Genomic DNA, 55,784 nt, shown 5'->3' with positions numbered 1-55,784 from the left:
AGCGCCGAGGTTGAGGCAACCGATACCGCCGCGCCCGAAGCCCCAGAGAGCGAGGCCAGTCGCCATGCCTCCGAGGCGCAAACGGACACATGCACGAAGCTTTTTTGCAACGGCGAATGGGCCCTTGCGGGCGTATTCCGCCGTGCGGCTCTCGCCCCCGGCAACAGCGTCACCGGCCCTGCGTTGATCATCGAGGATAATCAGACCATTGTGGTCGAGCCCGGTTGGCGGGCCGAGATCACGACCCATGACCATGTGCTCTTGTCACGCCAAGAACGGATGGCGCGGGATATGGCCATTGGTACGACCGAGGCTGACCCGATCCTGCTTGAAGTGTTTAACAACCTCTTCATGTCGATCGCCGAGCAGATGGGCGTAACCCTGCAAAACACCGCTCAATCGGTCAACATCAAGGAGCGCCTCGATTTCTCCTGTGCGGTTTTTGACGCCACCGGCGCGCTTGTGGCCAATGCCCCGCATATGCCGGTGCACCTTGGCTCTATGGATCGTAGCGTCGAGACGATTATTCGTCTCAATGAGGGGGATATTCACCCCGGTGACGTCTTCGCGCTGAATGCACCCTATAACGGTGGCACGCATCTACCCGACATCACCGTCGTCACGCCGGTCTTTGATGAGGGCGGTCAAACCATTCTCTTCTGGGTGGCTTCGCGCGGGCATCATGCGGATGTGGGCGGCACGGCTCCGGGCTCGATGACCCCACTTGCCACCACGGTGGACGAAGAAGGCGTGCTGATCGACAATTTCCGTCTGGTGGAACAGGGCCAATTCCGCGAGGACGCATTGCGCAAGATTCTCGGTGACCACCCCTACCCCTGCCGCAACATCGACATGAATGTGGCCGACCTCAAGGCGCAGATCGCCGCCAATGCGCGGGGCATCAACGAACTGCGCAAGATGGTCGTGAATTTCGGCCTCGACGTGGTGCAAGCCTATATGGGGCACGTTCAGGACAACGCCGCCGAAGCGGTGGCGCGAGTGCTGGAGAAGCTTTCGGATGGCGACTACGCCTATGAGACCGATACTGGTCAGGTGATCCGGGTCAAGATTACCGTGGACCGTGCCGCTCGTGAGGCAACGGTGGATTTCACCGGCACATCCGAGGCCCGCAAGAACAACTTCAATGCGCCAGAACCCGTGACGCGCGCTGCTGTGCTCTACGTGTTTCGGGTGATGGTCGAGGCACCAATCCCGATGAACGCGGGCTGCCTGCGCCCCATCCGGATCATCGTGCCTGAAGGGTCCATGCTCTCGCCGCGCTACCCGGCGGCGGTGGTGGCGGGCAATGTGGAAACCTCGCAGCATGTCACCAACGCGCTCTTTGGCGCGATGAGCGCCATGGCCAACAGTCAAGGCACGATGAACAATCTGACCTTCGGCAATTACGAATTCCAGTATTACGAAACCATATGTTCTGGTTCGCCCGCAGGGCAATTCAACGATGGACGGCAGTTTTCCGGCACATCGGGCGTGCATGTGCATATGACCAACTCGCGCCTAACCGATCCGGAAATCCTCGAATTGCGCTTTCCGGTGCTGTTGGAAAACTTTGCGCTGCGTCCGGGCTCCGGCGGCAAAGGGGCCGCAAACGCCGGGGATGGGACGATCCGCACCTTGCGGTTCCTCACTCGGATGGATTGCGCAATCCTGTCGTCGCATCGCAACCGCCCGCCGCAGGGCGGCGCAGGCGGCGGCGCGGGTGAGGCGGGCCGAACTGAAGTGCGTCGTCTTTCAGGCGCTGTCGAGGTGCTGAACGCCTGCGACCAGACAGTGCTGGAGGCAGGCGAAGCCGTGACCGTGATCACACCGACGGCAGGGGGATTTGGCCGGGCATAACCCCGGCCATTCTCAAATCTCGGGGTTTGGCAGGCTCTCGAACGCGCGCTTGAGGGCGTCCCCCCATCCATCCGAGATCGTGCTGAAATAAGGATCATCCGCCTCGATGCGGTGCACTGGGGGTAATCGCATGCTGTCCGCCTCGTATATGCACATATCGAGCGGCAAGCCGACCGACAGATTGGCCTTGATGGTCGAGTCAAAGCTGACAAGCAACAGTTTCATCGCATCGGCAAAGCTCATGCCGGGTTCATAGGCGCGCACTAGTATGGGACGGCCATATTTGGTCTCGCCGATCTGAAAAAAGGACGTTTCGCGGCTGGCTTCGATAAAGTTACCTTCGGGGTAGATCAAAAACAGGCGCGGTGGACCGCCCTTGATCTGCCCGCCAAGTATCATCGTGGCGTTGAATGTGCTGTCGGCGCGTTGTCCGGTGCTCGCGTGGGTTTCGATCACATCGCGCAGCGTGCCTGCGACGAGACGTGCGGCCTGAAACATTGATGGCACCGACAGGATGGTCGGGTCGCGTTCGTCATGGGCCTTGGTCCGCTCTTCGAGCAGGCTGATAACGGCCTGTGTCGTTGCCAGATTTCCCGCTGTCAACAGCACCATCGCGCGCTCGCCGGGCAATTGCCAGGTGTGCAGCTTGCGAAAGGTCGAGATATTATCGAGCCCCGCATTGGTACGAGTGTCGGACATGAAGACGATGCCGCGATCAAGGCATAAGCCCACGCAATAGGTCACGTCTGAAACCCTCTGTCACTGTTGCTGCGTCACGTGCAGCGTCACATCCATGTTCTCGGCTGCCATCCCGTAGCGATGCCCGGAAATCGGCGCGGCTTCGGTATAGTCCAGCCCGGTCGCAACCCGCACATAGCGCGTATCGGGCGAAATGGCGTTCGATACATCGAATCCAACCCAACCCAGACCCTCGACATGGGCCTCTGCCCAAGCATGTGTCGCGCTCTGCTCGTCCTGTCCGTCCATACGCAGATAACCCGAAACATACCGCGCCGGAAGACCCATTGCGCGGGCGCAGGCGATGAAAACATGCGCGTGATCCTGACAAACGCCGTGACCGGCAGCCAGCGCATCTTCTGCCGTCCAGGCTATCTCGGACTTGCCGGTTTCATAAGCGATGGCGGCATGCACCCGTGTTGAGAGATCATGAAGCCGGGCAAGATTCCCATCGCCCTCGACACTGCGCAGGATCTCGCGACAGCCCTTGCCGGCGCGAGTATGCTCTGTCGGGCGTTGGAACAGCCATAGCGGTGCCATGCCCTCATGCGGACCGACAATTCCGGCCGTATCGGTCATCTCTACAACGCCCTCGGAGCGGATGATCAATTCGGTCACATCGGGGTCGAAGCTGAACATCACGACGTGATTGCGGTGATGGTCGGTGAATTCGGCCTGCTGCGTGGCGCCCTCTACCGTGACCAACCAACTGATTAGCCGCTGCCCGCGCGTCGGCTTGGGATAGAGCCGTAGTTGTTGCACGCCATACGGGACTGGCGCGGAATAGGTGTAATGGGTGAGGTGCTTTATGGCGAGGTGCATGAGCTATCCGTAAAACCTGTAATCAATCTCGATCTGGTGGCTGAGCTTGCCCAGATGGCCAAGAACTTCCTGCACATATTCATGTAGCCCGTAATCAAAGATTGCGGCGACATCATGGGTCATGAACCGGCGACAGAGCGTGTCGGCCTGCTGGTGGCATGGCAGGCGCAGGTCGTAATCTGTTGCAAGATAGTTGAGATTATCGCGAAGCTTCGCGCAGCAGAAATTCAGGCTGCGCGGCATACGCTTGTCGAGGATCAGGAACTGCGCAATTCCCATCGGTGTGACATCGGGACCAATGGTCAGCCGATACCCGCCCTCGCCACTGACCGAACGCAGTATCGTGTCCCATTGCACATTGTCCAGACGAGAACCAACTGCCGCAGCCGACGGCAGCAGCACATAGTATTTCACGTCAAGAATCCGCGCGGTATTGTCTGCGCGCTCGATAAAGGTGCCGATGCGAATGAAATCATAGATTTCGTTGCGCAACATGGTCCCGAGGATCGCCCCGCGCACCAGCGCGTTGCGCTCGCGGATCAGTGACAGCACCTTGGGCAAATCGCGGGTCGCCACTTTGCGCGCAAGCGCCACTTTCAGCAGCATCCAAAAGGAATTGACCGCCTCCCATGCTTCGTGCGTGAGCGCGGTGCGCACCAGACGCGCGTTGTGCCGCGCCTGTGTGACCACCGCCATCACGGAGGATGGATTGTCAGGATCTCGCAACATCCAGTCGATCGCCAGTTCGGGCAACACTTCGGCGTGTTTCTGTTGATAGCCATAGGCTACCGCCGCAGCCTGCAAGACCGACAGCCAGTCATCGGCACCACTGCCGGCGCGCGTCAGCGCAATGCGCTGCCCGGTCTCGATCATCCGCGATGTATTTTCGGCGCGCTCTAGCAGACGCGCCATCCAGAACAGACCTCCGGCGGTTTTTCCCAGCATCCTTTAGTCCTCCAGCACCCAAGTGTCCTTGGTGCCGCCACCTTGGGACGAATTCACCACCAGCGATCCCTTTTTCATGGCCACCCGCGTCAGCCCGCCGGGCGTCACGTTGATCCCCTCGGGCGACATCAGCACAAATGGCCGCAAATCGACGTGCCGCGGGGCCAGCCCTGACTTGGTGAACACCGGCACGGTCGATAGGCTGAGCGTGGGTTGTGCGATGTAATTGCCGGGCCGTGCGCGCAGCTTGCGCTCGAACTCCTTGAGCTCCTTCTTGCTCGCGGCTGGGCCGATCAGCATGCCATAGCCACCCGATCCATGCACCTCCTTGACCACCAGTTCAGACAGATGAGCAAGAACGTAATCGAGGCTTGCCTTCTCGTTGCAGCGCCACGTCGGCACATTTTGCAGGATGGGCCGCTCGCCGGTGTAGAACTCGACGATTTCGGGCATGTAGCTATAGATCGCCTTGTCGTCGGAAATGCCGGTGCCGGGGGCGTTGGCGATGGTAATGCCGCCCGCGCGATAGACATCCATGATACCCGGAACGCCAAGCGCGCTCTCGGGGTTGAAGTTGAGCGGGTCGAGGAAATCATCATCCACCCTGCGATAGAGCACATCAATGGGCTGATACCCGCGTGTCGTGCGCATCGCGACACGCCCATCCACGATCCTCAGGTCATGCCCTTCGACCAGCTCAATGCCCATCTTGTCCGCCAGAAAGGCGTGTTCGTAATAGGCCGAGTTGTAGATACCGGGTGTGAGCACCGCAACCGTTGGCGTACCCCCGCAGGCCGCAGGCGCAGAGGCCGCGAGCGAACGGCGCAGATTGCGCGGATAGTCCGACACTGGACGCACCTGATTTCTAGAGAACAACTCTGGAAACATCCGCAGCATGGTTTCGCGGTTTTCCAACATGTAGCTGACACCCGATGGTGTGCGCGCGTTATCCTCAAGCACAAAGAAATCATCCGGTCCCGTGCGCACAAGGTCGATGCCGGTGATATGGGTATAAACACCCCCCGGCGGCATCATTCCGATCATCTGAGGTAGAAACGCCACGTTGTTCGCGATCATCTCTTGCGGCACACGCCCGGCGCGCAGGATCTCCTGCCGGTGGTATATATCATGCAAGAATGCGTTGATCGCGCGGACGCGCTGTTCGATGCCCCTTTCCAGCCGCTGCCATTCTCGCCCCGAAATAATGCGCGGAATGATGTCGAACGGGATCAGACGCTCTTCGGCCTCTGACCGCCCATAGACATTGAAGGTAATCCCCGTGAGGCGAAAGAGGTCCTCCGCCTCACGACTTTTGGCCCGCAGACGAGCGGCATCTTCCTCGCTCAGCCAGGCGTCGAACTTGGCATATGGGCCGCGAATTTGCCCGTTCTGCCCCTGCATTTCATCGAACATATCCATAGGATCATGCTTTCCCTGTCCGGGGGCCTGTGCAATCGAAATTGTTGCGACAAGCCTGTCCCGATGCGGTTTCATGCCCGCTTATCCCTCAGTCATGCACAAATTTTGGGCTTTGGCAAAGAGTTGTCGTGTTAACTTGGATCTAACTCTCAAAAATAAAGTAAGCATGTCTTACAAAAAACATTAGTTTTTATTCCTTTTTGTTAGCAAAACTCATAATTATAAATAGGGCGACAACCGCAAAGATAAGCCAGAGGATTCCGTGACCCGATCGTCCGAGATGTTGCACGTCACCGTTCAGCGCGGCACGGCACAAGATCCCCGCAAACAGCGGTTCGACGTTCCCGCGCGGGAAAATCAGACGGTGCTTGATGTGGTTAGCTGGATTCAGCAAGAGGTGGATCCGACGCTCAGCTATCGCTTTGCCTGCCGCGTGGGCATGTGCGGCTCTTGCGCCATGATGGTCAACGGCGTGCCGCGCTGGACCTGCCGCACCCATGTCAGCCGAGTTGCCGAGAGCGGACAGCTGGACATCGCGCCCTTGCGCAACCTGCCGGTGATCAAGGATCTGGCAACCGACATGGACCCGTTCTTTGACAAATGGGTCGCCGCCGAAGGGCGGCACCACCCGACGCGCGGTCGCCTGGAAGAGTTTGACCCGATCAAGCCGGACGACCCCAACCGGGATGAGGCCAATCTTGGCATCGAATGTATCAATTGCGGCATCTGCTATGCTGCCTGCGATACGGTGGCGGGCAATCCTGATTACCTTGGCCCTGCTGCCTTGCAGCGCGCTTGGACCCTGCTCAACGACAGCCGCGATGCCGACCTGGCCGGTATTCTGGCGGCAGTTTCCGGCAAGGGGGGCTGTCACAATTGTCACTCGATGGGCAGTTGCGCGCAATATTGCCCAAACGGATTGAATCCGATGCGCGCGATTGCGGGCCTGAAGCGCGAAACGGTCAAGGCGGCCCTTCGGTGGAAACGCGATGCTTGATCTGCGGCTCTACATGGCACAGCGCCTTAGCGCGCTGGTGATGGGTCCCTTGGTGCTAGGGCATATCGCGGTGATGATCTACGCCATTCAGGGCGGGCTCAGCACGGCGGAAATTCTTGGCCGCACCCAAGGTAGTCTACTTTGGTTTTTCTTCTACGGCACCTTTGTGGTGGCAGTGTCTGTCCATGCCGCCATCGGACTGCGGGTGATCGCGCATGAGTGGCTTCGCTTGCGCGGCGTCGCTCTTGTCGTGCTGACATGGGGCATCTTTGGTGCGCTTCTCGCCCTTGGCCTCAGCGCTGTTTTCGCGGTGACGCTGCCATGAAACAGCCGGCCCGTTCGCACCCACTCTGGTTTGCCTTTGTGCTACACCGTGTCTCTGGCCTGGCGCTTGCGTTGTTTCTTCCTGCGCATTTCTGGCTTCTGTCACAGGCGATTTCCGCGCCTGCCCGGCTTGATGGATTTCTCGCCTTCGCCGAAAACCCTTTGGTAAAGATTGCTGAGTTCGGCCTCGTGTTTCTGCTCGCCGTCCATATGTTCGGTGGCCTGCGTCTGATGGCGCTCGAATTCCTGCCATGGTCCGACCGTCAAAAGACATTGGCGGCTGGGGCGGTCGGCGTAGCGCTCTTCCTGTCCGGCACGTTTTTCCTGAGGGCGATCTGATGACCCATATCGACCGGCATGATACCGACATCCTGATTATCGGCACCGGTGGCGCAGGTCTTTTCGCAGCGCTTCATGCGCAGCAATCCGCACCGGCTGGCACGCGGATTACCATTGCCGTCAAGGGCCTCATCGGGAAATGCGGCTGCACGCGCATGGTGCAGGGTGGCTATAACGTGGCGCTGGGCGGGGGCGATAGCGTCGAGCGGCATTTCATGGACACCATAAAGGGCGGCAAATGGTTGCCCAATCAGGATATGGCGTGGAAACTCTGTGAACAGGCGGTGGTGCGTATCCATGAGCTAGAGAATGAAATCGGGTGCTTCTTCGACCGCAACGCCGATGGCACGCTGCATCAAAAGGCGTTTGCCGGGCAGACCGCCGACCGCACGGTCCACAAGGGCGACCTGACCGGGATAGAAATCATCAGCCGTTTGATGGAGCAGGTTCTGGCGCGGCCGGTCGAGAAGTTGCAGGAACACCGCGCGATTGGCCTCATCCCCACGCGCGACGGTAGCGCGCTCGCGGGCGTGCTCTTTATCGACATGCGCACAGGCGGTTTTCGTCTGGTTCGGGCAAAGACGGTGCTGATGGCCACCGGTGGCGGGCCGACCATGTACAAGTACAACACCCCCTCGGGTGACAAGACGATGGATGGTCTTGCCATGGCGCTGCGGGCGGGGCTGGAGCTGCGCGACATGGAGATGGTGCAGTTCCATCCCACCGGCCTCTTGGCGGGGGACCATACGCGCATGACCGGAACGGTGCTGGAAGAGGGGCTGCGCGGCGCGGGGGGTCAGCTTCTCAACGGCGCGGAAAACCGCTTCATGTTCGACTATGACCCCAAGGGCGAGCGTGCGACGCGCGACGTGGTCAGCCGCGCCATCTATGCCGAGATGCGCAAGAACAATACGTCTGCGAATGGGGGCGTCTTTATCTCCATGGCGCATCTTGGCCCCGAGAATGTGCGCGCCAAGTTCCCCGGCATGGTCAAACGCTGCGCCGATAGCGGCTTCGATCTGGCGGGCGGGTTGGTCGAGGTGGTGCCGACCGCGCATTATTTCATGGGCGGTGTGGTGGTTGATCCCGACACCCGCACCGCTATGGAAGGGCTCTATGTGGCGGGCGAGGATGCCGGCGGCGCGCATGGCTCGAACCGTTTGGGCGGTAATGGTGTGGCTAATTCCACCGTCTATGGTGGTGTTGCGGGCGACGTGATGGGCGCTGATATTCGCACTATGGGGGCGCTGCGCGATCCCTGCCCCGAGGTGTTGCAGGCCGAGATTGACCGCGCCCTGCATCCCCTCACGCGGCAACCCGCGCCGGTCCATCCCCTGCGCGCCGCCCTGCAAGAGGCGATGTGGGACGATGTCGGCGTCATGCGCACCGGTACGGGCATGGAGCGTGGTTTGACCCGCGTGGCCGAGATTTCCGATGCGCTGATGGATGTCGGCGTCGCAGGCGATAATCTCGCCTTCAACCTCACTTGGCACGACTGGCTCAACCTGCGTTCACTCTGCGACGTATCCAAGGCGATTACGCTTGCGGGCCTTGCGCGCGAAAACTCACGCGGCGCACATTATCGCGAGGATTTCCCCGACGAGGGCGATCTCGATGCGTCCTATTTTACCGTGATCACGCAGACGGGCGGCGATCTGACCGTGCGCCGCGACCCGGTGCAATTCACCATCATTCGCCCCGGCGAGACAATCCTGCCCGAGAATGAGCCCGAAACACTGGTGGCCGCGCAATGATCTCGATCGACCTTATTCAGAAAACCGCCGAGCGCCTGATGGACAAGGCGGCCATCGAAATCCCCGAGGATTACCTGACTGGCCTTCAGGCCGCGGCCGAAACCGAGGATGGCGATCTCTCGTCCTTCGTCCTGCAAGCCATGCTGGAGAATTACAAGGCCGCCAAAGAGGACCGCCGCGCGATGTGTGGCGATACGGGCTGTCCGCGCTGGTATGTGAAAATGGGCAACGAGGCCCGGATCGAAGGCGGGCCGGTCGCGCTTGAATCCGCGCTGCGCCGCGCCACCGCCAAGGCCACCTATGACGTGCCCCTGCGCCCCAACCGCGTGCATCCGCTCTGGCGGACGGATCACAACAACAACGTGGGCATCGGCGCACCCGAAATCGAATACGGGTTCGAGCCGGAGGGCGATTGGATCGACCTCATCACCGTCCACAAGGGCGGCCTCTTTGGCACCGATTACAGGATGCTGTTTCCCTCTGACGGCATCGAGGGGATCAAGCGCTTTTACCTCGATAGCCTCGTGGCCTTTGGCAAACGCGGGTTGGCCTGTCAGCCGGCAATCATCGGCATCGGGCTGGGTGGGTCCAAGGATACCTGCATGGTGCTGGGCAAGCGCGCGGCCTGCTTGCGCGTCGTGGGCAGTGAGAACCCGGACCCGAAGATCGCCGCATTGGAGCGCGAGTTCAAGGAACTGGGCAATTCCATCGGCATGGGCGCTATGGGATTTGTCGGCAAGAACATGGTGATCAACTGCAATATCGAGGTGGGCTATTGCCATACCGGGGGTATGCAGATGTCGGTGCATGCCTTTTGCCTGTCGTCCCGCCGGGCGGTGGCGCGCCTCTATCCTGATGGGCGCGTCGCATACCGCACCGATCCCGATTGGTTCACCCCCTATCAGCGCCGCGAAACCGTCGACTGGCAGGGCGGCGCACAGGAGGCGGCAGAATGACGAAACCCCGCGAAATCCGCCTGAGCACCACGCCGACGCCAGGGGCGCTCTCTGAATTGCGTCTTGGCGACATCGTCTATCTCGACGGATTGCTCTATACGGCGCGCGAAGGTGTCTATATGCGCGCGCTAGAGGAAAAGGCGAACATCCCGCTGGAGTTGCCCAGTCAGAGCGCTGCGAATTTCCATTGCTCACCCGCCGCTGCCATTCGCCCCGATGGGTCGTTCAACATGGGGGCCGTCACGGCCACCGCCTCGTTCCGCTTTGCCAAATGGCTGCCGGAATGGATGGCCAAGACCGGTGCAAAGCTTATCATCGGCAAGGGCGGTATGTCGTCGAAGGATTACAAATCCTATTTCGTGCCCAATGGTGCGATTTATCTCTCGACCGTAGGTTACGGCACTGGTGCATTGTTGGGGCGTGGTATCGAAAAGGTCGAGGCCGTGCATTGGCAAGAGGAACTGGGTCTGGCGCAGGCGATGTGGGTCATTCGCTGCAACAAGATGGGGCCGTTCATCGTGGCATCTGACCTTGAGGGCAATTGCCTGTTCGAGCGCGAGAACGCCAAGATTGCCGAGAATCTGGCGCGGGTATATGAAGGCACCCGCCCCGCGACGCTCAAACGCTACGGCGAGACGGATGACCGTTCGGACGAAGTCATCGGCTAGAGCACTGCGCGTAGCATCAAAACCAGTCCTGAAACAAAGGTCATCAAGATCAGCAATCGGCGAAAGGCCATATCGCTCAGGCGTTTGAACACCGTAATCCCGATTTGCGCCGCCAAGAGCGCGGCTGGAATGGCCATCGCGAGATAGATCAAGGTTTCATGGGTATAGGCCCCCTTGAGCGCGAGCAGCATCGTCGTGACCGCCAGAACCACCACATTGAACGGTTGCAAGACCGCGCGTGTTTCCTGCTTGGGCCAGGGACGCAGCGTGCACCACATCATCGGCAACGCGCCAGAGAGCGAGGCGGCACCGCCCAGAATACCCCCCAGGAACCCGACCAGCATATCCCAGAACGGCGTCGCGCGCTCGAACCGTGGCAGGCGTGCGCGCAGGGTGAAATAGCCACCGTAAAGCAACAGCATTGACGCCACCACGATCTTGAGCGTGCTGGCTTCAATCACGCTGAGGATCATCACCCCAATGGGAATCCCCGCTAATCCGGGCAGCAAAAACCGCGCCAGCCGCCGCGTGTTCTGCCTGATTGCGGCGCGCACAATCCAAAGGCCTTGCAGCCCGGTGATGACCGAGAGCACGACTAGCATTGCTACCGCCTGAAAGGGCGGCAGCACGACGAGAAAGAAGCCAAGGGCGAACAGCGCCGTGCCAAACCCGGCCAGCCCGTTGATGAATCCGCCCGCCATCGCTCCGGCAATGACATAGGGTATGACCTCGGCGCTCATCCCGCCGGCCCGCCCGTGGATGGGGTGAAAACGCCGATCTCGACGGCACCCATCAGGGCCTTGTGGATTTCCTGGATGATGCGGATGCGTGGGTTGTCTCGCCGATAGGCCAGCGTCAATTGCCGCACGGGTGCGCCATCAGGCAGCGGCACACGGCGCAACGGAAGCGGCTGTACACCCCGCACACATCGCGCAGGCACGATGGACACACCTAGCCCCGCAAGCACCATGCTCGAAATCGCCTCTAGCCCCTGAAGTTCCATCGTGACCGACACGGGAATCCCGTGCTCGCGCAGCCAACCGTCGATCAGCCCCCCGACAACAGCATCGCGGCTGAACCGGATGAAGGGATGTCGGACCAAAAGTTCGCGCACATCGTCGCCCTCTGTCTCTTGTGGGGCGAGCAGTTCCATAGGTTCTTGTGCGATGTCGGCATGGTCGATTTCGGGGGGCAATGGCCCTTGGCGTGACAGCACCGCCGCATCAAGCGCGCCCCGCTCGACCTCGGCAATCAGCGCGGTGGTCATTCCCGGCACGATACGCACATGCAGGTCTGGATAGCTTTCCTTGAGTAGTCGAACCGACAGAGGTGTCAGCCCCGTCAGTGTCATCGGCACCGCCCCGAGAGAGATCTCGCCACGAAACCCCTCGTCCCCCAGGACCGATGGCACGATGGCGTCGTAGGCGCGAACGATGTCGCGCGCCCGCGCGACCAAGGCGCGTCCTGTCGGCGTCAGCTCTGGAGACCTGCGTGAACGGTCAAAGAGCACAACGCCCCATTCGTCCTCCAGGCTGCGCATCTGTTGGCTTACGGCGGCATGGGTGACAAATACTGCCTCGGCGGCGGCGCTAAAGGTCTTGTGATCATCCACCGCAATCAGGGTGCGCAAGCGCCGGATTGACATGCCCCGTCTCTTTCGTAAGTTTAATTAATGCATCCTGTAACGGAATATTGCTTATATTAAGTCTGTCTTAAAGTTACACCTAAAGACGACGGCGTTGCAATCCGCGAACAGGCCAGCCGCCGATACCACAGAGGAGGAGGAAAACATGAAGCTGAGACAGTTGGGCGCGGTTTGCGCCATGGGGCTTGGCCTTACGGCGACTGCCGCATTGGCCGAATATCCCGAACGCCCCATCAACATGGTCATTCCCTATGGCGCAGGCGGCGCGACCGATATTTCGGCCCGCACAATCGCAGAGCCGCTGGGCACCGTGGTCGGCAAGCCTTTGGTCATGTCGAACATCACCGGGGCAGGGGGCGCCACAGGATCGGTCGCGGTGCAAAATGCCAAGGCGGACGGTTATACTATGCTCTTCGCGCGTGTCGGCTCGCATACCGTCAACCCGGCGATGAAGGCGACGCTGCCCTATACGCTTGACGATTTCCGCTTTGTCACGGTTTATGAGATCAACCCCGTTGCCTGCGCGGTGCGCCCAGATTCCGGTATTGAGACGATCGAGGATTTGGTCGCACTGACAGAATCCGAAGGCACCAGCTTCAGTTCCTCCGGTGTCGGCTCGATGCTGCATCTCGCGGCGGTAATGGTGCTGGATGAGTTCGGCGTCGAGAACCCGCTCGACAAGGCGATCCATATCCCGCAAGGCGGCGGTGGCGAGGCGGCAACCGCCGTTCTCAACGGAACCGTGACGTTCATCTGCACCAACACATCAGCACTTGCCAATTTCGTGGCCAATGGTCAGTTGAAGCCGATCCTCGTAACCACCGCCGAACCTGTGCCGGGCTTTGATGCGCCGACCGCCGTCGACCTGGGCAAACCTGATCTGACGCAATTGGTCGGCTGGACCGGGATCGCCGGGCCGGATGATCTGCCTGACGATGTAGCCGCAAAATGGGGTGAATGGATGGCTGCGGCTGCGGGAGACGAAAAATTCATTGCACAGATGAGCGCACTTGGGTCGGTCATCAATGTCATGAGCCCCGAGGAGGCCAATGCCTTCATTCAGACGCAATATGAAACCTTCCGCGCGCTGGTCGATAAACTCGGCATGCGCATCGAAGGCTGAAGGCACTCGCGAACGTCGGTCGGGCACCGCGATGCCCGGCCGCTCAAGGCCTGCAATCTGATCGGGGAGGATCAGGGTGAACAAACGCGCAATTCAGGTGCAACTGGGCATCGGCGCCTGTGTGGCCTGTGTTTTTTTGATCCTATATGCAATTCCCTATTGGATCTCTGCCCCAAGCAATATCCGGAACATCGTGTTGTCGCCCCGCTTCTGGCCCTATGCAATCGCCGGTTTGACGGGGTTGGTCGGACTCGGAATGTTGTTTGCGAACCGCAAGGCGAATGCGGATGACGCGCCTGTCAATGACCCGATCCAAGACCCGCGGGCGGGATTGATCCGGCTGGCAGGCATGGCGGTATTGATGACCGTCACCTTCTGGCTCTTGCCCCGCATCGGCATGGTCTGGACCACGATGCTGGCCTTTGCGTCGCTCGCTTTTCTGGTCAAGACGCGTCATCCCAAGACCGCGTTGATCTGTGCCGTGACTGTTCCCCTGCTGCTCTATGCCTTCTTTGCTCATGTTGCGGGCGTCGCCATTCCGCAGGGTGAATTTGTGAGGCTGCCATGAGCGTGATTGACAGCATCATGGCCGGTCTTGCGCTGGTTGGAAACGTCGAGGCGATTGTGTCCTTGGCGATAGGTATCGTGATCGGTGTGATCGGTGGGGCAATTCCCGGGATTTCGGCGACAATGGCGGTGGCTCTGACACTGCCCTTTACCTTTCCTATGCAGCCGATCAACGGAATCCTCTTGCTTTTGGGGGTCTACAAGGGCGGCATATTTGGCGGCTCGATCCCGGCCATCTTGATCAAGACACCGGGCACGCCCGCCTCGTCGGCCACAGTCTTAGACGGGCATCCTATGGCGGCGCGTGGCGAGGCGGGGCGCGCGCTGGGCATGGCGCTCTGGGCGTCTTGCACGGCGGATCTGATCTCGAATCTCGCGCTGATCCTTTTCGCGGGCTGGCTTGCCTCTTTCGCGCTCAGCTTTGGGCCGCCGGAATTTTTTGCGCTTATTCTGTTCTCGCTCACGATCATCGCGGGCGTGTCGGGCGAAAGCCTCCTGCGCGGCGCTCTCGCGGCGCTTTTGGGGCTGCTCTTGGCAACCATTGGCCTTGATCTTGTCTATGGCACCAATCGCTTCACCTTTGGCGATCCCAACCTGATGGGAGGTCTGAATTTCATCGCCGTTCTGATCGGACTCTTTGCCATCCCCGAGGTCATAAACATGGTTTGGAATCCCACCGGTCATATCGGCAAGGTGCAGGCCCTGGGCGGTAAATGGGTCACGTTCGCCGAATATAAGCGCTGCTTCCGTTCCATCGTGCGTGGCAGTTTCATCGGTGTCTTTCTGGGCGCGATCCCTGGTATCGGCGCGGCCCCCGCGGCCTTTCTGAGCTACTCCGAGGCCCGCCGCAAATCCCCCAACAAGGCCAATTTCGGCAAGGGTGAGATCGAGGGCGTCGCCGCCTCGGAGGCGGGCAATAACGGCGTGGCGGGTGCCACTCTGATCCCGCTTTTGGCCTTGGGCGTGCCCGGCGATGTGATCACCGCCATCATCATCGGGGCCTTTATGGTGCATGGATTACAACCGGGACCGATGATGTTCGTGATGAACGTCGATATCATATACGGCCTCTTCATCGGCCTCATCTTTTCCTCTGGCTTGCTCTTGATCGTGGGGGGCTTGGCAATTCGCGGTTTCAAGCCCGTGGCTGACATCCCGAAGCGTATCCTGATGCCGATTGTCCTCGTGCTGTGCATCTACGGCGTCTTTGCGGTCAACAACAACATCTTTGACGTTGGCGTTATGTTCGTGATGGGTTGGGTGGGGTTCGTCATGTCCCGCTATCATATTCCCGCCGCCCCCTTCCTGATCGCCTTCATTCTGGGGCCCCTGCTCGAGGATAATTTCCGTAAATCCATGCTGATGTCTGGCGGATCGCCCGATGTGCTGTTGCGGGGGCCAATCACATGGTTCTTCTGGACCTTGACGCTGATTGCGGTCGTTGCGATTGCGCGAGGCACGCTTGACAAGGCGCGAGACAAGGGCTGAACTCGCCTAGCATTTGACAATCTTTCTTGGTTTTTCTGCGTGATAAGATTTTCGTGACAGGCCCTCCTGGGGCTATGAAAGCACGGGTTCCCTTCATATATTCAGAAATGAAGATATAATCGTTGGGTGCGCCTGACGAGGTTTTGCCATGGCGAGAGAGGAAGAAGAATGACCGGAGCCGAAACTGAATTTACCCCGCTTATGTCATTCGCGGGCGGTGTGCTGATCGGCTTGTCAGCCGTGTTGCTGATGTTTCTCCAAGGTCGGATCATGGGGGCCACCGGCATTTTGTCAGGGTTGATTACAGGCGGTGTGCCGGGCGACAAGAGCTGGCGTGCGGCGATGGTCGTGGGCATGATTGCCGGACCGCTTGTGGTTCTGGCGCTGACCGGACAAATGCCAGAGGTCGAGGTGCCGATCAGCCTGCCAATGATCGTGATCGGCGGGTTCATCGTGGGGATCGGCGTGACTTTTGGGTCTGGCTGTACCTCGGGGCACGGGGTTTGCGGGCTTGCGCGGCTCTCGCCCCGGTCCTTTGTGGCCACGCTGACCTTTATGGTGGTGGCTATTTTCACAGTTTATGTCATTCGTCACGTGATCGGAGTCTGAGCCATGCGCATTCTTTCTGCCCTGCTTGTCGGCCTTGTCTTTGGCGTGGGGATTGCCATCTCTGGCATGATCAACCCAGCCAAAGTACTCAATTTCTTTGATATTGCCGGGACATGGGATCCGAGCCTGATTTTTGTCATGGGCGGTGCGCTGCTGACCACGTTTATCGGCTATCGCCTTGTTCTCAAACGCCCCGGCCCGATTGTCGAGGCGGAATTCAAGCTGCCGACCAACACAGTGATCGACGCTCGCCTGATCGGGGGATCGGCGGTCTTTGGCCTAGGTTGGGGCATCGCCGGATTTTGCCCCGGCGCGGCGGTCCCGGCCCTTGGCTCTGGCAGATACGAGGTTTTGGCCTTTGTCGCAGCACTCTTGGCCGGGCTTTGGGTGGCCAAGATGATCCAGACGAAACAGGCAGACAGAAGGGTCACGGCATGATGGACTATCCTGTGAACATGGGCGTGACGCCCGAAGTCAAGGCGTTCTTTGACGAGGCCACGAATACCATCAGCTACGTGGTCAAGGACCCCGGCTCCTCCGCCTGTGCTGTGGTTGACAGCGTAATGGATATCGACATGGCGGCGGGGCGGATCACCTATGATCATGCTGATGCTATGATCGCCTATATTGAGGATCACGGCCTTAGCCTCGATTGGATCATCGAGACTCATGTCCACGCCGACCATCTCTCGGCGGCACCCTATATTCAGCAGAAGCTGGGCGGCAAAATCGGGATTGGTGAGAAAATCCTTGTCGTGCAGGAAACCTTTGGCAAGATTTTCAACGAAGGCACTGAATTTCAGCGTGACGGTAGCCAGTTCGATGCGCTGTTCAAGGATGGCGACACCTACAAGGTCGGGCAAATGACCTGCTTTGCCATGCACACGCCCGGACATACGCCCGCCTGCATGGTGCATGTGATGGGCGATGCGGCCTTTGTCGGCGATACGCTCTTCATGCCGGATGGCGGTTCGGCGCGCGCGGATTTTCCCGGCGGTGATGCCGGCGAACTCTATGACAGCATCCAGAAGGTGCTATCCCTGCCTGACGATATGCGTCTCTTCATGTGCCACGATTATGGCCCCAATGGCCGCGACATTCAGTGGGAGACCAGCGTGAGGGCGGAGAAAGCGCATAATATCCATGTCGGCGGCGGCAAAACTCGCGAGGAATTTGTGAAGTTCCGCACAGAGCGTGACGCGCAGCTTGCCATGCCGCGGCTGATCTTGCCCTCCTTGCAGGTCAACATGCGGGCGGGCGAAGTACCCCGTGACAGCGACGGCAATCCGATGTTGAAATTGCCGGTCAACCGGCTCTGAACAAACGCCCAGACAAGCAGGGAGAGGCCGAAATGAACCCTAGCCAAGTCGGTCGCTTCCTGCCCATTCTGTACTGGGGCCGCCATTATTCGCGGCACATGCTGACCGATGACGCTTTGGCAGCGGTGATCCTGACGATCATGCTGATTCCGCAATCTTTGGCCTATGCGCTTCTTGCTGGTTTGCCGCCGTGGCTGGCGCCATTCTGCTGAGGCTCGGTTTCGGAGTTGAAACCGGAGTTTCTGTCGGTGTGATCCTCTCTATCGGTCTGCACCTCTATCGTAGTTTCCGGCCTCATATTGCCGAAGTGGGCCTTGTTCCCGGCACCCAGCATTTCCGCAATATCCTGCGCCATCTGGTCCTGATCAATCCAGCGGTCGTGACCTTTCACCCCGATCAAAGCCTCTATTTTGCCAATACCCGTTTTGTCGAGGATCACGTTTTTGCGCGCGTGCATTCCGGGGGCCGGTGAGCGATGCGGTTCTCATGTGTTCCGCCATCAATGAAATTGACCTGAGCGCGGTCGAAACACTGGAACAGATCAATAAACGGCTCAAGGAGATGGGCATCCGCCTGCATCTGTCAGAGGTCAAAGAGCCAGTGATGGACCGGCTGTGCCGCGCGCATTTCCTGAGCGATCTCACAGGCCAGATATTTCATGCGCAATACGACGCCTTTACGGTCCTCAGCCCCGATGCAGCGGCGGACGATCAGGCAAAGCCGGTGATAAGCTGACGCAATCCAATCGCCGCACCTACAAAGATTGCGGCAAAGGTAACAGGCGCGCTGAAAGACAGAACGGAAAAGGCGGAAATCCCCTGACCGACGGTGCAACCAAAGGCCAGCACCGCGCCGAAGCCCATGCAGACCGCGCCCAACATCTGCCGCCGCAATTCCCGCGGATCCTCGCAGGCTTCCCACCGGAAATGGCCTTTGATCAGGCTGCCGCAAAATGCACCGGCCAACACACCAAAAACGGATGCCACGCCAAAGCTGAGGCCGCCACCGCTTGCCGTCATCAAAAAGATAATGGTTTCCCCGAGAGGCGCAGAGAAAGTATGCGTCTGCACCGGCTGCGGAATAAAGCCATGCGTGGCCACCCAGGAAGTGCCGAACCAACCAGACGTGACCGCAAGTCCAACCATCGCCCCCCAAAAGACCGCACGGCGGTTCCGCAGAAAGTTGCGCGAGGCAAGCGCCGCAAAACAGATCAGCGCTGAAATTGCCGCTCCCACCCAGACCATCGGTAATCCGGTGAGCGCTCCAAGAACCTGCGCATAGGACTGGTTTTCGAACGCGGGGCTTGTTGCCTCTGTCGCGAGGATACGCAATCTCGCAAAGGGGCCCGACATCATCACATAGGCCGATATTCCCATCACAAGAACGATCACGAACGCTCTTAGATCGCCGCCGCCAAATCGGGCAAGCGCGCCAAATCCACAATTTCCGGCAAGCGACATGCCGTAGCCAAAGAGCAGGCCGCCCGAAACACTGGCCAGCGGTGACCATGGCGTGATCCAATAGGCATTGGCTGAAATATCGAAAAGGTCGAGCCCGGCCAGCCCAAAAGCGGTGATCCCGGCCACCCCAATGGCCAGCCCCCACATCCGCAGCCGCGTATCGCTCTGCTGATAAAGAAGATCCTCGATCGCGCCCAGAGTGCAGAACCGTCCCACGCGTGCCGCCAGCCCAAGGACCATGCCGCCGACAAAACCAAAGAACAGGATGATCATGGGTTCAGGGATGCCGCCGGGCATGATGCTCCTCCGTTTGACGCTGGCAAGGTCGCGATGCGTGGATCACGGTTGCTTGCAAAACAGATCGTAGACAACTTCGAGCATCTGTATCGCGCGGCGGTCTGTCAAACGGTAATAGATAGCTTTGCCTTCACGTCGTGGTGTAACCAGACCTTCCAGGCGCAAGCGTGAGAGTTGTTGTGACACGGCCGCCTGTCGCGCCGAGAGCAGATCCTCAAGCTCGGTCACGCTCTTTTCCCCGGTTGCGAGATGACACAGGATCATCAAACGCCCTTCATGGCTGATCGCCTTAAGGAACTCTGCCGCCGTATGCGCCAGATCAAGCATCGCATCGACGCTCTCGTCAGACACGTCCATTTGTGGAGGAGGCGAGCGGCGCAACATCGGGATCACGGTGCCTTGGTGGCATCGGGGTGCGCATCCAAAAGCTGTGTCAGAAGAAACCAGAAGAACTCGTCGCCCGCATAGCCTTCGATCCGCCCCAGTTCCTCACCACCCTCGACCAGAACAAAGGTTGGAGTAAACACCGGACGGCTGGCAAAGGATATGTCGCCGGGCAGTTCACCAATCTGAACCCGGCGCAACGGCGCGCGCGCGCCCTCAGCGGTCTTTGGATACGCCGGGCCAATCTCGACATTCCATTGCTCGCACCAATGGCAGCCGTGCCGCTCGACCATGATCAATTCTGCCGCCATGGGCGGAGCTATTAGGCCGAATGTCACGAAAAAGCTGACAAGGGAGGCGGCAAGTATACGCATCGGTCTTCCGATTGACGGATAGAATAAAACATATGATAGTTTGAATATGTATGCGGATCAACCCGTCTGAGGATGCCCGATGTTCGATGTCTCACTGCTTAGCGCCTTTGTCGGGGGATTGATCGTCTTTTTCTCGCCCTGCGTGCTGCCAATCGTGCCCTTTTACCTCAGCTACATGGCTGGGGCGTCGATGTCCGAGATCAGCGCGGAGGGTCGTCTTGCTCCGGGTGTGCGCCGTCGCGCCTTTGCCGCGTCTGTCATGTTTTCTGCGGGAATCATCACGGTCTTTGTATTGCTAGGCGCCGCAGCTTTTGGCCTAAGCCAGGCGTTCCGGGGATTTCAGACAGAGTTTCGCATGTTTGCCGCATTTGTTGTCCTGATCCTCGGACTGCATTTTCTGGGCGTGCTGCGCATCGGCTTTCTCAACCGAGTGTTCCAGATGGATGCCGGTGACACCAGGAATATGTCAGTTCTCGGAGCCTATGTGGTGGGGTTTGCGTTTGCAGCCGGCTGGACGCCCTGTGTGGGCGGCGTGCTGACGGCGGTGGTCTTTACTGCCAGCACCGAGGCTACGGCGATGAAAGGGCTGGTGCTCCTCTTGGTTTTTGGCCTCGCTATGACCACGCCCTTCATGATGGCCTCACTCTTTATCGGGCCGTTCCTGCGCTTTGCCTCGAAATTCCGCCGCCACCTACCCAAGGTCGAAAAAGCGATGGGGCTGCTCTTGATCGTCTTTGCTGCGCTCATTGCCACCGACAGCGTCAATTACATCGCCCAATGGATGCTGGAGACATTTCCAGCCTTTCAAAACATCTGATCAAGGAGAAGCGTTATGACAAGAATGTTGACCCTGCTGGCTGCTGCTCTGTTCGCGCTGCCAGTCGCTGCAGTGGAACTGGGCGATGACGGCCTGCACAAGACGGATTGGATGCGCGACACCTTCAAGGACCTGCGTGAGGATCTGGCTGATGCAAATGCCGAGGGCAAGCGTCTGATGGTGATCATCGAACAGCGCGGGTGCATCTATTGCACCAAGATGCATGAAGAGGTGTTTCCCCGTCCCGAAATTGCCGATTTCATCCGTGATAATTTCTTTGTCGTGCAGCTCAATTTGCACGGCGATTTGGAGGTTGTCGATTTCGACGGTGAATCACTGTCGGAGAAACAGGCCGCGCGCAAATGGGGGCTGCTCTTTACGCCGTCGATTCTGTTTCTGCCCGAAGAGGTGGCAGAGGATCAGACAGCCGCACAGGCAGCGGTGGCGATGATGCCCGGTGCCTTTGGCCCCGGCACCACGTTGGACCTGCTCACTTGGGTGCAGGAGAAACGGTACTTGCTTGATACCGAAGAGGATTTCCAACGCTATCACGCACGCCGCATCGCCGAACGCGAAGCGGCAAAATCGCAGTGAGCATGCGCGTGAGAATACATTAAATTCAAGAATACGAATTTATTGTTGTGTGATCGCGAATTTGTGTTCTATGATATACAAAAATCTGAATGTGTTAGGGAGGACGCATGAAACGATCAATTCTCACGGTGTCGCTGATCTGCGCGACAATGAGCGCGTCAGCGGCTGAAGTCGCACCGACAAATGTGAAATTTACCGATGGCGCGATTGCAGAATCCCTGACGGGTGTTGCAGGCGACCCCGTCGCCGGGCGCGAAGTGCTCGGAAGTCGCTCGCTTGGTAACTGCGTGGCCTGCCACCAAGTTACCGACTTGAGCGACGTTCCGTTTCATGGCGAGATCGGTCCAATGCTGGATGGCGCGGGCTCTCGATGGAGCGAAGCTGAACTGCGTGGCATCGTCGCCAATGCCAAGATGATGTTCCCGGATTCACTGATGCCCTCTTTTTACCGGACAGATGGGTATACGCGGCCGGGGAATGCGTTCACGGGAGAGGCGGCAGACAGCACCTTTGGCCCCCTGCTGACCGCGCAGCAAGTTGAAGATGTGGTCGCCTATCTGGCGACCCTCAAAGAGTGAGCGCGCCCAAAGCGTGACCAAGATCAGGAGTTTGACAAAATGACACTGACACGACGCAATGTGATGATCATGGGGGCAGGGGCCTTTGTCGCCTTTGGCCTTCCCATGCGCGCCACCGCCGCAGGCGAAGACCGTATCGCCGAATTCACCGGCGGTGCCGCCATGGCCGATAGCGGGATCACACTGACCGCCCCCGAAATCGCCGAAAACGGAAACACAGTGCCAATCGAGGTCGCGGCCCCTGGTGCTGTCGAAATCCTCGTGCTGGCCATGGGCAACCCGACGCCCGGTGTTGCCACCTTCAAATTCGGCGCCTTGGCAGCATCGCAAACCGCCTCGACCCGCATCCGCCTGGCAGGCACGCAGGACGTGGTGGCAATCGCCAAGATGAGCGACGGCTCCTTCGCCAAGGCATCGAGCAACGTCAAGGTTACAATCGGCGGCTGCGGCGGCTGAGGCTTAGGTAGGAGAAACGAGAATGGCACAAGACGTAACACCCCGCGTCAAGGTCCCGAAATCCGCAGCCGCAGGCGAAGCGGTCACGATCAAGACCCTGATCAGCCACCCGATGGAATCCGGTCAGCGCAAGGATAAGGAAGGCAACATCATCCCGCGCTCGATCATCAATCGGTTCACCTGTGAATTCAACGGTCAGAGCATCGTCGACGTGACCATGGAACCCGCGATCTCGACCAACCCTTACATCGAATTTGCCGCCACAGTGCCCGAAGCAGGTGAATTTAAGTTCACTTGGTACGATGACGACGGCTCGGTCTACAAAGACACCAAGCCGATCGCGCTGAAATAAGGGTCAATCGTCAAGGGAGGGACGAGAATGAAAAGAACAGGACGCATTACCGGTCTGATTGGCGCAGCCGCGCTTTTGGCGGGTGCGGCATTTGCCGGACCTGTGGATGACACGCTCGTCGTCAACGAAGAGATCGAGATCATCACGCGCACCGCAGCGCCGGCACATTTGTCGGATGCGTTGGACGAAGTTTTGTCCGGCTGGCATTTCCGAAACGATGACACGCGCTCGATGCAGGCCGATGATTTCGACAATCCCGGCATGATATTTGTCGAGAATGCAATGACCGCATGGGAAACCGCAGAGGGCGCCGAAGGCAAGTCTTGCGCAAGCTGCCATGGTGATGCGGCCGAGAGCATGAAGGGCGTCCGGGCCGTCTATCCCAAGTGGAATGAGGCCGCCGGCGAAGTGCGCACGCTTGAAATGCAGGTCAACGCCTGCCGAACAGAGCGGATGGGTGCTGAAAAGTGGAAATATGGCGGCGATGACATGGTCAACATGACCGCGCTGTTGGCTTCGGTATCGCGCGGCATGCCTATCAACGTTGCGATTGATGGTCCTGTTCAGGCCACTTGGGAAATGGGTAAGGAAATCTATTATACCCGGTATGGTCAGCTTGAGCTGTCCTGCGCCAACTGCCACGAACAGAATTACGGCAACATGATCCGTGCGGATCATCTAAGCCAAGGGCAGATCAACGGTTTCCCGACCTACCGCCTCAAAAACACCAAGCTGAACGGGGCGCATAACCGTTTTAAAGGGTGCATTCGCGATACGCGTGCGGAAACCTTTGCCGAAGGCAGCCCCGAGTTTATCGCCTTGGAGCTTTATGTTGCCTCGCGCGGAAATGGTCTGTCGGTCGAAGGTCCCTCGGTCAGAAACTAATCGGGACACCCCGCCAGACTGCGTGTCGGCGGGGTTTTCCATATCCAAAAACATTCAAAAATCCGCATGTGATAGGTGCGGGAGTTGGAAAGGTCCATCATGATCTCGCGGCGTGATTTTCTTCAGACGAGCATGGCTGCTTCTGCCATTCTTGGGGCATCTTCCTTTGGTAACTGGGCGAAACTGGCGGCGCAGCAGGCGTTGACTCAGGAACAACTTTTGCAATTCGACACCTTTGGCAATGTCAGCTTGATCCACGTCACCGACATCCACGCTCAACTCAAACCGATCTATTTCCGCGAGCCGTCGATCAATATCGGCGTGGGCGAAAACAAGGGGGCCGTGCCGCATGTTACCGGCGCGGATTTCCGTAAGCTCTACGGCATCGACGATGGCAGCCCCACGCATTACGCCCTGTCGGCTGGCGATTTCAGCGCGCTTGCGCAAGCTTATGGCAAGGTCGGCGGCCTCGACCGGATGGCGACGGTCATCAACGCCATTCGAGCAGATCGCCCCGATGCAATCCTGCTGGATGGCGGCGATACCTGGCATGGCTCCTACACCTGCTACCACACCGCTGGCCAGGACATGGTCAATGTGATGAACGCATTGAAACCCGACGCGATGACCTTTCACTGGGAATTCACATTAGGGTCCGCCCGTGTGCAGGAGATTGTCGAGAGCCTCCCCTTTGCGGCGCTCGGACAGAACATCTTTGATGCCGAATGGGACGAGCCGGTCGATATATTCCCGCCCTACAAGTTCTTCGAACGTGGCGGGGTCAAGATCGCCGTTATCGGTCAGGCCTTTCCCTATATGCCCATTGCCAATCCGGGCTGGATGTTCCCGGAATACAGCTTTGGCATCCGTGACGAAAACATGCAGACCATGGTCGACGAGGTGCGTGGGCAGGGGGCCGAGCTCGTTGTCTGCCTCAGCCACAATGGCTTTGACGTAGATAAAAAGATGGCCGGGCGCGTTACCGGCATCGACGTGATCCTGTCGGGGCATACGCATGACGCCCTGCCAGAGCCTGTGCTGGTGGGCGAGACAATCATTGTGGCCTCTGGCTCCAACGGTAAATTCGTGAGCCGCGTTGATCTCGATGTGCGCGATGGGCGGATGATGGGCTTCCGGCACAAGCTGATCCCGATCTTCTCCGACGTGATCGAGCCGGATAAAGAGGTTGCTGCCCTGATTGACGCGCAGCGTGCACCGTATATCGACCAGCTGACCGAAGTGATCGGCAAGACAGACAGCCTGCTTTATCGTCGTGGCAACTTCAACGGTACATGGGACGATCTGATCTGCGACGCGCTCTTGTCCGAGCGCGAAGCCGACATCGCCATGTCCCCGGGCGTCCGCTGGGGACCAAGCCTGATCCCCGGTCAGGACATCACCCGCGAGGATATCTTCAACGTCACCTCGATGACCTATGGCAAGGCCTATCGCTCTGAAATGACCGGTGAATTCATCAAGGTCATTCTCGAGGACGTGGCCGACAACATCTTCAACCCCGACCCTTATTATCAACAGGGTGGCGATATGGTCCGCATCGGCGGCATGGGCTATCGGATCGACATTAACCAGCCGCAGGGCAGCCGGATCAGCGACATGACCCTGCTCAAGACAGGCGAAGGGATTGATCCCGCGAAATCCTACGTGGTCGCTGGTTGGGCCTCGGTCAATGAAAACACTGAAGGCCCCGAAATCTGGGATGTGGTCGAGAGCCATATCCGCAAACTCGGCACGGTCAGTGTCACCCCCAACAACAGCGTCCAGGTAATTGGCGCGTAACGACTTGCTGAAAGGAGGCATTTGAGATGTTAGGGACATTCAAAGGCAAACCCACCTCCCGGCGCGCCTTTCTGCGCGGTGGCGTGGCGGCGGCGGCCGGGGCCGTTGCGGCTGGGGCCACGCACGCAGGAACCCCCGATCCGCTGATCACCGAGGTGCAGCCTTGGGCGAACGGTCTGGGCGACGGGGTGGATGCAACGCCCTATGGTCTGCCGATCGAGTATGAATCGGATGTCGTGCGGCGCAATGTGCCTTGGCTCACCGCGGATCCGATCAGCTCGATCAACTTTACGCCCATTCACGCGCTCGATGGCACCATCACGCCGCAGGGCTGCGCCTTCGAGCGGCACCATTCCGGCGCGATCGACCTCAAGAAAGAGGACTATCGCCTGATGATCAACGGCCTCGTCGATACGCCGCTGGTCTTTACCTACGAAGACCTGGAGCGTTTTCCGCGCGAGAACCATGTTTATTTCTGCGAATGTGCCGCCAACACCGGCATGGAATGGGCCGGCGCACAATTGAACGGCGCGCAGTTCACCCATGGCATGATCCATAACATGGAATACACCGGTGTCCCCCTGCGCACCCTGCTCGAAGAGGCGGGATTGGACGCAGCGGGCGATCTCAAGGATAAATGGGTCTATGTCGAGGGGGCCGATGCGTCTTCCAATGGCCGCTCGATCCCCATGGCCAAGGCGCTTGGCGATTGCCTTGTTGCGTTCAAGGCCAATGGCGAGGCGTTGCGCAAAGAGCATGGATATCCCGTGCGCCTTGTCGTGCCTGGTTGGGAAGGCAACATGTGGGTCAAGTGGTTGCGTCGCATCGAAGTGACCGATGCCGCCGTCGAGAGCCGCGAAGAAACCAGCAAATACACGGACACGCTGGAAGATGGCACAAGCCGTAAATGGACCTGGGTGATGGATGCCAAATCGGTCATCACCTCGCCCAGTCCGCAGTCGCCCATCAAACATGGCATGGGTCCGCTCGTGATTACAGGTCTGGCATGGTCCGGTCACGGCGCGATCACCCGCGTCGACGTGTCCAAGGATGGTGGCAAGACATGGGAAACCGCGCGTCTTGCCAAACCGGGAGAGGCCAAAGCGCTCACCCGTTTCTACCTCGATACCACTTGGAATGGCGAAGAGATGTTGCTTCAGAGCCGGGCTATGGACGAGACCGGATATATCCAACCCACCAAGGCGCAGCTGCGCGAGGTGCGCGGCCTGAACTCGGTCTATCACAACAACTGTATTCAGACATGGTGGGTGCGGCCCAACGGGGAGGCAGAAAATGTCGAAGTTTCTTAAGTTTACGCTGGTCACGGGATTTGCCCTCAGCGCCACGGCAACTGCCATCTGGGCCGGGGAATACGGCCTTGGGCGCCCTGCCCTGCCCGAGGAAATCGCGGCGTGGGACGTAAAGGTGATGCCCGACGGACGCGGCTTGCCCGAGGGCTCTGGCGATGTCTGGACTGGCGACGAGGTTTTTGGCGAACATTGCGCGGTCTGTCATGGCGATTTCGCCGAAGGCATCGGAAACTGGCCGAAACTGGCGGGCGGGGCCGACACGCTCGACCGGGACGATCCGCTCAAGACGGTTGGGTCCTACTGGCCGCATCTTTCGACCGTGTTTGACTATGTCAACCGATCCATGCCGTTCGGCAATGCGCAGAGCCTGACACCCGATGAGGTCTATGCCATCGTTGCCTATATCCTGTATTCCAACAATCTCGTGGATGACGATTTCGAGCTGAGCCATGAGAATTTCATGGATGTGGAATTGCCCAACGCGGGCGGCTTTATCGTCGATGATCGCGCCGTGACGGAATATGCCATCTGGCATGGCGAGCCCTGCATGGAAAATTGCAAGGAAAAGGTCGAGATCACGATGCATGCGACCGTCCTCGACGTGACACCCGATGAAGGGGGCGCTGCGGAAGAGGCAAGCGCGGCCGATCCCGTTCAAGTGGCCGAGGCCGCGCCGGAGCCAGCTGCCGAACCAGAGGTGGCCCCGGCCGCAGAGGTCGCAGCGATTGATCCGGCGCTGATCGCCGCTGGCGAAAAGGTATTCAAGAAATGCAGCGCCTGCCATCAGGTTGGGGAAGGGGCGACAAACCGTGTCGGGCCGGTCCTCAATGGGGTGATGGGGCGTGCCGCGGGCGCGGTCGAGGGGTTCAAATATTCCGACGCGCTTCAAACCATGGCGACGGACGGCCTGGTCTGGACCGACGAGACGCTGACCGCATTTCTCGCCAATCCGCGTGGATTCATGAAAGGTACCAAGATGAGCTTTGCAGGCCTCAAAAAGGATGAGGACCTCGCTGCAATTTCCGCTTATCTTTCGAGCTTTAGTCAGTAGACTTAGGCCATGATAGCGCGCCGCCTCTTGCCGATTGCCCTGACCGCGATACTGGCGGCAGGCGCTCTGCGCGCCGAATTGGCTGGTGATGCTGAGGCAGGCGCTGCGTTGTATGGACAGTGCAAAGGTTGCCATGAAATCGGGAAGGGGGCCGAAGACCGTATCGGCCCCCATCTCAATGGCCTCTTCGGGCGTCGCGCCGCATCGCATGAGGGCTTTGCCTACTCCGCCTCGATGCAGCGGGCCGGGGTTGATGGGTTGATCTGGGGTTTTGACACGCTTGACGCCTATATCGAGAATCCCCGCGCCCTTGTATCCAAAACGCGGATGAGTTTTCGGGGCATCAAGGATGCGCAAGACCGTGCGGATCTCATGGCCTATCTGCGTAGCTTTTCCGCTGACCCTGCGAATATCCCCGAAGCCGCGCCGACCGCACGCGGCACGGATCATTCTGTTGACCCTGCCATCCTGGCCATTCAGGGTGATCCCGAATATGGCGAATACCTCTCTAGCGAATGTGTCAGCTGCCATCAGGTCGATGGGTCGAGCGATGGGATTCCGTCCATTACCCGCTGGCCCCAAGAGGATTTTGTGGTCGCCATGCATGCATACAGAGACAAACTGCGCCCCCATCCGGTGATGCAGATGATGGCCGGACGCCTGTCGAACGAGGAGATCGCGGCATTGGCGGCCTATTTCAAGGACCTCGACTGACCTGAGGTCCATTCAGGGAGGACTGAACATGACATTGAACCGACGCAAGTTTATTGCCGTGGGCGCAGCCACGGTTGCAAGCCTGTCGGCGCCTGCCGTTCTGGCCGATGGCCATGGCAAACCCCGGGTCGTGGTGATCGGCGGCGGATCAGGCGGCGCCACCGCCGCCCGCTATATCGCCAAAGACAGCCAGGGTGCGATTGACGTCACCCTGGTCGAGCCGTCGCGCACCTACTTTACCTGCTACTTTTCCAACCTCTACATCGCGGGCTTTACCGATCTCGAGGATATATCACACACCTATGGCACGCTTGCGGCCAAGTACGGGATCAATGTCGTGCACGACTGGGCCGTCGATGTGGACCGCGACGCCAAGACCGTCAGCCTCGCAGGTGGTTCCGTGTTGCCCTATGACAAACTGATCCTCAGCCCCGGCATTGATTTTGTCGAGGGGGCCGTGCCTGGCTGGTCGGTCGCCGCGCAGAACAAGATGCCCCACGCCTACAAGGCCGGATCGCAGAGCGAACTTCTGAAGGCGCAGGTCATGGCCATGCCCAAGGGCGGGCGGTTCGCCATGGTTGCCCCGCCTAACCCATTTCGTTGTCCGCCGGGACCCTATGAGCGGATTTCGATGGTCGCGCATGTCCTCAAGCAGACCAACCCGACCGCCAAGATCCTGCTGGTCGACCCCAAGGAAAGTTTCTCTAAACAGGCTCTGTTCGAAGAAGGTTGGGAGCGCCATTACAGCGGCATGATCGAGCGGGTCGGTCCGGATTTCGGCGCGACCAATGTGCGCGTCGATCCCGAGGCAATGACCGTGGACATCGACGGATCGGTCGAAAAGGTCGACGTCTGTAACGTGATCCCGGCGCAGAAAGCCGGGCGTATCGCCGACATGGCAGGTGTCACTGATGGCAACTGGGCGCCGGTCAATGCGGCTGATATGTCATCCAAGGCTGACCCGGACGTGCATGTTCTGGGCGATGCGGCGCAACAGGGTGATATGCCCAAGTCAGGTTTCGCCGCCAATTCGCAGGCCAAGGTCTGCGCCATGGCGGTCCGCGGCGCGCTGACCGGTTCCAAGGTCTTTCCAGCGAAGTTCACCAACACCTGCTGGTCGCTCATCGCCGCAGACGACGGCGTCAAGGTGGGGGCCACCTACGAGGCTACGGCAGAAAAGATCGCCAAGGTTGATGGGTTCATCTCACAGACCGGCGAGGATGCCGCGACCCGCAAGGCGACATACGAGGAATCCGTGGGTTGGTATGCCGGTATCACGGCCGACATGTTCAACTGAATGCGCGCGAACACCACTCTGAAAGAGGAGATATTTCCATGAAACGGTTACTTTGCGTCGCTGCCATCAGCGTGTTGGCGACACCCGTACTGGCGGGGGATCAGGCCACCACTTACCCCTATGACGGCAGCTTTGACGATGCCACCTTTGCCGTCGAAAGTGCGATTGTCGGGCGTGGGCTGGTGATTGACCTCCAAAGCCACGTCGGCGAAATGCTGAACCGCACTGGCGCGGACGTGGGCAGTGATGTGAGGATTTTCGACGCAGCGGATATTTTCCTGTTCTGTTCCGCCACCCTCTCGCGCGAAGTGATGGAGGCAGATCCGATGAACATCGCGCATTGCCCCTATGGCATCTTTGTCGCCGATCGGGGAGGCGAAGTGCTGATCGGCTATCGCAACTATCCCGAGGGCGAGATGCAGAAGGTGCAGGCAATGCTGGACGACATCGTTCAAGAGGCTTTGCAGTAAGCCATTTCAACCGGGCCGCTGCGACGGCCCGGTTGACGCATGTCAAGGCGCACAAACCCTTGTCTTGATATCTGATCGCATCATTTCTGGCGGGGCGGCGCATGCTTGAATCCTTGATAGACAGATTTGGCGACGGGGCGGTTTTGGCCATGGCGGGCGCGCTTGTCGGTGTGCTTTTCGGGGCTGCTGCCCAACATTCCCGGTTTTGCCTCCGTGCCGCCGCGGTCGAGGTGGCCGAGCGCGGTTTCGGACCGCGCCTCTCGATCTGGCTCATTGCCTTTTCAGCGGGGGTCGCATCTGTTCAGGGCGCGATTGCCCTAGGCCTGCTCGATGTGTCCGAAGCCCGACCCTTGGCCGCAACCGGCAGCATTTCGGGGGCCATTATCGGCGGGTTGATGTTTGGCGTGGGCATGATCCTTGCGCGCGGTTGTGCCAGTCGCTTGCTCGTGCTCGCGGCCACCGGCAATCTGCGCGCCATCGTGACGGGGCTTGTTCTGACCCTCGTGGCGCAATCGGCTTTGCGTGGGGTGCTTGCCCCTGCGCGCGAGGGATTGGCAAGCCTCTGGCTCGTGCCGGGGGGCGACACGCGCAATATACTGACACTTATTGGAATGGTGCCGGGCATGGCAATGCTGATTGCGGCATTGGTTTTGGTGGGCGGCTTTCTCCTCGCCTATCGGCGCGATGTGCGTCCCAGCCACGCCATTGCAGCCGCTTTGGTGGGCTTTGCGGTGGGTCTTGGCTGGTTGCTGACCTATGTCATTGCCCAAACGTCCTTTGAAGTGGTCGAAATCTCTTCCGTCACCTTTACGGGTCCGTCCACCGACACGCTGATGGGACTTGTCAACAGCACCACCCTGCCGCTTGGGTTTGGTGTGGGCCTTGTGCCCGGGGTCTTTACAGGGGCCGCCGCCATGGCCATCCTGACCCGTGAATGGAAGATCGAGCGCTTTGGCCCCGATACACCGATGGAGCGCTACCTGATTGGTGCGGCACTGATGGGCTTTGGCAGCATGCTTGCCGGGGGCTGTGCTGTTGGTGCCGGTATGTCGGGTGGGGCGATATTCGCCTTGACCGCCTGGGTGGCCGTGACCTGCATGTGGATCGGGGCGATGGCCACGCATCTTGTGTTGGCCGGACGCCCGCTGCGCCCGGCCACAACCTAAGTCCTTTTCAGGCCGCAGCCTTCATCAGGCCTTCGTCGCGGATTTGCTTTTCCGCCTGATCGAGCGACATCCAAGCGCGCTCGATCACAGTGTCGATTTCGGATTTCGAGATGACTAGGGGCGGCGAGATGATCATCCGGTCGCCGACGTGACGCATTACGAGATTGTTGGCAAAACAACGCTCGCGACAGATATAGCCCGCCGTGCCTGGTTCGGATGCAAACTTGGCCCGGCTGGCCTTGTGCGGGGTCAGCGCCAGTGATCCCATCATCCCGATAATCCGCGTCTCGCCCACCATCGGATGATCGGCCAGCGTGTTCCACTTCTCCTGCAGATAGGGCCCGGTATCCTGCGCCACACGCTCGATGATCTTTTCCTCTTCGAGAATGCGCAGGTTTTCCAGCGCTACAGCACAAGAGACGGGATGCCCGGAATAGGTATAGCCGTGGTTGAACTCGCAGGCGTTGATCACCTTGGCCACCCGGTCCGACACCAGAGAGCCGCCAATAGGGGCATAACCGGAACTCAACCCCTTGGCGATCGTCATAATATCGGGGCGGATGTTGTAGGTCTGACTACCGAACCAGTTACCTGTGCGACCGAAACCGCAGATCACCTCATCGGCAATCAGCAGGATACCGTATTTGTCGCAAATCCGCTGAATCTCGGGCCAATAGCTGTCGGGGGGGATGATTACGCCACCCGCGCCCTGCACCGGCTCGGCGATGAAGGCCGCGACGCGGTGTGCGCCCAATTCCTCGATCTTGGCCTCAAGCTGCCGTGCACGCTCCAAGCCGAATGTCTCGGGATCGGTCTCGCCACCCTCGGCATACCAATGTGGTTGGTCAATGTGACAGATGTTGGGGATGGGCAAGCCGCCCTGCGCGTGCATACCCGACATTCCACCAAGACTGCCGCTGCCCACGCTAGAGCCGTGATAGGCATTCTTGCGGCTGATGATAATATTGCGCTCTGGCTCGCCCAATTGCGCCCAATAGGTGCGGACCATGCGAATATTCGTGTCATTCGCCTCTGATCCGGATCCGGCGTAGAACACGTGGTTGAACCCCTCTGGCGCCAATTCCGCCAGCTTGGCCGAGAGCGCGATAGCGGGCACGTGGCTCGTTTGGAAAAACGTGTTATAGAACGGCAGCTCCATCATCTGACGCGCCGCGACATCAGCCAATTCCTTGCGCCCATAGCCGATGTTGACGCACCATAGCCCGCCCATACCGTCGAGAATCTCATGCCCTTCGCTATCGGTCAGGGTCACGCCCTTGGCGCGGGTGATGATCCGCGCGCCCTTGGCACCCAGTTGATCGCCATGGGTAAAGGGGTGCATGTGATGCGCGGCATCCAGCGCCTGCAATTCAGCGGTCGGCATATGGTTTGTGATCATCGTCATGGCAGTCCCTTTCCCGAATCGGTTCAGCCACGCATGCGCGGCCCTCACCACAAAAATATGATCAAATTATCCAGTGTCAATCGAATCAGTAGAGCGCGCCGGATCTCTCCAGTGAATGGCGCACTTGCTCCATTCCTTGGATCACGTCTTCGCGAATGGCGCGTGCGGCAGCCTCGGCATCGCGGGCATGCATCGCGGCCAGCATGTCCTTGTGTTTGTCCGGCAGGTTCTGGGTGCCCATGCGCCCACAGACCACGCGCAATGACGGCCCGAACCGGAGCCAGAGACCATCCGCGACATCAGCCAGGATCGGCGCCTGTGCTATTTCATAGAGCCGCTTGTGAAAGCGGTAGTTCAATTCGAGATAGACCCGCAGATCGCCGCGCAGGATCGCACGATCCAACTCGTCATCCAAATCCGCCAGCCAATCCAGATCCTCAAGGCTGGCGCGCTCTGTCGCACGCAACGTCAGGTAAGGGTCAAGCCATTGCCGTGCATAGATCAATTCGCTGATGTTATCCGCCGTCAACAGTGGCACTGACACTCGGCGATTTCCTTGAAATTCCAGGGCCCCCTCTGCAATCAGGCGACGGATTGCCTCGCGGACGGGTGTCATGCCCGCGACCAAGCGCTCCGAGAGGCCTTGGATGGTTACGGCCTGTCCGGGAGCCAGATCACCAAACAGCACCAAATCGCGCAGTTGCCGATAGATTACCTCGTGCGCAGGCAGGCGCGACAAATCCCCGTCGATCGTGCTGAATTTCTGTGCGGCGCTGGTCATCGGCAAGGCAATCCAATCAGGCATCTCAATGTCTGGTCTTGCGAGTTTAGCCTGTGCATGAAAACATTACCATATTGCCATAAGCGGAAAATTTTGATCAAATCCGCAACAAGGCAGACACATGCCGACCAACGGGAGAACATGATGCGAAATCTGATACTGACAACGACCGCGACTATCGCGCTTGGGGCGTTCGCCGCTCAGGCCCAAGAAGTGCGGGTTTACAACTGGTCCGACTACATCGACGAAGAGTTGCTGACCAAATTTGAGGCGGATACCGGGATCAAGCTGATCTATGACGTCTTCGACAGCAACGAGGTTCTGGAAACCAAGATGCTTGCAGGAGGATCGGGCTATGACGTTGTTGTGCCGACGGGCACCTTCCTTCAGCGCCAGATTCAGGCCGGTGCCTTCCAGAAACTGGACCTCTCCAAACTGCCCAATCACCAAAACATGTGGGACGTGGTCAGCAGCCGCACAGAACAGTACGATCCCGAAAACGCCTATTCGATCAACTATATGTGGGGCACCACCGGTATTGGTGCGAACGTCGGAAAGGTCAAGGAACTGCTGGGCGAAGACGCGCCGCTCGATAGCCTCGAACTGGTTCTGAATCCCGACAATATGGCCAAACTGAGCGACTGCGGCGTGCACTTCCTTGACGCTCCCACAGAGATGATCCCGATGGCATTGAAATACATCGGCGAAGACCCCAACAGTCATGACCCCGACGTGATCGCCAAGGTTGAGCCCGTGCTGATGGCAATCCGTCCCTATATCCAGAAATTCCATAGTTCCGAGTATATCAACGCACTGGCAAATGGTGACATCTGCGTGGCTGTCGGTTGGTCTGGCGACATTCTACAGGCGCGCGATCGTGCTGCCGAGGCCGACAATGGTGTCGAAATCGTCTACAACGCCCCCAAGGAAGGCGCGCAAATGTGGTTCGACCAGATGGCGATTCCGGTAGATGCCCCCAACCCGGACGCCGCGCATGTGTTCCTGAACTTCATCATGGACGCACAAAACATGGCGGCCGCGTCGAACTATGTCTATTACGCCAATGGTAACAAGGCGAGCCAAGAGTTCCTCATTGAGGACGTGATTGGAGATCCGGCGATCTACCCGTCGGAAGAGGCGCTGAACAACCTCTTCACCACCACACCTTATGACGCCAAGGTTCAGCGCGTCGTGACACGTCTCTGGACCAAGATCAAATCCGGCACCTGACCTGAACAGGCACATCGCTCGCGCATGGCCAGGCCCTGCGCGGGCACTCTCAAACAGTCGGGGGCAGGTATGGCACAAGTCGTTTTCGAGCCTTGGAATGATCCCAAGGCAAAGCCACTTATCCAATTCAAGGGCGTAACCAAGCGGTTTGGTGAATTTACCGCGATCGACAATCAGACATTCGACATCTATGAGCGCGAGTTCTTTGCGCTTCTTGGCCCATCGGGGTGTGGCAAGACCACGATGATGCGGATGCTGGCGGGGTTCGAGAAACCGACTGAAGGTCAAATACTTCTGGCGGGTCAAGACTTGGCACCCATCCCCCCCAACAAGCGCTCTGTGAACATGATGTTCCAGTCCTACGCGCTGTTTCCGCATTTGTCGGTCTGGGAAAACATTGCCTTCGGGCTCAAGCGCGATGGCAAACCCAAAGACGAGATTGCCGCGCGCGTTGAGGAAATGCTCAAGCTCACGCGGCTGCAACAATTCGCCAAGCGCAAGCCGCATCAGATCTCTGGTGGTCAGCGACAGCGTGTGGCCCTTGCCCGCAGCCTTGCCAAGGCACCCAAGTTGCTCTTGCTTGATGAGCCGCTCGGCGCACTCGATGCCAAGCTGCGTCAGGCGACCCAGTTCGAGCTGATGGACATTCAGGAAAAGACCGGCACCACATTCGTGATCGTGACCCATGATCAGGAAGAGGCCATGACCGTGGCCAGCCGGGTGGCAGTGATGGACAATGGCCGCATCATTCAGGCGGACACGCCCGCCCGCATCTACGAGATGCCGAATTCCGTCTATGTGGCCGATTTCATCGGCGAGGTCACGATCATCCCCGGCACCGCGCGCAAATCCGGTGAGGGATATGAAATCAGCTATGCCGAGGGCATGGCGCCGCTCTACGCCGAAACAGAGACTGCCTTTGCCAGTGGCGAGACCTGTCATATCGCGCTGCGCCCTGAAAAGGTGGCGATCAGCGCCGACAAACCGGAAGACCGCCGCAATGCCGTGCAGGGCAAGATCATCGACATTGCCTATCTCGGCAATCTTTCGACCTATCACGTCGCCCTGCCTAATGGCCAGATGATCAAGGCACAGACCGCGAATACACGCCGCCTGTCCCGGCGCGGCTTTACCTGGGAAGACACCGTCTGGCTGTCGTGGACCGACACAGCCGCCGTGCTCTTGAAAGGGTAGGGGGATGCGCCGTTTTGCCCTGATATTCCTGCCCTACATCTGGCTGCTGGCGCTCTTTCTGGTGCCCTTTCTGATCGTGATCAAGATCAGCCTGAGCGATATTGCCACCGCTATTCCGCCCTACACACCTACCCTGGATTTCTCTCAAGGGTGGCAGGGCATCAAGGCGTTTTTCAGTGCGCTGGATTTCGAGAACTTCACCTTTCTGACCACTGATGATCTCTATTGGAAATCCTATATCTCCTCGCTCCAGATCGCGTTTTTTGCCACGCTTCTGACCCTCTTGGTGGGCTATCCCATTGCCTATGGCATGGCCAATGCGCCGGATCACTGGCGCCCAACCTTGATGATGCTGGTGATTCTGCCGTTCTGGACCAGCTTTCTCATCCGCGTCTATTCGTGGATGGGCATCCTCTCGACCGAGGGTTATCTCAATCAGGTGCTTTTGAAACTCGGTGTGATTTCCGAGCCCTTGATCATTCTCAACACGCCAACGGCGGTCTATATCGGCATCGTCTACACTTATCTGCCGTTCATGATCCTGCCGATCTATTCCGCGCTTGAGCGGATGGATGGGTCTTTGTTGGAAGCGGCCGAAGATCTGGGCTGTTCGCGCCTTACGGCTTTCTGGTTGATCACTGTGCCCCTGTCGAAAACCGGCATCATCGCTGGCTGTTTTCTGGTGTTCATCCCGGTCATCGGCGAGTTTGTCATTCCCTCGCTTCTGGGCGGCTCGCAGACCCTGATGATCGGCAAGGTGTTGTGGGAAGAGTTCTTCAACAACCGTGATTGGCCGGTGGCCAGTGCGGTGGCGGTCGTGCTGCTGCTGATCCTGATCATTCCCATCGTGCTCTTTCAGCGCAACGAACAAAAGCAGCGGGAGGCCGAAGAATGAGACGGCTCACATGGTTCAATGCCACCTCGCTAACGCTTGGGTTTGCGTTCCTCTACCTGCCGATGATCATCCTGATCACCTATAGCTTCAACGAGTCCAAGCTGGTGACGGTCTGGGCCGGGTTCTCGACCAAATGGTATGGCGAATTGTTCAACAACCAGTCGTTCCTTGATGCTGCGTGGGTGACGGTCAAGGTGGCGGTTGCCTCTTCGACCATTGCCACGATCCTGGGCACCATGGCGGCGCTGGTGCTGGTGCGCGCCGGGCGATTCTATGGTCGGACGCTGTTTTCCGGCATGATCTATGCGCCCCTGGTGATGCCAGAGGTCATCACGGGCCTGTCTCTCTTGCTGCTGTTCATCGGGATCGGGCTGGATCGCGGGATTTTCACCATCATTCTCGCGCATACCACCTTTTCGATGTGTTTCGTCTCGGTCGTTGTCTCTTCGCGCCTTGTGACCTTTGATCGTTCGCTGGAAGAGGCGGCGCTTGATCTGGGGTGCTCGCCTTTCGATGCCTTTCGGCTTGTCACCCTGCCGATCATCGCGCCTGCGGTTATATCGGGCTGGCTCTTGGCCTTTACCCTATCGCTCGATGACCTCGTGATCGCCAGCTTTACCGCCGGTCCCTCAGCCACCACGCTTCCGATCAAGATCTGGTCGGCGGTCCGCCTTGGGGTGTCGCCCGAGATCAACGCGCTCTCAACGATCATGATCGGGATCGTCGCGGTCGGGGTCATCTCTGCCTCGCTGATCACGAAACGGGCGTCCCTGCGCCAGCAAGCCGACGAACGCGCTGCCGTGCGCGCATGACCCGCGTTTTTCCGGCCCATACCTATGGCGAGGGGCCAAGGGCGCGCGGCTATTGGCAAACTACGGCGGAGATGCCCGATTTCCCTCGCGCAGAGGGGGATATCAATTGTGATGTCGCGGTGATTGGTGCGGGGTTCACCGGCCTTTCAGCTGCACTGCATCTGGCCGAAGCGGGGCAGGATGTGCGTGTGTTCGAGGCCAAAACACCCGCTTGGGGCGCTTCGGGGCGCAATGGCGGGTTTTGCTGTCTGGGCGGATCGGCGGCGTCGGATGCCATGCTGCGCAAGATGCATGGCGAGGCTGCCCGCCGCGAATACCGGCAGAGCGAGGCTGAGGCGGTGCGCTTTACCCGCGCCCTGATCGACGCCAATGGGATCGTGTCTGATATCCATTCCGATGGCGAGACCGTGCTGGCGCATACGCCCAAGGCCGCCGCAGGCTTTGCCGAGCGTGCCGCGCGGATCAAGGCCGATTACGGGGTTACGCCCACGCTCATCCCCGGCTCTGAACTAACCCAGATGGGGATGAAGGGGCCGTTTTACGCGGCGCTCACCACGCCCCTCGGGGTGGCGCTCAATCCGTTCAAATACACGCTCGGTCTGGCACAGGCCGCAAGCCAGGCAGGCGCGCGCATTTACGCCCACTCGCCCGTCGAAGGGATAAGCCAGACCAGCGGCTTTACCCTAACCACGCCGCACGCGCGCTTCACCGCCCGCCGCCTGATCGTGGCCACCAATGGCTATTCCTCGGATGACCTGCCCGAGTGGATGCGCGCGCGCTATATCCCGACGCAATCAAACGTCATCGTCACCCGCCCCCTGACCGAGGATGAGCTGGCCGCCCAAGGCTGGACCACGCGGCAGATGTGTTATGATGATCGCTTTTTCCTGCATTATTTTCGCCTGATGACCGACAATCGTATGCTCTTTGGCATGCGCGGGGGGCTTTTTAGCTCTCCGGGGTTCGATGCCCGCATGCACCGCACCATACGGCGGCATTTCGAGGCGATGTTTCCCGCGTGGGCGCATGTCGAAACGCCGCATAGCTGGAATGGCCTCTTGTCCCTCGCGCCTGATCTGACGCCCTATGCCGGGCCGATCCCCGATATGCCGGGGGCCTTTACCGGCCTGTCCTATCACGGCAATGGCGTGGCGATGGCGAGCTATGCCGGGGGGATCCTTGCCGATCTGGCGATGGATCGTGCCCCGCGCACCCTCTACCCCGAGATCATGCGCAAGCCGCCGCGCAAATGGCCGCTGGGACGGTTCCGGCGTGCGATGCTCTGGCCGCCCTATGCCCTGGCCACACTGACCGGCGGATGAGTCATTCGGGCGTGCGGGCCGAGCGCGCCTTGTTCCGCCTTATGCCCAGTTGCCGTTCGCGCAAGATGATGAGAATTCCCGCCAGGATGACCAGAGATGCGCCCGTCAGCATGGCGCGCGTCGGCACCTCGTCAAAGATGAAATAGCCGATGCCAAGCGCAAAGAGGATCGAGGCATAATCGAACGGGGCCACCACGCTGGCATCGGCAAAGCGGTAGGAGGAGGTCAGAAAAATCTGTCCAAGCCCGCCCAAAAGCCCCGCCATGACAAGCAGGCCGAATTCGGACCCCGAAGGTATGACCCAGCCGAACGGGATCGTCAGGAGGGACAGAAGCGTCGAGGTGATCGAGAAGTAGAACACGATTGCGCTGGTTTCCTCGGTTTGGACCAGCTTGCGCACGTAAATTTGTGCAAGTGCTGCGCAGATCGCCCCCGTGAGTGCCAGCATCGCGCCAACCGCCTGCATGGTTTCCATTGTTGGCCCGCTGAGGGCCGTCAGGCGGGGGGCCAGAACGATGAGCACCCCACCAAGCCCGAGCGCCACCGCGCCGATGCGCACAACGCCGACCTGCTCGTTGAGAAACATCGCGGCAAAGATCACCACCAGGAGCGGCGCGGCATAGCCAAGCGCCGTCACCTCGGGCAGGGGCAGTAAGCCGAGCGCGGCAAAGCCCAGACCCATCGCCGCGGTGCCGACGAACCCACGCCAGAAATGATTGAGCGGCGAGGTGGCCTTGAGCCCGGTGCGCAAATCGCCGCGCAGGGCCAGCCACAAGAGGATCACGGGAATGGCAAAGAACGAGCGGAAGAACACCGCCTCGCCCGGCGGCACATGCGCCGCCGTGGCCTTGATCAGCGATGACATGGTGATGAAGAGCATCACCGAAATGAGCTTGAGCGATATTCCCGTCAGAGGGCGCATGGTCTTGGCTCCTACGCCCTCTGTTCGATGTCAGACGTCGGTTTCTGCGGCCTTGCGCGGCAGCACCCAATCGGCGCGCGGAAAGTGGCAGGTATAGCCCTGCGGGAACCGCTTGAGATAATCCTGATGCTCAGGCTCTGCTTCCCAGAAATCCCCGACCGGCTCGACCTCGGTCACGACCTTGCCGGGCCACAGACCGCTGGCCTCGACATCGGCAATGGTGCGCAGCGCTTCGGTTTTTTGCGCGTCGTCGCAATAATAGATCGCCGAGCGATAGCTGAGACCGATGTCATTGCCCTGCCGGTTCACCGTGGTCGGATCATGGATCTGGAAAAAGAACTCGAGGAGCCGCCGATAGCTGATGCGTGCTGGATCAAAAAAGATCTCGATCCCCTCGGCATGGGTCCCATGATTGCGATAGGTCGCATTCGCCACATCGCCGCCGGTATACCCCACGCGGGTCGAGATCACGCCCGGCAGCTTGCGGATCAGATCCTGCATGCCCCAGAAACATCCCCCCGCCAGAACGGCGCGTTCGCTCATGTCACATCCTCCACCTGATCGAGATACGCTGCGTATCCCTCTGCTTCCATGTCGTCGCGATGAATGAATCGCAGGCTTGCCGAGTTGATGCAATAGCGCAGGCCGCCCCGATCACGCGGTCCGTCCGGAAAGACATGTCCCAGATGGCTGTCACCATGGGCGCTGCGCACTTCGGTCCGGATCATGCCAAGGGTAAAATCGTGCAACTCCTTCACATGCGCGGGTTCGAGCGGCTTGGTGAAACTGGGCCAGCCGCAGCCGGATTCGTATTTGTCCGAACTTGCAAAGAGCGGCTCGCCGCTGACGATATCCACGTAAATCCCCGGTTCCTTGTTGTGCAGGTATTTGCCGGTGCCGGGATGCTCTGTGCCGTTTCTTTGTGTTATCCGGAATTCCTCGGGGCTGAGAGCCGCGATTTTTTCCGGCGTCTTGTGATATTGGGTCACGTCTGCGCCTCCTGTGATGGTCCCATGCTATCAGATGGATCGGCGGTGGAAAAATCAAATAGGGGGCGCGGTGATCCGTTGATCACAAGATCGCGTATTCCACAAAAACAGGAGGATACCATGCGGTTCATCGCTATCTTGTTTGCGAGCCTCTTCGCGGTACCGGCCTTGGCGCTCGATCTTGATACGCCTTTCGGCAATATCGACGGGGGCGAAATCCGGCTATCGGATTGGACGGGCCAGCCCATGCTCGTGGTCAATACCGCCTCGCGCTGTGGCTTTACCCCGCAATATGACGGGCTTCAGGCGCTCTATGATAAATATCGCGACAGGGGTCTCGTGGTGCTCGCCGTGCCCTCGGATGATTTCCGTCAGGAACTTTCGAGCGAGGCCGAGGTCAAGGAATTCTGCGAGGTCAACTTTGGTCTCGATATTCCGATGACCACGATTACATCGGTGCGCGGCGATGCGGTGCATCCGTTTTACGCGTCTGTGCTGGCCGAGACCGGATTTGCGCCAACGTGGAACTTCAACAAGGTTCTGATCACACCAGATGGTCGGGTTGCGGGCACTTGGGGGTCTACCACCCGACCGAATGCGGGCCAGATCACCAAGAAAATCGAGGCGATGCTCAAGTAATCGCGTCTTGGTTCGCAAGGCTGAGTTATATGGTCCGGAAATGCAAAACCCCGGTGTTTCCACCGGGGCGAGCATTGGCGTGCATGTACGTGAGTGATGGCCCAGCCAATTACCAAGAAACAGAGTCTGGAGAACAAGTATACCTATCCACACGGATATATTTCGCAGAAGCACCGGCGTCTTTCACGGGGAATAACCGCGGAGCGCGAACCGTAAGGGAAACCTTACCTCTGCGCGCCATCTAGTCCGCAGTCATGAAAAAAGCCCCGGCGTTTCCGCCGGGGCCTCTTTTCTCCTCTAAAGAAGCCTTATTCGGCTTCTTTGTCGCCCTTCTCTGGCGCGATCTCTTCGCCGGTTACCTGATCGACGACCTTCATCGACAGGCGCACCTTGCCGCGATCGTCAAAGCCCAAGAGCTTGACCTTGACGTCCTGACCTTCCTTGAGCACATCGCTCGGGTGGTTCAGGCGGCGGTTCTCGATCTGGCTGACATGCACGAGACCGTCGCGCTTGCCAAAGAAATTGACGAAAGCACCGAAATCCACGAGCTTGACGACCTTGCCGTCATAGATCTTGCCTTCTTCCGGCTCTGCCACGATCGACCAGATCATGTCATAGGCCTTTTTGATCGACTCACCGTTCGGAGAGGCGATCTTGATGATGCCCTCGTCGTTGATGTCGACCTTGGCCCCGGACACTTCGACGATCTCGCGGATCACCTTGCCGCCCGACCCGATGACTTCGCGGATCTTGTCGGTGGGAATCTGCATGGTCTCGATGCGCGGTGCGTGAATGCTGAACTCTGCCGCACCCGACAGCGCCTTGTTCATCTCACCAAGGATGTGCAGACGACCGGCCTTGGCCTGTTCCAGCGCCTTTTTCATGATCTCGGGCGTGATGCCCGCAACCTTGATGTCCATCTGGAGCGAGGTGATGCCCTCGGCGGTGCCAGCCACCTTGAAATCCATGTCGCCCAGGTGATCTTCATCGCCCAGAATATCCGACAGGATCGCAAAAGAGCCGTCTTCTTCGAGCACGAGGCCCATGGCCACACCCGCGACTGAGGTCTTGAGCGGCACACCCGCATCCATCATCGACAGCGACCCGCCACAGACCGACGCCATGGACGATGACCCGTTCGATTCGGTGATCTCGGACACCAGACGAACCGTGTAGGGGAAATCGGTCGCGGGCGGCAGAACCGCCTGAAGCGCGCGCCAAGCAAGTTTGCCATGGCCGATTTCACGGCGCCCCGGAGCGCCAACGCGTCCGGCTTCGCCCACCGAATAGGGAGGAAAGTTGTAGTGTAGCAGGAAGTTCGATTTGAAATTCCCGTGCAGCGCGTCGATGAACTGTTCGTCATCGCCGGTGCCAAGCGTGGTTACGACCAGTGCCTGCGTTTCGCCGCGTGTGAACAGCGACGACCCATGGGTGCGCGGCAGAAGGCCGGTTTCGCAGACGATGGGGCGAATCTCGTCCAGACGACGCCCGTCGATCCGGTTGCCATTCTTGACCACATCGCCCCGCAGAACCGCCGATTCCAGCTTCTTGAACGCGGAACCGAGGTTTTCGTCGGCCAGTTGCTCTTCGCTCAGCTTGGCCTTGATGGCCTCGCGGGCGGCGGAAATCGCATGGGTGCGTTCCTGCTTGTCGCGAATGGCAAAAGCGGCACGCATCTGCTCTTCACCGGCCGCTTTCACGGCTGCATAGAGATCAGAGTAATCCGGCGGGGTGAAATTGAACGGCTCTTTGGCACATTCTTCAGCCAGCGAAATGATCAGATCACAGACCGGCTTGATCTGCTCATGCGCAAAGGTGACAGCGCCCAGCATTTCCTCTTCGGTCAGCTCGTAAGCTTCGGATTCGACCATCATCACGGCGTCTTTGGTGCCGGCCACAACCAGATCAAGACGCTGCTCGGGGTTGTTGCGCAGATCGTGCATGTCGTCGATCTCGGGGTTGAGGATGTATTCCCCATCCACAAAACCCACGCGGCACCCTGCGATTGGACCCATGAACGGCGCGCCCGAAATTGTCAGGGCTGCAGAGGTTGCGATCAGCGCTACGATATCAGGGTCATTCACCAGATCGTGACTGAGCACAGTGCACATCACCAGCGTTTCATGTTTGAAGCCCGGCACGAACAGTGGGCGGATCGGGCGGTCGATCAGGCGCGCGGTCAGTGTCTCTTTCTCAGAGGGCCGTGCCTCACGCTTGAAGAAGCCGCCAGGCACCTTGCCTGCGGCATAGTATTTCTCTTGATAATGCACGGTCAGCGGAAAGAAATCCTGACCGGGTTTTGCCTCTTTGGCAAAGGTTACGTTGGCCATGACCGAGGTCTCGCCAAGCGTGGCAATAACCGTCCCGTCCGCCTGACGGGCGATTTTGCCAGTTTCCAGAGTGAGGGTTTCCTCCCCCCACTGCATCGATTTTTTCGTCTCTTTGAACATCACGTTTCCTAAGTTGGCCGGTCCGGGCGTATCCCGTCGGGCCCATTTGCATCCGGGGCCGCATTGCCCCGCGGCTTTTGGTTCTTCATCCTACATTCCCGGCAAAGCCGGACCGGGACCGCAATCGGATCATACGAAAACCGCGCCCTTTTGGAGGCGCGGTATTTTGTCTTAGCGGCGGATGCCGAGGCGCTTGATGAGGTCCTGATAGCGGGCCTCATTCTTGCCCTTGAGGTAGTCCAACAGTTTGCGGCGCTGTGCGACCATCATCAAGAGACCACGACGACCGTGGTTGTCTTTCTTGTGGGTCTTGAAATGCTCGGTTAGCGTGGTGATCCGCGAGGTCAGGATCGCAATCTGCACTTCGGGCGAACCGGTGTCGCCTTCTTTGGTTGCGAATTCCTTGATAACGCGTTCTTTTTCTGCAGCAGTAATCGACATCGGGGTCTCCTTGCATAAAAGTGTCGGGCACAAGCCGGGATGTCGTCCAGCAAGGTCCATGGAATACCCTTGGGACCATGCCCAAAGGATACGCGCGTATAGGGGAAAAACCCTGAAATGGAAAGCGTGAATCGCGACGCCCCGCGCGTCTGCGGCTAGAGACCGCGGATCACCGGCAGAGCCTCGCGTGGAAAGAGCGCGATATGGTCCAGCGTGAGGCCTGTGGCATTGCCAATCGTGGCAATCTGCACCCCGTTCAGTAGCAGCGCTTGCGCGGTTTCACCCTCAGGTCCGCGTTCAAGCGTCAGGTTCGGCTCAACCCCCGCCTGAGCCTCATAAAACACAAACAGTCGATCCTCTTCGGGGTGGAAATCGAGAATTTCTGCCGCCTGACCGTCTGTGATCCAATCCCCTATCATCACAGTGTCGCTGCCCGATCCGGAATCGACCAGATCACCTTGGCCTGCAAGGATCACATCATCCCCTCCGCCGCCATTAAGGAAATCCCCGCCATCCGTATCGTCGAGCGTGCTTGTTGCCGGATCATCGCGCAGGCCCACGATCATGTCCTCGCCCCAACCGCCCCAGAGGGTATCGCGCCCCATGCCCCCATGCAGCGTGTCATCGCCGATATCGCCATGCAAGGCATCGTCGCCCGCATCCCCGCGCAAAAGATCGTTGCCGGCGCTGCCGACAACGCTGTCATTGCCTTCGCCGCCAGATAGATCATCATGGCCATTGTGGCCAAAGAGGGTATCTGCGCCCGCGCCGCCGAAAAGGGAATCCGCCCCATTTCCGCCGTGCAGCACATCATCGCCGATATCGCCGGATACGAGGTCATCGTCCTCGCCGCCAAGCAAAATGTCATCCCCGGCGCCGCCGGAAATAGTGTCCTGCGCACCCGAGCCGTTGATCTGATCGTCTAGGGCGGTTCCGGTCAGGATCTCTGACCAGGGTGTCCCAGTTACGATTTCCCCTTCGCCCGCGGGGGCATTGGGCCCAAACACGGTTTCCAGCATATCGGGCGCTTCGTCAGTCTCTTGTGCCTCTGCGCCATGATCCTCGGTTTCCTCGGACACAGGCTGTAAACCCACAAATGCCGCCGCGCCAACAGCAACCATCCCCAGAAGACCCGCAAACATCAACATCGCACGCCACTCACATTGACCCGCGATGATTAGACGCCCGGCGCACCGAACTGGCAAATGCTTATGGATTCCGTGGTTAACGCCTCAGCGGCCCGGCGGGACCACCTCATAACCCTGTTCCTCGGGCTCATCATCCACCATTTCGGCCGGAAATCCCGGCGCGCGAATATCGAGGCCGGTCGCCTCTTCCAGCCGCCGGATGATGTCATCGGACTGCGCGCGCTCGCCATAGCGCCGGATACCGTCGTCGAAGATCGAGATCATCAGCGGCGAAATTTCCAGCGGCACGCCTGCGTCGTCGGCGATCTTCTGGAAGAGGCCGATATCCTTTTTCACCAGATCCATCGTAAAACTGATGTCGCGGCTTCCGTTCAGAATGACTTGGCTTTCGGTCTCATGCACAAAGGAATTGCCGGAACTGATCTTGATCGCCTCGTAGGTTGTTGCGAGGTCAAGCCCCGCCCCCTTCATCGTCACCATAGCCTCGCAGAGCGTCAGCAGATTGGCGGTCGCCAGATAGTTCGTCATCACCTTGAGCAAGGAGGCGCTGCCGATCTCACCCGTATGCAAGAGCCGCCGACCCAAGGTCTTGAGCAGCGGCAGAATCCGCTCGAACGTGGCGCGGTCGCAGCCCGCGAAGATCGAGATATTGCCGGTATCGGCCCGGTGGCAGCCGCCCGACACGGGACAATCCACAGCAGCGCCACCCGCCGCGATCACGAGCCCGCCCAGACGGCGGATTTCATCGGCGTCGGTGGTGGACATTTCCATCCAGATCTTGCCGGGTCCGACCTCGGGCAGCATCTGTTGCATGACGGCAGCGGAGGCCGCGGGCGAGGGCAGGCAGGTGATCACCACGTCGCAATCGCGCATCATCTGCGCCGGGCTTGTAGCCGCTTTGGCCCCCCGCGCGACAAAGTCGGCGACCAAGTCGCCGTTCAGGTCATGCACCGTCAGATCATGGCCATTGCGCAGCAGACTGCCCGAAAGTTTGCCGCCCACATTGCCTAGCCCGATGAAACCAATTTTCATGTCTTTTAATTCCTCTCCCTGCGCCTCTCACTGGGCGACTCCGCGCAGACTTTTGCGATTCTGTTCCGAATTGCAAAGCCATTTGCGACAGCATTGGGGAAAAGATGGTCAGCGTCGCCGCAATGTGTCGCCAAGGCTGAGAGTTGGCTCCAGCGTGATGCGCACGGGTGCGCTGTCCTCGGGATTGGCGGCGCGGGCGGCGATGATCTCGGCGGCGCGCCGTCCGATTTCCAGACGGCAGGCGTCCATCGTTGCCAGGGCCCGCGGCAAACCTTCCAGAAGCTCGACGCCGTTGAAACCCGCAAGCCCCATGTCGTTGGGAATGTCGATGCCCTGCTCGAGAAGGTAGAGAAGCCCGCCCGCCCCGATCATGTCGTTGGAGTAGTAGAGGAAATCGAGATCCGGCGTGCGCCGCAGCATCTCGGCGGTCATTTCGCGCCCCTTGAGAAGAGCCGAACCGCCTGAATAGAATTCGTGATCCGCCATCTCGATCCCGGCCTTGGCCAGCGCCTCGGTAAACCCCTCGAACCGTTTGCGTGCCCGGTGATCCAGCGGCATCTTGGTGCCCATGAACCCGATCCGCCGATAGCCGGCCTTGATGATCGCCTGCGCCATTTGCTGTCCGGCGCGCCGGTGCGAAATCCCTACGACCGAGTCGATGGGCGTGCCGTCCACATCCATGATCTCGACAACGGGAATCCCACTTGCGCGCAGCATGGCGCGGCTGGCATCGGAATGTTCCAGCCCCGCGATTATCACGCCAGAGGGTCGCCATGAGAGCATCTCGTAGAGGACCTTTTCCTCTTTCTCAGGCCGATATCCCGTAAGCCCCACCACGGGCTGCAACTCGGTTTCCTCGAGCACCCGGCTGATGCCGGTCATCACCTCGGGAAACACCATGTTCGACATCGAGGGGATGATCACGGCCACCAGATTGACCCGCTGACTGGCAAGGGCACCCGCGATCTTGTTGGGCACATAGCCGAGCCGCTTGGCCGCCTCGAGCACCCGCTGGCGTGTGCCATCCGATACATCGCCCTTGTTGCGCAGAACCCGGCTGACCGTCATCTCGGACACGCCTGCGGCCTCGGACACGTCGCGCAGGGTCAGGGGGTGTCTGTCATGCTGGGTCACGGGGGGTTGTCCACAAGGTCCTGCGCCTTTGTTACCGCGAAGACCGTCACAGGATCAAGCTGCCTGCGCGATTCGAGTTCAAAACGTCGCGGCGCGGAAATCGGACGATGACAAACGCCCCTGCCCGCGCTAATCAGGTGCCCGCGTGGCCCCGTGGCTCAACAGGATAGAGCAGCCCCCTCCTAAGGGGCAGGTTGCAGGTTCGAATCCTGCCGGGGTCACCATTTAAAAAAAGTGTTGCAATTCAAGTGTGTTGGAAGCTAATGGAACCAACTTGGTGGTGTGAGGGACACTACTGAGGGACACCACCGGAGTTCCACAATGCAATACATCGAACAACCGAAGCGACCGGGAACTGCCTACCGCTTCAGGATGAAAACCCCAAAAAGCCTTCGCGGAACCCCGAATCCTTGGTCGGATGGGAAACCCTTCGGCACTTGGATTATCAGACCGATGAACGGGGAAAGGCACCTGCCAAGCGCTAAAATTCTGCGGGATATTTATCTTGCAGAGGTCCGTAAGCTGGAAATCGAGTATCGTGCACGGCAGAGGTTCAGCATCGAGAAAGCCGAAAAATGGTCTGAGGCTATTAAGAGTGCTCCACCTGTAGTGACCCCCGACAGGCACGAAACGGGCTTCCCACAAAGCGAAGATGACTACCTCGAAAGCTTTGAGGTCGATAGCGTATTCATCCGAGACCTGATCTACGAAGAAAGCGAGAGGGCACCAATTGAAGCACGTAAGGCTTTCTTGAAGGTAGCCACGGCGACGACCCTGCCTTTGTCAAAGGCGCTGGAGCAATACATCGAAGCACGGGCACCCGATAACCCCTACGGGAACAAGCCGCTTGGCAAGACGTCGGCGAACGAGGTGGTCACGGCGGTCAACTACCTCTGCGCCTTCATGGACAGGACACCCGATGCCCTGTTCCTCGATGAAATCAACCCCGAATTGGTGTCGAACTTCCAGCACGAGTTTCTCCCCGCGCAGATTTCCAAGAAGACGGGCAGGCCGCTCACACCCGCGACCACTGAGAAGCTTATCACCATGCTTCGAGGCCTCTGGCGCTGGGCGCTGGCCAGACGGAAGGTGAAGCTGGACTCCAACCCTTTCAACCGTCCCGATGACGACGTGCCGAGAGTGAAGAAGCAGGCCGAGCCCAAGCGCGACCAGTTCAAGCCCGAGGAGACCCGAAAGGTGCTCGCGGCGGCCCCTCAAGGTGACCGGTTGGGTGACCTTTTCCGGTTGGGGCTAGTAACCGGAGCGCGGGTTACAGAGATCGCAAAGGTGACCGTAGCGGAAACGAAGGAAGACGGGTCGGTCTTCCTCATCGCGGGCGGTAAGTCGGAGAACGCCAAACGCGTGGTCCCTGTGCCGACAGTCGCCCAGTCCATCATCAAGCGCCTTCGTTCAACTGCGATGGCGGGAGGACATGACCGGCTGTTCCACGCATTCCCCATTAATGCTGCGACGGGGACCGCCAAGTCAGCCTCCAAGGCATTCACCGGGTTACGGCGGAAGGTGCTGGGCAAAGAGACCGATGAGCGTCTCGCGTTCCACTCCCTCCGCCATACGTGGAAGACAATCTCACGCAGGGCCGGACTATCTATCGACGATGCCCACGATCTTGGCGGATGGGCCGGGGTCAAGAGAACGTCGAACCCATACGATCATGGGTTGAATGACAACGAACTTGCTGAGGCTCAGGAGAAGGTCGCAGCGCTCCTAGGTCGCGAGGGACATCTGGAGGGCTTCTGATCTTGACTCCGGCAGTAGGCAAGTGGGGGGCAAATTGAACTTAGCTCTCTTCCTTAAAACGGCTTAATATCAATGCCTTGTGCGATATTTTCTTCAACCCGTCTGCCTCGCATGTGCGCCAGGCAAGGTGGAATTGTTTGCTGAAGGTACCCCCCGGGTGGATTTAGCCGAGCAACGCAGCCCGTACTTGGTCACGTCTTTGCTGGTTGGAGGTAAGGGCTTTTATGTTGCCCATGAAGAGTTTAACGCCTTAAGGGGCACGCTTGCCTGCCAGTTGGCAAAGCATCAATTGATTTCGCCGGAAGGAAGCCCACGAACATGAACACGGTACTCGGCGTTGTAATCTGGTTCGTCCAACTGATTTATCTGATCTTGTTGGCAGTGGGTAAGACGATCATGCAGCTATTCACAAATGTGACTGGCGCTACGCAAACACACCTTAACCACAATGCAGAACGTGGAAAGATCTTCGTAAAAGCATATTACTTCCTCGAAGTCTTAGAAGACGAGGGGGAAACCCCAGAAAGAGCGAACCGAATAGCTTCAACCCTATTCGATGCATGGTCTGACCCCGAAATAGATAACCGAATTATCCGGCGAGCCACAACCTACGCCAAAGAAAATCACGGTGGAAATCAGCTTCCGATTATTCAGCAAGCTCGTGCAAAGGGCTTCGCAGGATAAGCGGCCCCCAAACCTACCGTCTAGGCTGTCAGGCTTGCGTTCACTGAGGAAAAGTCGCCTGCCGTGGGCATTTCGAAGATACAGTGTCCATCACTTGCGTCGGCCCAAAGGTTGCCGATCATGAGTTTCTCTTTTGCATCTTCAGCCAAATGCCGCCCTTTGTATTCCACCACGGCAATTCGTCCGTCGGTCAGTAGGGCGACGAAGTCGGGATAAAAGCGCGCGCTGGAAAGCTGAAGCCAGAATGCGTTTGGCTTGCGGTCCACATTGCGCACCCAGAAGGCTACCTTCGGGTGTTCATCAAGGAACACTGCGCAGCGGAATTCTTCACCATCTGGTTTCAGGTCGCCGATGATCGGGAAATAGTGCTTGTTGAATTTCCGCGCCCCACGATAGGGCTGGTTGTAGGCATAGCTTTGCTCGTCAAACACGATGGCAAGATCAGAACTGGTCTCGAAATTCTCTGCGTCGGAGGCAAAAAGGGCCTTGAAATTGTCCTTCTCGCGGCCCTCACGCAGGGTCTTGATCTCCTCAGACAACTCACGGCGCAGTTCATACTTGTACCGGGCGAGCTGGTCGAGCGTATAACCTTTGGCCTTCACAGTGCTTTCAAGTGCCCGCTGAATAAACACTCTCGCGGCAGGCTTGGTGACATCCGGGTGGGGAATACCTCGATCTATCCAGTTGACCAGACGGGGCAGCCTCCACGCTGGTTCCTGGATCGCCATGGCCAGTTGGTCATGCAGGTGCCCCACGAATTTCACCTTCATCTGGCCCTTATCGCTGACGTCGATTTCGCCTGCTTTGGTATCTTCATGAATTGTGAAACGACCCACGAAACCCGAAACATCACACTCCGCAAGGTTCCACGGTAGATCAAGGAAATGGTCAGGGCTGAAAAGCTCCAGCTCGCCTTGGCGACGGATGCCAAGGCGGGGCACAATGAAGGGCGGCTTCTCGCCTTTGGGCATTTCGCTTGCCTGAATTCTGTTCGACCGGATAAACAGCCTCTCAATCACCTTTTCTGCACCCGGCACCTTGGCAAATGCCAGATGCATGAGGTTTCGGTCATCGCGCGACAGTGCGCGGGTCACGGCAATTTCGCGGGTTCCCGCGTCAAATGAGATGCGCAACTTGAGAGACGGAGGCAGTTTCTCGATTGCCGCCGTCACGTCCTCTTCGGTCACGCCGGGGGCATCGGGCAGGGCATCTGAGCGGTGCACATAATCGGCGCGCTCTTCGTCAAAATCCAGTCCCTGATGGGCCTTCACAAGTTCTGCCGCCTCTAGCCGGTCGAAACCTGCGCCCTCTACCAGACCATCCTTGAGCATAATCGCGGTCTCGCCAAAGTCACGCGAGGTGACAAAAGCATAGGCCCTGTTAAGCACGTCGCGGGTCTTTCGGCGGGCCTTGGGCATGCGCAACACCCGGCCAAGAATTTGTTCAACCGCCACTTTGGAATTCAACTCGGCCACCGAACACAGAACATAGGCAAAGGGGCAGTCCCAGCCTTCGCGCAGTTTCTGCACGGTCACAACGTAACGCACTGGGCAAGTAGGGTCCGCAATATCGTCGATCTTGTCCAACTCGGCAAAACCAGTGGCGTGAAGCGCAATCTGCTCGCGAGGAATGCGTTTATCACCGGTCAGGAATTGCGCTACCTTCTCGGGCGTCAGCCGGTCCGGGTCGGTCTTCGACTTCGATTGCGCCTGAAATAAGACAATGGGGCGAATATACTCACCCGTGTCGGCCTGTTCAGCTCCGGCTGCATCCTCCAGCGCTGCTTGGCAATCCAGCGCTTGCCCCACCACTTTGCGCCAGTCGGTATCGGTCTGCAGGCGGATGGGCAGTTTGATCATCTCCTCGGCCTTCAGCTCCGCCGCCGAAACGTGGAAGAGGACGTTGGATGCCGGGTTCTCTCCTGTCCGGTCAGGTTCTGTCCGGGGCGTGGCCGTCAGTTCCATGATCATCGACGGGTCAAACCGGCGTAGGGTCTCAAAGGACAGTGCCGTGCGCGCGTTGTGGGCCTCGTCAACAATGACCACAGGCCGATGCAGGCGCAGCAAGTTGGCCAGCGAGGCGACAGGGCGGTCAGACCCCTCAACCTTCTCAAGGGCCTCCAGTTGCACCGCCGTCAGACCACTGAAATGGTCCATGAGCGCGCCCGCATCGGCATAGACCTTGCGGCCCGCCGTGTCATCCACTCGGAATGCCTGCAGGGTGCCCACGATGATGCACGCTCCGCCCGTGGCATCTGGACGGGACAAGGACAGCGCCTCGGCCACCGACATGACCGATACGTTGCGCCCGAAATCCTTGGCCAGTGCTGCGCGGTAAGGGTGATCTAGATTGCGCAGGGCATCTAGGGTCTGGTCCAGAATGGCCGTCGAGGGCACCAGCCAGAGCACCATCGGATTATCTGCCTGCAAGTATTCCTGCGCGGCCACGCCCACGGCATGCGCCGCCACGATGGTCTTACCGCCCCCGGTGGGAATGCGGATGCAGACATAGGGCGTGTCTGGGTCTACGAAGGGCGCAGGAGCATAGGGCGTGCTGGTGGCGTCGTAGAACGCCGTCTTGGCCCCCATGAGTGCAACCTTACGCAGATAGGCGCGAAGACTGCGCAGGGCTTCCCGCTGATAGCTGCGCAGCTCGAAATTCACTGCAGTCATGTCAAACACCCTCGACCTGATAGGGAATCTGCTTGAACACAGCGCTAGCGACCTTGAGGCGGTCAGCCGACACGGTGCAGCCCTCGGCATAAATGACGCGCACACCGTCAAAGCCCTCGGGCGGGGCAGGCAGGCGGTCAAGCCGGTCTGGCGTCAGCACGTTGCCCGCCGCCTCGCGTGGGGTCTGAGGGCTGGACTCATCGAAGAGCAGATAAACGGCACGCCCCTGATGCACCCCCAGGAATTCTGACTGCGCCCGCTGCGGTATAGGCACACCCGTTTCCGAAAAGAAGATATGCGCAGCAAGGTCGGAGAAGGTCACCTCGGCTGCGATGTCGCCGAATTCGTCGAAGAGTGGAGCGCCAAGGCGGCAGAAACGGAAGCCCCCTCCAAGGCCCTCAACAGGCTTCTCCGGGTCGCCGCCTTTGTCGTAGCCACTTATCACGCGGCGCAGACGCTCCGCAGTAACACCGCTGGCAATCTCCGGCTCAATCTCTATCAAAATGAAACGCCGGTCCCCACCGTGCATTTTGTTCCGCGCAAGCACAGCATGACCAGTAGTTCCCGAGCCTGCGAATGAATCGAGAACAAGGTCTCCTGGGTTAGTGGCGATTTGTATAGCTCTGTCGATAAGCCTTGTAGGTTTGGGCGTAATGAACACCTCGCGCTCTACTGAACCGAGCGCGTCTCGAAGTTCTCTTTTCGAATTTCGCGTACTACCAACATCCTTCCAAGGCCAGAGGGTCTGTGGGACGACACCGTCTCTCACTTCAGCCAGAAAGCGCTTTACAGTTGGCTCTGTGTCTCCATCCCCCCACCAAATCCGATTATCTGCGTCCAATTCTTGAAATTTTTCCCAACTTACACCCCAATAGCGTCCTTGGGGCGGACCGGTGATAGTTCTGCCCGAGGGCAACCGAATTGGGTAATCGCCTTTGCTGTAATAGTTGCGTGCGTCAAGATCACTACCAATCCAAGGTCCTCTAGGGTCATCGTCTTGGTTTGTATATCTCGCATTCATGGCCTCTGTTCGCGGTATAAGATTAGGCGACCATTTTGAGATATCCTTACCGTACACGACCAAGTACTCATGATCTTCGCTGAAGTACTTCGCTGAATTTTTGGGGCTATCAGCTTTGTGCCAAACCACAGAGGTTAGAAAGTTCTTGCGGCCAAAGATTTCGTCACAAACCTTTCTTAGGTGATCAACTTCGTTGTCGTCAATTGAGATGAAAATAACCCCATCTTCTTGAAGAAACTCTTTCAACAAGCGCAGACGCGGATACATCATGCACAGCCATTTGTCGTGGCGTGATAGGTCTTCAGCCTCCTTGCCCACCACTTGCCCCAGCCAGCGGCGAATTTCCGGTGAGTTGACGTTGTCGTTATAAACCCAGCCCTCGTTTCCGGTGTTGTATGGCGGGTCGATGTAGATGCATTTCACCTTGCCTGCGTAATAGGGCAGCAGCGCGCGCAACGCCTCCAGATTGTCGCCCTGCACCAGAAGATTGCCCGCCTCGGGGTCACCCGTAGATAATTCGCCATCACAGTGGACCAGCCGATAGGGAACCTCTCTGTGGTGATTGACCACCGCCTGCTTGCCAATCCAATCCAGCGTCGGCATGCCCCATGTCCCCCTGCGTTTGTTCTTTGCCCCTTTGTGGCCGAAAGCCCCCCGCCATTCAATCGCTTAGGTTGGTGCCCGGTGCCCATTAAGGGGACCAATTCATTTCACCGCAAAAATTCGTCAGGCAGAGATTGAGATGGCGGCTGGGGTGTTCCCCCCGGTGGGGGCATCGTCGCAGAACTGCCTGAATCACAAAGTGTCTCACGCTCAGCCTACGATGACGCAAGCACGAGACGGGCGGCAGCGAGCGCAGGAGGCGTTTTTATCGACTGGTCTTTGGGCATGGCTGCTCTTGGGCCTCTACCTCCAGACCCAGCGCGCGCTTCACAAAGGGCGTCTGCCTGCCATCGTCGTGATCTTGGGCGTAGTCGTCAAAATCAGGAATTGCGTCTGACAGCATGTTTGATAACTCATCCAAGACGCTGTTAAGCACTGCGGCACGGCGATGGGCATTCCGCCAGCTTGTAAAGTATTCGACGCGACCCTCCACGCCCCAACTGAACATGAAAAACCAAGCGCTGGTTGCGGCGGAGTAAAGTGCGAGCACTTCTGGTGTGTACTCCAAAATGAGGTCCGGCACGCCTAGGCCCGCCAAAAACCCTGCAACGCCTGACGAGTCGAAAAGCCAAAGCAGCGCGAGCAGTACGATTATGCCGGTGAACAATCCAAACAAGACCGCGCCCCACCGATGCCAGATGGTTCCAAATAGGGATTCACGGACATTTGGGTGCGGTTCCATCTGGTCCTGAATGCTCTCCGCCAAGCGTGCTGCTTCTCTGCAGGCCTTCTCAATCTGCAAACGTTCTGTTTCGGTTAGCTCAATTGTAGGGGTCACAAAGTCCTCCTTGCGGCTGGTGAATGTTTCATTTCAGTTATGGGCACGGTCGCTCACACGGCCACCACGTAGAAACTGCAGAGCTTTGCGGTTCAACCCCCGGCTCGCCTTTCTCTCCGCCCATCCGCCGTTCTTAGGAGCTGTTCACAGGGTATACCTCAAAGCACAGTCTAGGAATGCGCCTTAGCAGGCTGCTGAAAAAGTCGGCCCTCGACGCGGTTATGAGAACATGATTCACTTCC

General features: G+C 58.9%; 56 protein-coding genes, 1 tRNA gene and 2 pseudogenes (1 of these 59 running past the window's edge). 37 read left to right on the top strand and 22 right to left on the bottom strand.

All coding sequences use genetic code 11. The features are described from left to right. On the top strand, positions 1–1,857 hold the 3' portion of the coding sequence (locus AACZ65_RS02045; protein WP_339667681.1) for a hydantoinase B/oxoprolinase family protein. 1,749 nt of this gene lie to the left of the window's left edge; only the last 1,857 of its 3,606 coding nucleotides appear in the window; its start codon lies beyond the left edge, outside the window; its stop codon occupies positions 1,855–1,857. A gap of 12 nt (positions 1,858–1,869) precedes the next feature. On the opposite strand, the gene AACZ65_RS02040 is transcribed toward AACZ65_RS02045, so the two are convergent. From AACZ65_RS02040 to AACZ65_RS02025, 4 genes are read right to left on the bottom strand one after another with little or no spacing between them, the layout of a single operon-like run. Beyond that, a complete protein-coding gene (locus tag AACZ65_RS02040; protein WP_339667680.1) occupies positions 1,870–2,601 on the bottom strand; it encodes a proteasome-type protease in 732 nt (243 codons plus the stop codon). A 15-nt stretch (positions 2,602–2,616) separates the two neighbouring features. Continuing rightward, positions 2,617–3,417 (bottom strand): transglutaminase family protein, encoded by an 801-nt coding sequence (locus AACZ65_RS02035; protein ID WP_339667679.1) that lies wholly within the window; start codon positions 3,415–3,417, stop codon positions 2,617–2,619. 3 nt (positions 3,418–3,420) lie between these two features. After that, on the bottom strand, positions 3,421–4,362 hold the full coding sequence (locus AACZ65_RS02030) for an alpha-E domain-containing protein (protein ID WP_339667678.1): 942 nt from the start codon (positions 4,360–4,362) through the stop codon (positions 3,421–3,423). A gap of 3 nt (positions 4,363–4,365) precedes the next feature. Next, on the bottom strand, positions 4,366–5,781 hold the full coding sequence (locus AACZ65_RS02025; protein WP_339667677.1) for a circularly permuted type 2 ATP-grasp protein: 1,416 nt from the start codon (positions 5,779–5,781) through the stop codon (positions 4,366–4,368). Positions 5,782–6,061: 280 nt separating this feature from the next. Between AACZ65_RS02025 and AACZ65_RS02020 the strand changes: the two genes are divergently transcribed. Genes AACZ65_RS02020 through AACZ65_RS01995 form a run of 6 tightly spaced genes read left to right on the top strand, consistent with a single transcriptional unit; the run spans position 6,062 to position 10,819 of the window. Next, on the top strand, positions 6,062–6,778 hold the full coding sequence (locus AACZ65_RS02020) for a 2Fe-2S iron-sulfur cluster-binding protein (protein ID WP_339668006.1): 717 nt from the start codon (positions 6,062–6,064) through the stop codon (positions 6,776–6,778). Then, positions 6,771–7,103: a succinate dehydrogenase gene (locus AACZ65_RS02015; protein WP_339667676.1), complete on the top strand. Its 333-nt coding sequence runs from the start codon at positions 6,771–6,773 to the stop codon at positions 7,101–7,103. Before AACZ65_RS02020 ends, AACZ65_RS02015 begins: the two co-directional genes overlap by 8 nt. After that, a complete protein-coding gene (gene sdhC / locus AACZ65_RS02010) occupies positions 7,100–7,441 on the top strand; it encodes a succinate dehydrogenase, cytochrome b556 subunit (protein ID WP_339667675.1) in 342 nt (113 codons plus the stop codon). The genes AACZ65_RS02015 and sdhC overlap by 4 nt, the downstream gene beginning before the upstream one ends. After that, entirely contained in the window at positions 7,441–9,195 is a 1,755-nt protein-coding gene (locus AACZ65_RS02005) for an FAD-binding protein (protein WP_339667674.1), read from the top strand. Before sdhC ends, AACZ65_RS02005 begins: the two co-directional genes overlap by 1 nt. After that, a complete protein-coding gene (locus AACZ65_RS02000; RefSeq protein WP_339667673.1) occupies positions 9,192–10,151 on the top strand; it encodes a fumarate hydratase in 960 nt (319 codons plus the stop codon). The genes AACZ65_RS02005 and AACZ65_RS02000 overlap by 4 nt, the downstream gene beginning before the upstream one ends. Beyond that, positions 10,148–10,819, top strand: a complete 672-nt coding sequence (locus AACZ65_RS01995) for a fumarate hydratase C-terminal domain-containing protein (protein WP_339667672.1) — start codon at positions 10,148–10,150, stop codon at positions 10,817–10,819. Before AACZ65_RS02000 ends, AACZ65_RS01995 begins: the two co-directional genes overlap by 4 nt. On the opposite strand, the gene AACZ65_RS01990 is transcribed toward AACZ65_RS01995, so the two are convergent. Both AACZ65_RS01990 and AACZ65_RS01985 read right to left on the bottom strand, forming a co-directional pair. Continuing rightward, the gene (locus AACZ65_RS01990; RefSeq protein ID WP_339667671.1) at positions 10,816–11,559 is read right to left on the bottom strand and encodes a sulfite exporter TauE/SafE family protein; all 744 of its coding nucleotides are present in this window, start codon (positions 11,557–11,559) and stop codon (positions 10,816–10,818) included. The two genes, AACZ65_RS01995 and AACZ65_RS01990, sit on opposite strands and share 4 nt — an antisense overlap. Next, positions 11,556–12,464, bottom strand: coding sequence for a LysR family transcriptional regulator (locus AACZ65_RS01985; RefSeq protein WP_339667670.1), 909 nt, complete (start codon positions 12,462–12,464; stop codon positions 11,556–11,558). The genes AACZ65_RS01990 and AACZ65_RS01985 overlap by 4 nt, the downstream gene beginning before the upstream one ends. Positions 12,465–12,609: 145 nt before the next feature. On the opposite strand from AACZ65_RS01985, the gene AACZ65_RS01980 reads away from it, so the two are divergent. From AACZ65_RS01980 to AACZ65_RS01945, 8 genes and pseudogenes are all read left to right on the top strand, one after another. Next, entirely contained in the window at positions 12,610–13,587 is a 978-nt protein-coding gene (locus tag AACZ65_RS01980) for a tripartite tricarboxylate transporter substrate binding protein (RefSeq protein ID WP_339667669.1), read from the top strand. Positions 13,588–13,663: 76 nt separating this feature from the next. Continuing rightward, positions 13,664–14,155, top strand: a complete 492-nt coding sequence (locus tag AACZ65_RS01975; RefSeq protein WP_339667668.1) for a tripartite tricarboxylate transporter TctB family protein — start codon at positions 13,664–13,666, stop codon at positions 14,153–14,155. Beyond that, positions 14,152–15,642: a tripartite tricarboxylate transporter permease gene (locus AACZ65_RS01970; protein WP_339667667.1), complete on the top strand. Its 1,491-nt coding sequence runs from the start codon at positions 14,152–14,154 to the stop codon at positions 15,640–15,642. Before AACZ65_RS01975 ends, AACZ65_RS01970 begins: the two co-directional genes overlap by 4 nt. A 168-nt stretch (positions 15,643–15,810) precedes the next feature. After that, on the top strand, positions 15,811–16,251 hold the full coding sequence (locus AACZ65_RS01965) for a YeeE/YedE family protein (protein WP_339667666.1): 441 nt from the start codon (positions 15,811–15,813) through the stop codon (positions 16,249–16,251). 3 nt (positions 16,252–16,254) lie between these two features. Next, complete coding sequence (locus tag AACZ65_RS01960; RefSeq protein ID WP_037276243.1) at positions 16,255–16,689, top strand: DUF6691 family protein; 435 nt, start codon at positions 16,255–16,257, stop codon at positions 16,687–16,689. Next, positions 16,686–17,570: an MBL fold metallo-hydrolase gene (locus tag AACZ65_RS01955; RefSeq protein WP_339667665.1), complete on the top strand. Its 885-nt coding sequence runs from the start codon at positions 16,686–16,688 to the stop codon at positions 17,568–17,570. The genes AACZ65_RS01960 and AACZ65_RS01955 overlap by 4 nt, the downstream gene beginning before the upstream one ends. A gap of 32 nt (positions 17,571–17,602) precedes the next feature. Further along, positions 17,603–17,782, top strand: a complete 180-nt coding sequence (locus AACZ65_RS01950) for a SulP family inorganic anion transporter (protein ID WP_339667664.1) — start codon at positions 17,603–17,605, stop codon at positions 17,780–17,782. Continuing rightward, positions 17,752–18,305, top strand: a pseudogene (locus AACZ65_RS01945) (sodium-independent anion transporter); the annotation flags it as partial. The gene AACZ65_RS01950 and the pseudogene AACZ65_RS01945, both read left to right, overlap by 31 nt. Here AACZ65_RS01945 and AACZ65_RS01940 read toward each other — a convergent pair. Genes AACZ65_RS01940 through AACZ65_RS01930 form a run of 3 tightly spaced genes read right to left on the bottom strand, consistent with a single transcriptional unit; the run spans position 18,281 to position 20,085 of the window. Beyond that, positions 18,281–19,327, bottom strand: a complete 1,047-nt coding sequence (locus AACZ65_RS01940; protein ID WP_339667663.1) for a YeeE/YedE family protein — start codon at positions 19,325–19,327, stop codon at positions 18,281–18,283. The pseudogene AACZ65_RS01945 and the gene AACZ65_RS01940 sit on opposite strands and share 25 nt — an antisense overlap. Positions 19,328–19,369: 42 nt before the next feature. Then, positions 19,370–19,684: a metalloregulator ArsR/SmtB family transcription factor gene (locus AACZ65_RS01935; RefSeq protein ID WP_339667662.1), complete on the bottom strand. Its 315-nt coding sequence runs from the start codon at positions 19,682–19,684 to the stop codon at positions 19,370–19,372. A 32-nt stretch (positions 19,685–19,716) separates the two neighbouring features. After that, positions 19,717–20,085 carry a hypothetical protein gene (locus AACZ65_RS01930; protein WP_339667661.1) on the bottom strand — a complete coding sequence of 123 codons (369 nt, stop codon included), beginning with the start codon at positions 20,083–20,085 and terminating at the stop codon, positions 19,717–19,719. Between the two features lie 79 nt (positions 20,086–20,164). On the opposite strand from AACZ65_RS01930, the gene AACZ65_RS01925 reads away from it, so the two are divergent. The 13 genes from AACZ65_RS01925 (at position 20,165) to AACZ65_RS01865 (ending at position 31,572) form a co-directional block, all read left to right on the top strand. Beyond that, positions 20,165–20,902, top strand: a complete 738-nt coding sequence (locus AACZ65_RS01925) for a cytochrome c biogenesis protein CcdA (protein WP_339667660.1) — start codon at positions 20,165–20,167, stop codon at positions 20,900–20,902. A gap of 15 nt (positions 20,903–20,917) precedes the next feature. Then, positions 20,918–21,496: a thioredoxin family protein gene (locus tag AACZ65_RS01920; RefSeq protein WP_339667659.1), complete on the top strand. Its 579-nt coding sequence runs from the start codon at positions 20,918–20,920 to the stop codon at positions 21,494–21,496. Positions 21,497–21,603: 107 nt separating this feature from the next. Continuing rightward, positions 21,604–22,074: a sulfur oxidation c-type cytochrome SoxX gene (gene soxX / locus AACZ65_RS01915; RefSeq protein ID WP_339667658.1), complete on the top strand. Its 471-nt coding sequence runs from the start codon at positions 21,604–21,606 to the stop codon at positions 22,072–22,074. A gap of 39 nt (positions 22,075–22,113) precedes the next feature. Then, the gene (gene soxY, locus AACZ65_RS01910; RefSeq protein WP_297543961.1) at positions 22,114–22,530 is read left to right on the top strand and encodes a thiosulfate oxidation carrier protein SoxY; all 417 of its coding nucleotides are present in this window, start codon (positions 22,114–22,116) and stop codon (positions 22,528–22,530) included. A gap of 22 nt (positions 22,531–22,552) precedes the next feature. Continuing rightward, positions 22,553–22,882 (top strand): thiosulfate oxidation carrier complex protein SoxZ, encoded by a 330-nt coding sequence (gene soxZ, locus AACZ65_RS01905; protein WP_339667657.1) that lies wholly within the window; start codon positions 22,553–22,555, stop codon positions 22,880–22,882. Between the two features lie 27 nt (positions 22,883–22,909). Then, positions 22,910–23,767 (top strand): sulfur oxidation c-type cytochrome SoxA, encoded by an 858-nt coding sequence (gene soxA, locus AACZ65_RS01900; protein WP_339667656.1) that lies wholly within the window; start codon positions 22,910–22,912, stop codon positions 23,765–23,767. 99 nt (positions 23,768–23,866) lie between these two features. Beyond that, positions 23,867–25,564 (top strand): thiosulfohydrolase SoxB, encoded by a 1,698-nt coding sequence (gene soxB, locus AACZ65_RS01895; protein WP_339667655.1) that lies wholly within the window; start codon positions 23,867–23,869, stop codon positions 25,562–25,564. Between the two features lie 26 nt (positions 25,565–25,590). Next, positions 25,591–26,874, top strand: coding sequence for a sulfite dehydrogenase (soxC, locus tag AACZ65_RS01890; protein WP_339667654.1), 1,284 nt, complete (start codon positions 25,591–25,593; stop codon positions 26,872–26,874). Continuing rightward, on the top strand, positions 26,858–27,925 hold the full coding sequence (locus tag AACZ65_RS01885) for a c-type cytochrome (protein ID WP_339667653.1): 1,068 nt from the start codon (positions 26,858–26,860) through the stop codon (positions 27,923–27,925). Before soxC ends, AACZ65_RS01885 begins: the two co-directional genes overlap by 17 nt. Positions 27,926–27,934: 9 nt before the next feature. Further along, positions 27,935–28,639: a c-type cytochrome gene (locus AACZ65_RS01880; protein WP_339667652.1), complete on the top strand. Its 705-nt coding sequence runs from the start codon at positions 27,935–27,937 to the stop codon at positions 28,637–28,639. 28 nt (positions 28,640–28,667) lie between these two features. Next, positions 28,668–29,936, top strand: a complete 1,269-nt coding sequence (locus AACZ65_RS01875; RefSeq protein ID WP_339667651.1) for an NAD(P)/FAD-dependent oxidoreductase — start codon at positions 28,668–28,670, stop codon at positions 29,934–29,936. Between the two features lie 38 nt (positions 29,937–29,974). Continuing rightward, a complete protein-coding gene (locus AACZ65_RS01870; RefSeq protein WP_339667650.1) occupies positions 29,975–30,406 on the top strand; it encodes a DUF302 domain-containing protein in 432 nt (143 codons plus the stop codon). Positions 30,407–30,507: 101 nt separating this feature from the next. Continuing rightward, positions 30,508–31,572 carry a YeeE/YedE family protein gene (locus tag AACZ65_RS01865; protein WP_339667649.1) on the top strand — a complete coding sequence of 355 codons (1,065 nt, stop codon included), beginning with the start codon at positions 30,508–30,510 and terminating at the stop codon, positions 31,570–31,572. 7 nt (positions 31,573–31,579) lie between these two features. Here the strand turns inward: AACZ65_RS01865 and AACZ65_RS01860 are convergent, their stop codons facing one another. Both AACZ65_RS01860 and AACZ65_RS01855 read right to left on the bottom strand, forming a co-directional pair. Next, positions 31,580–32,977 (bottom strand): aspartate aminotransferase family protein, encoded by a 1,398-nt coding sequence (locus tag AACZ65_RS01860; protein ID WP_339667648.1) that lies wholly within the window; start codon positions 32,975–32,977, stop codon positions 31,580–31,582. An 85-nt stretch (positions 32,978–33,062) separates the two neighbouring features. After that, a complete protein-coding gene (locus AACZ65_RS01855) occupies positions 33,063–33,758 on the bottom strand; it encodes a GntR family transcriptional regulator (RefSeq protein WP_339668004.1) in 696 nt (231 codons plus the stop codon). A gap of 144 nt (positions 33,759–33,902) precedes the next feature. Between AACZ65_RS01855 and AACZ65_RS01850 the strand changes: the two genes are divergently transcribed. The 5 genes from AACZ65_RS01850 (at position 33,903) to AACZ65_RS01830 (ending at position 39,211) form a co-directional block, all read left to right on the top strand. Next, complete coding sequence (locus tag AACZ65_RS01850; RefSeq protein ID WP_339667647.1) at positions 33,903–34,988, top strand: polyamine ABC transporter substrate-binding protein; 1,086 nt, start codon at positions 33,903–33,905, stop codon at positions 34,986–34,988. Positions 34,989–35,057: 69 nt separating this feature from the next. Next, entirely contained in the window at positions 35,058–36,182 is a 1,125-nt protein-coding gene (locus AACZ65_RS01845) for an ABC transporter ATP-binding protein (protein WP_339667646.1), read from the top strand. 4 nt (positions 36,183–36,186) lie between these two features. Then, positions 36,187–37,077: an ABC transporter permease subunit gene (locus AACZ65_RS01840; RefSeq protein WP_037276278.1), complete on the top strand. Its 891-nt coding sequence runs from the start codon at positions 36,187–36,189 to the stop codon at positions 37,075–37,077. Beyond that, positions 37,074–37,889: an ABC transporter permease gene (locus AACZ65_RS01835; protein WP_339667645.1), complete on the top strand. Its 816-nt coding sequence runs from the start codon at positions 37,074–37,076 to the stop codon at positions 37,887–37,889. Before AACZ65_RS01840 ends, AACZ65_RS01835 begins: the two co-directional genes overlap by 4 nt. Then, complete coding sequence (locus tag AACZ65_RS01830) at positions 37,886–39,211, top strand: FAD-dependent oxidoreductase (RefSeq protein WP_339667644.1); 1,326 nt, start codon at positions 37,886–37,888, stop codon at positions 39,209–39,211. Before AACZ65_RS01835 ends, AACZ65_RS01830 begins: the two co-directional genes overlap by 4 nt. A 1-nt stretch (position 39,212) precedes the next feature. On the opposite strand, the gene AACZ65_RS01825 is transcribed toward AACZ65_RS01830, so the two are convergent. From AACZ65_RS01825 to msrB, 3 genes are read right to left on the bottom strand one after another with little or no spacing between them, the layout of a single operon-like run. Continuing rightward, positions 39,213–40,133 (bottom strand): DMT family transporter, encoded by a 921-nt coding sequence (locus AACZ65_RS01825; protein WP_339667643.1) that lies wholly within the window; start codon positions 40,131–40,133, stop codon positions 39,213–39,215. A 30-nt stretch (positions 40,134–40,163) separates the two neighbouring features. Next, entirely contained in the window at positions 40,164–40,676 is a 513-nt protein-coding gene (gene msrA / locus AACZ65_RS01820) for a peptide-methionine (S)-S-oxide reductase MsrA (RefSeq protein ID WP_339667642.1), read from the bottom strand. Beyond that, on the bottom strand, positions 40,673–41,122 hold the full coding sequence (msrB, locus tag AACZ65_RS01815) for a peptide-methionine (R)-S-oxide reductase MsrB (protein WP_339667641.1): 450 nt from the start codon (positions 41,120–41,122) through the stop codon (positions 40,673–40,675). The genes msrA and msrB overlap by 4 nt, the downstream gene beginning before the upstream one ends. Before the next feature lie 120 nt (positions 41,123–41,242). Between msrB and AACZ65_RS01810 the strand changes: the two genes are divergently transcribed. Further along, entirely contained in the window at positions 41,243–41,761 is a 519-nt protein-coding gene (locus AACZ65_RS01810; protein ID WP_339667640.1) for a glutathione peroxidase, read from the top strand. A gap of 308 nt (positions 41,762–42,069) precedes the next feature. On the opposite strand, the gene pnp is transcribed toward AACZ65_RS01810, so the two are convergent. From pnp to AACZ65_RS01785, 5 genes and pseudogenes are all read right to left on the bottom strand, one after another. Further along, entirely contained in the window at positions 42,070–44,211 is a 2,142-nt protein-coding gene (gene pnp / locus AACZ65_RS01805) for a polyribonucleotide nucleotidyltransferase (RefSeq protein ID WP_339667639.1), read from the bottom strand. A 171-nt stretch (positions 44,212–44,382) separates the two neighbouring features. Next, a complete protein-coding gene (rpsO, locus tag AACZ65_RS01800; RefSeq protein WP_037276298.1) occupies positions 44,383–44,652 on the bottom strand; it encodes a 30S ribosomal protein S15 in 270 nt (89 codons plus the stop codon). Between the two features lie 155 nt (positions 44,653–44,807). Further along, a complete protein-coding gene (locus AACZ65_RS01795) occupies positions 44,808–45,794 on the bottom strand; it encodes a calcium-binding protein (RefSeq protein WP_339667638.1) in 987 nt (328 codons plus the stop codon). Between the two features lie 90 nt (positions 45,795–45,884). Then, positions 45,885–46,841: pseudogene (locus tag AACZ65_RS01790) on the bottom strand (NAD(P)-dependent oxidoreductase); the annotation flags it as partial. Positions 46,842–46,940: 99 nt separating this feature from the next. After that, positions 46,941–47,966 carry a LacI family DNA-binding transcriptional regulator gene (locus AACZ65_RS01785; protein ID WP_339667637.1) on the bottom strand — a complete coding sequence of 342 codons (1,026 nt, stop codon included), beginning with the start codon at positions 47,964–47,966 and terminating at the stop codon, positions 46,941–46,943. A 147-nt stretch (positions 47,967–48,113) separates the two neighbouring features. Between AACZ65_RS01785 and AACZ65_RS01780 the strand changes: the two genes are divergently transcribed. The 3 genes from AACZ65_RS01780 to AACZ65_RS01770 all read left to right on the top strand — a co-directional run bounded on the left by AACZ65_RS01780 (position 48,114) and on the right by AACZ65_RS01770 (position 50,408). After that, positions 48,114–48,190: transfer RNA gene (locus AACZ65_RS01780), tRNA-Arg, on the top strand. Between the two features lie 97 nt (positions 48,191–48,287). After that, positions 48,288–49,724 (top strand): tyrosine-type recombinase/integrase, encoded by a 1,437-nt coding sequence (locus tag AACZ65_RS01775; RefSeq protein WP_339667636.1) that lies wholly within the window; start codon positions 48,288–48,290, stop codon positions 49,722–49,724. A gap of 318 nt (positions 49,725–50,042) precedes the next feature. Continuing rightward, entirely contained in the window at positions 50,043–50,408 is a 366-nt protein-coding gene (locus tag AACZ65_RS01770; protein ID WP_339667635.1) for a hypothetical protein, read from the top strand. A 20-nt stretch (positions 50,409–50,428) separates the two neighbouring features. Here the strand turns inward: AACZ65_RS01770 and AACZ65_RS01765 are convergent, their stop codons facing one another. From AACZ65_RS01765 to AACZ65_RS01755, 3 genes are all read right to left on the bottom strand, one after another. Beyond that, positions 50,429–53,080: a DEAD/DEAH box helicase family protein gene (locus tag AACZ65_RS01765; protein WP_339668002.1), complete on the bottom strand. Its 2,652-nt coding sequence runs from the start codon at positions 53,078–53,080 to the stop codon at positions 50,429–50,431. A gap of 1 nt (position 53,081) precedes the next feature. Further along, positions 53,082–54,704 carry a site-specific DNA-methyltransferase gene (locus AACZ65_RS01760; protein WP_339667634.1) on the bottom strand — a complete coding sequence of 541 codons (1,623 nt, stop codon included), beginning with the start codon at positions 54,702–54,704 and terminating at the stop codon, positions 53,082–53,084. 265 nt (positions 54,705–54,969) lie between these two features. Next, a complete protein-coding gene (locus AACZ65_RS01755) occupies positions 54,970–55,542 on the bottom strand; it encodes a hypothetical protein (protein ID WP_339667633.1) in 573 nt (190 codons plus the stop codon). Between the last annotated feature and the right edge of the window lie 242 nt (positions 55,543–55,784).

The sequence above is a fragment of the uncultured Roseovarius sp. genome, assembly GCF_963972555.1.
Taxonomy (GTDB): Bacteria; Pseudomonadota; Alphaproteobacteria; order Rhodobacterales; family Rhodobacteraceae; genus Roseovarius; species Roseovarius mucosus.
This window is presented reverse-complemented; position numbering and strand designations above follow the sequence as displayed.

What these genes read in the sequence shown, in the direction of transcription:
- AACZ65_RS02035 (WP_339667679.1), bottom strand. Translation starts at nt 3,417, where the DNA reads ATGCACCTCGCCATAAAGCACCTCACCCATTACACCTATTCCGCGCCA.
- AACZ65_RS02030 (WP_339667678.1), bottom strand. Translation starts at nt 4,362, where the DNA reads ATGCTGGGAAAAACCGCCGGAGGTCTGTTCTGGATGGCGCGTCTGCTA.
- AACZ65_RS02025 (WP_339667677.1), bottom strand. Translation starts at nt 5,781, where the DNA reads ATGGATATGTTCGATGAAATGCAGGGGCAGAACGGGCAAATTCGCGGC.
- AACZ65_RS02020 (WP_339668006.1), top strand. Translation starts at nt 6,062, where the DNA reads ATGTTGCACGTCACCGTTCAGCGCGGCACGGCACAAGATCCCCGCAAA.
- AACZ65_RS02015 (WP_339667676.1), top strand. Translation starts at nt 6,771, where the DNA reads ATGCTTGATCTGCGGCTCTACATGGCACAGCGCCTTAGCGCGCTGGTG.
- sdhC (WP_339667675.1), top strand. Translation starts at nt 7,100, where the DNA reads ATGAAACAGCCGGCCCGTTCGCACCCACTCTGGTTTGCCTTTGTGCTA.
- AACZ65_RS02005 (WP_339667674.1), top strand. Translation starts at nt 7,441, where the DNA reads ATGACCCATATCGACCGGCATGATACCGACATCCTGATTATCGGCACC.
- AACZ65_RS02000 (WP_339667673.1), top strand. Translation starts at nt 9,192, where the DNA reads ATGATCTCGATCGACCTTATTCAGAAAACCGCCGAGCGCCTGATGGAC.
- AACZ65_RS01995 (WP_339667672.1), top strand. Translation starts at nt 10,148, where the DNA reads ATGACGAAACCCCGCGAAATCCGCCTGAGCACCACGCCGACGCCAGGG.
- AACZ65_RS01990 (WP_339667671.1), bottom strand. Translation starts at nt 11,559, where the DNA reads ATGAGCGCCGAGGTCATACCCTATGTCATTGCCGGAGCGATGGCGGGC.
- AACZ65_RS01985 (WP_339667670.1), bottom strand. Translation starts at nt 12,464, where the DNA reads ATGTCAATCCGGCGCTTGCGCACCCTGATTGCGGTGGATGATCACAAG.
- AACZ65_RS01980 (WP_339667669.1), top strand. Translation starts at nt 12,610, where the DNA reads ATGAAGCTGAGACAGTTGGGCGCGGTTTGCGCCATGGGGCTTGGCCTT.
- AACZ65_RS01970 (WP_339667667.1), top strand. Translation starts at nt 14,152, where the DNA reads ATGAGCGTGATTGACAGCATCATGGCCGGTCTTGCGCTGGTTGGAAAC.
- AACZ65_RS01965 (WP_339667666.1), top strand. Translation starts at nt 15,811, where the DNA reads ATGACCGGAGCCGAAACTGAATTTACCCCGCTTATGTCATTCGCGGGC.
- AACZ65_RS01960 (WP_037276243.1), top strand. Translation starts at nt 16,255, where the DNA reads ATGCGCATTCTTTCTGCCCTGCTTGTCGGCCTTGTCTTTGGCGTGGGG.
- AACZ65_RS01955 (WP_339667665.1), top strand. Translation starts at nt 16,686, where the DNA reads ATGATGGACTATCCTGTGAACATGGGCGTGACGCCCGAAGTCAAGGCG.
- AACZ65_RS01950 (WP_339667664.1), top strand. Translation starts at nt 17,603, where the DNA reads ATGAACCCTAGCCAAGTCGGTCGCTTCCTGCCCATTCTGTACTGGGGC.
- AACZ65_RS01940 (WP_339667663.1), bottom strand. Translation starts at nt 19,327, where the DNA reads ATGCCCGGCGGCATCCCTGAACCCATGATCATCCTGTTCTTTGGTTTT.
- AACZ65_RS01935 (WP_339667662.1), bottom strand. Translation starts at nt 19,684, where the DNA reads ATGGACGTGTCTGACGAGAGCGTCGATGCGATGCTTGATCTGGCGCAT.
- AACZ65_RS01930 (WP_339667661.1), bottom strand. Translation starts at nt 20,085, where the DNA reads ATGCGTATACTTGCCGCCTCCCTTGTCAGCTTTTTCGTGACATTCGGC.
- AACZ65_RS01925 (WP_339667660.1), top strand. Translation starts at nt 20,165, where the DNA reads ATGTTCGATGTCTCACTGCTTAGCGCCTTTGTCGGGGGATTGATCGTC.
- AACZ65_RS01920 (WP_339667659.1), top strand. Translation starts at nt 20,918, where the DNA reads ATGACAAGAATGTTGACCCTGCTGGCTGCTGCTCTGTTCGCGCTGCCA.
- soxX (WP_339667658.1), top strand. Translation starts at nt 21,604, where the DNA reads ATGAAACGATCAATTCTCACGGTGTCGCTGATCTGCGCGACAATGAGC.
- soxY (WP_297543961.1), top strand. Translation starts at nt 22,114, where the DNA reads ATGACACTGACACGACGCAATGTGATGATCATGGGGGCAGGGGCCTTT.
- soxZ (WP_339667657.1), top strand. Translation starts at nt 22,553, where the DNA reads ATGGCACAAGACGTAACACCCCGCGTCAAGGTCCCGAAATCCGCAGCC.
- soxA (WP_339667656.1), top strand. Translation starts at nt 22,910, where the DNA reads ATGAAAAGAACAGGACGCATTACCGGTCTGATTGGCGCAGCCGCGCTT.
- soxB (WP_339667655.1), top strand. Translation starts at nt 23,867, where the DNA reads ATGATCTCGCGGCGTGATTTTCTTCAGACGAGCATGGCTGCTTCTGCC.
- soxC (WP_339667654.1), top strand. Translation starts at nt 25,591, where the DNA reads ATGTTAGGGACATTCAAAGGCAAACCCACCTCCCGGCGCGCCTTTCTG.
- AACZ65_RS01885 (WP_339667653.1), top strand. Translation starts at nt 26,858, where the DNA reads ATGTCGAAGTTTCTTAAGTTTACGCTGGTCACGGGATTTGCCCTCAGC.
- AACZ65_RS01880 (WP_339667652.1), top strand. Translation starts at nt 27,935, where the DNA reads ATGATAGCGCGCCGCCTCTTGCCGATTGCCCTGACCGCGATACTGGCG.
- AACZ65_RS01875 (WP_339667651.1), top strand. Translation starts at nt 28,668, where the DNA reads ATGACATTGAACCGACGCAAGTTTATTGCCGTGGGCGCAGCCACGGTT.
- AACZ65_RS01870 (WP_339667650.1), top strand. Translation starts at nt 29,975, where the DNA reads ATGAAACGGTTACTTTGCGTCGCTGCCATCAGCGTGTTGGCGACACCC.
- AACZ65_RS01865 (WP_339667649.1), top strand. Translation starts at nt 30,508, where the DNA reads ATGCTTGAATCCTTGATAGACAGATTTGGCGACGGGGCGGTTTTGGCC.
- AACZ65_RS01860 (WP_339667648.1), bottom strand. Translation starts at nt 32,977, where the DNA reads ATGACGATGATCACAAACCATATGCCGACCGCTGAATTGCAGGCGCTG.
- AACZ65_RS01855 (WP_339668004.1), bottom strand. Translation starts at nt 33,758, where the DNA reads ATGACCAGCGCCGCACAGAAATTCAGCACGATCGACGGGGATTTGTCG.
- AACZ65_RS01850 (WP_339667647.1), top strand. Translation starts at nt 33,903, where the DNA reads ATGCGAAATCTGATACTGACAACGACCGCGACTATCGCGCTTGGGGCG.
- AACZ65_RS01845 (WP_339667646.1), top strand. Translation starts at nt 35,058, where the DNA reads ATGGCACAAGTCGTTTTCGAGCCTTGGAATGATCCCAAGGCAAAGCCA.
- AACZ65_RS01840 (WP_037276278.1), top strand. Translation starts at nt 36,187, where the DNA reads ATGCGCCGTTTTGCCCTGATATTCCTGCCCTACATCTGGCTGCTGGCG.
- AACZ65_RS01835 (WP_339667645.1), top strand. Translation starts at nt 37,074, where the DNA reads ATGAGACGGCTCACATGGTTCAATGCCACCTCGCTAACGCTTGGGTTT.
- AACZ65_RS01830 (WP_339667644.1), top strand. Translation starts at nt 37,886, where the DNA reads ATGACCCGCGTTTTTCCGGCCCATACCTATGGCGAGGGGCCAAGGGCG.
- AACZ65_RS01825 (WP_339667643.1), bottom strand. Translation starts at nt 40,133, where the DNA reads ATGCGCCCTCTGACGGGAATATCGCTCAAGCTCATTTCGGTGATGCTC.
- msrA (WP_339667642.1), bottom strand. Translation starts at nt 40,676, where the DNA reads ATGAGCGAACGCGCCGTTCTGGCGGGGGGATGTTTCTGGGGCATGCAG.
- AACZ65_RS01810 (WP_339667640.1), top strand. Translation starts at nt 41,243, where the DNA reads ATGCGGTTCATCGCTATCTTGTTTGCGAGCCTCTTCGCGGTACCGGCC.
- pnp (WP_339667639.1), bottom strand. Translation starts at nt 44,211, where the DNA reads ATGTTCAAAGAGACGAAAAAATCGATGCAGTGGGGGGAGGAAACCCTC.
- rpsO (WP_037276298.1), bottom strand. Translation starts at nt 44,652, where the DNA reads ATGTCGATTACTGCTGCAGAAAAAGAACGCGTTATCAAGGAATTCGCA.
- AACZ65_RS01795 (WP_339667638.1), bottom strand. Translation starts at nt 45,794, where the DNA reads ATGTTTGCGGGTCTTCTGGGGATGGTTGCTGTTGGCGCGGCGGCATTT.
- AACZ65_RS01775 (WP_339667636.1), top strand. Translation starts at nt 48,288, where the DNA reads ATGCAATACATCGAACAACCGAAGCGACCGGGAACTGCCTACCGCTTC.
- AACZ65_RS01770 (WP_339667635.1), top strand. Translation starts at nt 50,043, where the DNA reads ATGAACACGGTACTCGGCGTTGTAATCTGGTTCGTCCAACTGATTTAT.
- AACZ65_RS01765 (WP_339668002.1), bottom strand. Translation starts at nt 53,080, where the DNA reads ATGACTGCAGTGAATTTCGAGCTGCGCAGCTATCAGCGGGAAGCCCTG.
- AACZ65_RS01760 (WP_339667634.1), bottom strand. Translation starts at nt 54,704, where the DNA reads ATGCCGACGCTGGATTGGATTGGCAAGCAGGCGGTGGTCAATCACCAC.